General features: G+C 73.2%; 26 protein-coding genes (1 of these 26 running past the window's edge). 10 read left to right on the top strand and 16 right to left on the bottom strand.

The genetic code is table 11. From position 1 onward, the window contains the following. The 12 genes from ACFVFH_RS32635 to ACFVFH_RS32580 all read right to left on the bottom strand — a co-directional run. A protein-coding gene (locus ACFVFH_RS32635) for a 4'-phosphopantetheinyl transferase family protein (RefSeq protein ID WP_383775557.1) crosses the window boundary here: on the bottom strand, window positions 1-583 show its 5' portion. The gene continues 194 nt to the left of window position 1, outside the view; 583 of the gene's 777 nt are visible here — the first part of the coding sequence; its start codon is at window positions 581-583; its stop codon lies beyond the left edge, outside the window. Window positions 584-626: 43 nt separating this feature from the next. Then, on the bottom strand, window positions 627-1919 hold the full coding sequence (locus tag ACFVFH_RS32630; RefSeq protein WP_383775554.1) for an MFS transporter: 1293 nt from the start codon (window positions 1917-1919) through the stop codon (window positions 627-629). Continuing rightward, window positions 1904-3382 carry an argininosuccinate lyase gene (gene argH / locus ACFVFH_RS32625; protein ID WP_383775551.1) on the bottom strand — a complete coding sequence of 493 codons (1479 nt, stop codon included), beginning with the start codon at window positions 3380-3382 and terminating at the stop codon, window positions 1904-1906. The genes ACFVFH_RS32630 and argH overlap by 16 nt, the downstream gene beginning before the upstream one ends. Further along, on the bottom strand, window positions 3379-4644 hold the full coding sequence (locus tag ACFVFH_RS32620) for an ATP-grasp domain-containing protein (protein WP_383775548.1): 1266 nt from the start codon (window positions 4642-4644) through the stop codon (window positions 3379-3381). The genes argH and ACFVFH_RS32620 overlap by 4 nt, the downstream gene beginning before the upstream one ends. Then, on the bottom strand, window positions 4641-5690 hold the full coding sequence (locus tag ACFVFH_RS32615; RefSeq protein WP_383775545.1) for a PLP-dependent cysteine synthase family protein: 1050 nt from the start codon (window positions 5688-5690) through the stop codon (window positions 4641-4643). Before ACFVFH_RS32615 ends, ACFVFH_RS32620 begins: the two co-directional genes overlap by 4 nt. 1 nt (window position 5691) lies before the next feature. Beyond that, window positions 5692-6609 (bottom strand): kinase, encoded by a 918-nt coding sequence (locus ACFVFH_RS32610; protein WP_383775542.1) that lies wholly within the window; start codon window positions 6607-6609, stop codon window positions 5692-5694. Window positions 6610-6796: 187 nt separating this feature from the next. After that, window positions 6797-13882: an amino acid adenylation domain-containing protein gene (locus tag ACFVFH_RS32605; protein WP_383775540.1), complete on the bottom strand. Its 7086-nt coding sequence runs from the start codon at window positions 13880-13882 to the stop codon at window positions 6797-6799. Continuing rightward, on the bottom strand, window positions 13879-25242 hold the full coding sequence (locus ACFVFH_RS32600) for an amino acid adenylation domain-containing protein (RefSeq protein WP_383775537.1): 11364 nt from the start codon (window positions 25240-25242) through the stop codon (window positions 13879-13881). Before ACFVFH_RS32600 ends, ACFVFH_RS32605 begins: the two co-directional genes overlap by 4 nt. A gap of 126 nt (window positions 25243-25368) precedes the next feature. Further along, the gene (locus tag ACFVFH_RS32595) at window positions 25369-26637 is read right to left on the bottom strand and encodes a glutamate synthase-related protein (protein ID WP_383775534.1); all 1269 of its coding nucleotides are present in this window, start codon (window positions 26635-26637) and stop codon (window positions 25369-25371) included. Continuing rightward, window positions 26634-27647, bottom strand: a complete 1014-nt coding sequence (locus ACFVFH_RS32590) for an asparagine synthetase A (RefSeq protein WP_383775531.1) — start codon at window positions 27645-27647, stop codon at window positions 26634-26636. Before ACFVFH_RS32590 ends, ACFVFH_RS32595 begins: the two co-directional genes overlap by 4 nt. Continuing rightward, window positions 27644-29050: a methylaspartate mutase gene (locus tag ACFVFH_RS32585; RefSeq protein WP_383775528.1), complete on the bottom strand. Its 1407-nt coding sequence runs from the start codon at window positions 29048-29050 to the stop codon at window positions 27644-27646. Before ACFVFH_RS32585 ends, ACFVFH_RS32590 begins: the two co-directional genes overlap by 4 nt. Beyond that, on the bottom strand, window positions 29047-29499 hold the full coding sequence (locus ACFVFH_RS32580; RefSeq protein WP_383775525.1) for a cobalamin B12-binding domain-containing protein: 453 nt from the start codon (window positions 29497-29499) through the stop codon (window positions 29047-29049). The genes ACFVFH_RS32585 and ACFVFH_RS32580 overlap by 4 nt, the downstream gene beginning before the upstream one ends. A gap of 260 nt (window positions 29500-29759) precedes the next feature. Here ACFVFH_RS32580 and ACFVFH_RS32575 point away from each other — a divergent pair, with 260 nt between their 5' ends. Together ACFVFH_RS32575 and ACFVFH_RS32570 are read left to right on the top strand one after the other, a co-directional pair. After that, a complete protein-coding gene (locus ACFVFH_RS32575; protein ID WP_383775522.1) occupies window positions 29760-30041 on the top strand; it encodes a hypothetical protein in 282 nt (93 codons plus the stop codon). Between the two features lie 145 nt (window positions 30042-30186). After that, window positions 30187-30399 carry an MbtH family NRPS accessory protein gene (locus ACFVFH_RS32570; RefSeq protein WP_093549323.1) on the top strand — a complete coding sequence of 71 codons (213 nt, stop codon included), beginning with the start codon at window positions 30187-30189 and terminating at the stop codon, window positions 30397-30399. 217 nt (window positions 30400-30616) lie between these two features. Here ACFVFH_RS32570 and ACFVFH_RS32565 read toward each other — a convergent pair whose 3' ends face one another. Beyond that, a complete protein-coding gene (locus ACFVFH_RS32565; RefSeq protein WP_383775519.1) occupies window positions 30617-31543 on the bottom strand; it encodes an ornithine carbamoyltransferase in 927 nt (308 codons plus the stop codon). Window positions 31544-31665: 122 nt separating this feature from the next. Then, window positions 31666-33027 carry a helix-turn-helix domain-containing protein gene (locus ACFVFH_RS32560; protein WP_383775516.1) on the bottom strand — a complete coding sequence of 454 codons (1362 nt, stop codon included), beginning with the start codon at window positions 33025-33027 and terminating at the stop codon, window positions 31666-31668. Window positions 33028-33627: 600 nt separating this feature from the next. Between ACFVFH_RS32560 and ACFVFH_RS32555 the strand changes: the two genes are divergently transcribed. Then, window positions 33628-36318 carry a BTAD domain-containing putative transcriptional regulator gene (locus tag ACFVFH_RS32555; protein ID WP_383775513.1) on the top strand — a complete coding sequence of 897 codons (2691 nt, stop codon included), beginning with the start codon at window positions 33628-33630 and terminating at the stop codon, window positions 36316-36318. Between the two features lie 147 nt (window positions 36319-36465). Here the strand turns inward: ACFVFH_RS32555 and ACFVFH_RS32550 are convergent, their stop codons facing one another. Both ACFVFH_RS32550 and ACFVFH_RS32545 read right to left on the bottom strand, forming a co-directional pair. Next, window positions 36466-36870 carry a hypothetical protein gene (locus ACFVFH_RS32550; RefSeq protein WP_383775510.1) on the bottom strand — a complete coding sequence of 135 codons (405 nt, stop codon included), beginning with the start codon at window positions 36868-36870 and terminating at the stop codon, window positions 36466-36468. Window positions 36871-37010: 140 nt separating this feature from the next. Continuing rightward, window positions 37011-37397, bottom strand: a complete 387-nt coding sequence (locus ACFVFH_RS32545; protein ID WP_383775507.1) for a hypothetical protein — start codon at window positions 37395-37397, stop codon at window positions 37011-37013. Between the two features lie 321 nt (window positions 37398-37718). Between ACFVFH_RS32545 and ACFVFH_RS32540 the strand changes: the two genes are divergently transcribed. Genes ACFVFH_RS32540 through ACFVFH_RS32510 form a run of 7 tightly spaced genes read left to right on the top strand, consistent with a single transcriptional unit; the run spans window position 37719 to window position 57613 of the window. After that, a complete protein-coding gene (locus tag ACFVFH_RS32540) occupies window positions 37719-39068 on the top strand; it encodes an MFS transporter (protein ID WP_383775504.1) in 1350 nt (449 codons plus the stop codon). After that, entirely contained in the window at window positions 39052-42573 is a 3522-nt protein-coding gene (locus tag ACFVFH_RS32535) for an amino acid adenylation domain-containing protein (RefSeq protein WP_383775501.1), read from the top strand. The genes ACFVFH_RS32540 and ACFVFH_RS32535 overlap by 17 nt, the downstream gene beginning before the upstream one ends. After that, a complete protein-coding gene (locus tag ACFVFH_RS32530) occupies window positions 42558-43610 on the top strand; it encodes a MupA/Atu3671 family FMN-dependent luciferase-like monooxygenase (RefSeq protein WP_383775498.1) in 1053 nt (350 codons plus the stop codon). The genes ACFVFH_RS32535 and ACFVFH_RS32530 overlap by 16 nt, the downstream gene beginning before the upstream one ends. Then, on the top strand, window positions 43610-48325 hold the full coding sequence (locus ACFVFH_RS32525; RefSeq protein ID WP_383775494.1) for an amino acid adenylation domain-containing protein: 4716 nt from the start codon (window positions 43610-43612) through the stop codon (window positions 48323-48325). Before ACFVFH_RS32530 ends, ACFVFH_RS32525 begins: the two co-directional genes overlap by 1 nt. Continuing rightward, a complete protein-coding gene (locus ACFVFH_RS32520; RefSeq protein ID WP_383775491.1) occupies window positions 48322-52275 on the top strand; it encodes an amino acid adenylation domain-containing protein in 3954 nt (1317 codons plus the stop codon). Before ACFVFH_RS32525 ends, ACFVFH_RS32520 begins: the two co-directional genes overlap by 4 nt. A 5-nt stretch (window positions 52276-52280) precedes the next feature. Beyond that, a complete protein-coding gene (locus ACFVFH_RS32515) occupies window positions 52281-55568 on the top strand; it encodes an amino acid adenylation domain-containing protein (protein WP_383775488.1) in 3288 nt (1095 codons plus the stop codon). Then, window positions 55565-57613 carry a beta-ketoacyl synthase N-terminal-like domain-containing protein gene (locus tag ACFVFH_RS32510; protein WP_383775485.1) on the top strand — a complete coding sequence of 683 codons (2049 nt, stop codon included), beginning with the start codon at window positions 55565-55567 and terminating at the stop codon, window positions 57611-57613. Before ACFVFH_RS32515 ends, ACFVFH_RS32510 begins: the two co-directional genes overlap by 4 nt. The last annotated feature ends 58 nt before the right edge of the window (window positions 57614-57671 follow it).

Raw genomic sequence — 57671 nt, 5'->3', positions numbered from 1 at the left:
AGCCGACGTAGTCGAGGGCGGGGTCGCGGCCGAGCCCCGTGCCGAGGCCCTTGAGGTAGGCCTCCTTGCGGGTCCACAGCCGGGCCAGGGCCCGGGGCCGGGCCGGCGGGCTCAGCGCCGCCAGCTCGGCCTGCTCGTCCACGTGCAGCATCGCGGCGAGGTCGGCGGTGCCGTCCTCGTCCGGCACCAGTTCCACATCGACCCCGATGGGGGCCGCCGCGGTTCCGACGACGGCGAGGTCGCCCCGGTGGGACAGCGAGAAGAACAGCCGCTCGTCGGCGTCGAGCACGGTGGGCCGTCCGTGCGGTCCGCCGCAGCAGGGACAGGTGTCCCGGCCGAAGTGGACCTCTTCGGGGCGCAGGCTCAGATACGAGCCCAGCAGCCGGCGAAGGGCGACATGCGCGGCCGTGAACCGGGTCCGGTCGGCGGCGTGCATGAGGGTGGCGGCACGCTGACGCTCGGTCGCGTCGAGTACCTGTTCGTCCAGGATGCCGGTGGGGACATCCGAGACCCGCAGGAGCCAGAGATCGAGTGAGCCAGGGGGTGGCAGCTCACGGACGACCCACGGCAGGGTTTGTTCCACGGGGTCTCTCCTGTTCGTACGAGAGTGACAGGCGAGTCGGGTCTCACGGCGTCACCGGAGCGACCGGCAGGTCGCGCCTTCGGCGCAGCGGCCCGATCAGCAGGAGCAGCGGGGTCAGGGCGAGTCCCGCGGTCAGCAGCCACAGGGTGGGCCGCAGGCCGAGGGCGGTCCCGAGGATCCCGCCGAGCAGGGAACCGAAGGGGATGGCGCCGAAGTTCGCGACCGAGACGCTGGCCGAGACGCGGCCGAGCAGCTGGGGCGGACAGTAGCGCTGGCGGAAGGCCCCCTGGATCACATTGGCGAGCACCACACCGAGCGAGAGGACCGCGCTGCCGGCCACCAGGGCGGACAGCGTCCAGTCCGTCCCGGTCATCGGGATGAGCAGGGCGAACGGTGCGCTGGCGATTGTGGCGACCAGCAGTCCGCGGGCCGAGCCGAACCGGGCGATCAGGCGTTTCGCGGTGGTGGCCCCGAGGATCCCGCCGATGCTGCTGGAGGCGAGCAGCCAGCCGGTGGCGCCTTCGGGTACCCGGAGCTCACGGATGATGAAGACCGGCAGGATCGCCGCCTCGGCCGTCAGCAGCAGGTTGGTGGCGGTGCCGTAGAGGGTGAGGACGCGCAGGTACGGGTCCCTGAAGGTGTAGCGCACGCCTTCCTTGATGTCCTGTCGCAGGGCCCGCTGTTCCGCGGGTTTCTCCGGGTGCGGTTCGGTGCGCCGGATGCCGAGCAGGCAGAGCGCGGAGACGAGGAAGGTCGCCGAGTTGACGAGGAGTCCGGAGGCGGCGCCGAACGCCTGGGCGAGCAGGCCGCCGCCGCCGAGGCCCGCGACCTGGGCCACCGATTCGCTGCCCTGGAGCTTGGCGTTGGCCTCCTGGAGGTCCTCCGACTCGACGATGGAGGGCAGGTAGACCTTGTACGAGATCCCGAAGAAGACCGCGGCGAATCCGTTGATCAGTGCCACGACCAGCAGTTGGGTCATCGTCAGCACACCGAGCCAGCCGGCCACCGGGACGCTGGCCAGGAGCACCAGCGGGACCAGGTTGCAGATCAGCATGATCGGCCGGCGCCGCATCCGGTCCACCCAGGCACCGGCGGGCAGGCCGATGAGCAGCCAGGGCAGCCAGGGGGCGGCGGCCAGCACGCTCACCCAGAAGGTGCTCGCGTCGAGCGTCACCACGGCGACCAGGGGCATGGCGACCCCGGTGATGTTGATGCCGACGCGGTTGGTCGTCTCGCCGAGCCACAGCAGCCGGAAGTCGTGGTGGCCGAGCAGTCCGCGGCGCGGCGGCGGCTCGTCCGCCTCGCGGGGAGGGCGTTCGGTCAGGCGTGCCGACATGTCGTCACCGCCCCGGTCACGGCCTGGGTCAGCAGTGCGGCTCCGTCGGACCAGCGGGTGCGCCGCGCGGTCGACTCGGCCAGGAGGGCGTCCCGTCGGGCCTCCAGGGCGCGGATTCCGTCGGCCGTGGAACCGGGCCCGCCGCCGTGGGCGCATGCCGCGGCCACCCGGTCGGGGGCCAGCGCGCCGTCGTCGACGGCGGCGAACCGGGCCGCGTCCACCAGCGAGCGGCCGGATTCCAGGGCGTCGAGCACGGTCGCGCCGACCTGGTGGTGGGCGGCCCGGAACGGTGTCCCGTCCAGGACGAGCCGCTCCGCGAGGTAGGTGGCCGCGGTGAAGCCGTCCTCGGCACGGGCCGTCATGCGTTCCCGCTCCGGTTCCGTGCCCGCCACCACCAGGCTCAGCAGCGTCACCGCGTCGGTGGTGCTGCTCAGTCCGGGCCAGAGGTGCCGTACGGACTCGGTGCCGACCGCGATGGCGTTGGTGTAGCCGCCGGTGGTCATCGCGGACGCCGCGCCGACGAAGGCGCCGAGACTCGCGGTGGACCTGCCCTGGATGTGTTCGAGCAGGAAGGGGTTGCGCTTCTGCGGCATCATCGAGCTGGAGCCGACGAGGGTGTCGCCGACCCGCAGCAGCCCGAACTCCTCGGAGGTCCAGGTGCTCAGGTCGCGTCCCGCGCGGGCGAGCGCGACGCCGAGGACGGCGGAGGCGGAGAGCAGGTCGAGCACGAAGTCCCGGGAGGCCACCGCGTCGACCGAGTTGGGCGTGGCGGAGCTGAAGCCGAGCAGTTCGGCGGTGCGCCGGGGATCGATGGGGACGGAGGTCCCGCCGATCGCGCCGGCGCCCAGCGGGTTGACGTCGAGCTGGCGTCCGGCGTCGAGCAGCGACTCGTACGCGCGCAGCACCGCCGCGGCGACTCCGGCGAGGTAGTGGCCGTAGCTGATCGGTACGGCCGGCTGGCCGTGGGTGTAGGCGGGCATGATCACGTCGCGGTACTCCTCGGCCTTCGCCAGGAGCACCCCCGCCAGCCGGTCGACCGCGTCGAGCAGGGCGCGGTAGGGGCCGCGGGTCTTGAGCCGGGTGGTGGTGGCGTTGAGGTCGTTGCGGGAGCGGCCGGTGTGCAGGATGCCGCCGGTCTCGTCGCCCAGCCGGTCGATGAGGTGTCCCTCGTACGCCAGGTAGACGCCGCGCGGCATCGGGGTGGCCCGGACCGGTGCGAAGTCCTGCCCGCGCAGCTCCTCGATGGTGCGCAGCAGGGCCGCGGCCCGGTCCGCGTCCACGATGCCGCGCTCGGTGAGCATGATCAGGTGGGCCCGGTCGACCTCGCTGATGCAGCGCAGTTCCTCGCCGAGTCCGTCCGCGGTGTCCGGCAGGTACTGGTCGTAGACGATGCGGTGCGCCTCGGCGTCGAGCGCGGCCTTGAGCCGGCCGGTGTCGACGCCCCGCGCTGTCGCCGCGGTCATGCGAATGCCTCCTCTGTGTGCAGGTGGGCGTAGGTCACGGCCCCGCCGAGCAGGGCCACGGCCCGGTCGGCGGCCTCGGCCGCCCGGACCGAGCGGTCGGCGACGGCGATGGCGTGGCCGACGCGTCCCCGGAAGTCCTCGGCGGGGCCGACGGGTTCGCCCGGGGCGCGGTAGAGCACGGCCTCGACGGTGCCCGGGACGGTACGGGCGCGGGCCACGGCCTCCGTGAGGGCGGCGGACCGGGCGAGGATGCCGTCCTGTGCGGCGGTGAGGAATCTGATCGAGGCGCGGGCGTATCCGGAGCGCTCCAGCTCGGGAGCGCTGCCGAGGGCGGCCAGCACCTGGGCGCGCACCAGGTCGATCCCGCAGGCCCTGCGGACGAGTTCGGGGATCATGCCGCCGGCCAGCCGGGGGTTGACCTCGATGACCTCGGCGGTCCGGGGTCCGGTGAGGCGCAGTTCGACATGGGCGGCTCCCCAGCCGAGGCCGAGCGCCCGTACGGCGCTGACCGCGGTCTCGCGCAGCGCGATCTCCTGTTCGCCGGGCAGTGCGGCGGGCACGTCGTGACCGATCTCGACGAAGGAGGGCAGCGCGCCGACGTGCTTGGCGACGGTGACGACGGCGTCGGTGCCGAACACCTCGACGGAGAACTCCGGCCCCGTCAGGTACTCCTCGACCAGGATCCGGCCCGGTGCGGCGATGCCGCGTTCGTTGACGGTGGCCGCCAGCAGCGTCCCGGCGTGTTCGGCGACCTCGTCGAGGTCCGCGCAGAGGCGTACGCCCAGGCTTCCCGATCCCTGTACCGGTTTGACCACGACGGGCAGTCCGATGGAGCGGGCCGCGGCGAGCGCGTCGGCGGTCTCCGAGACCACGGCGAACTCCGGTGAGCCGACGCCCGCGCCGGTGAGCACCCGGCGCTGCTCGGCCTTGTCGCGGCAGGCCCGCACGGCCTCGGCCGAGGGGCCGGGGAGCCCGAGCCGGTAGGCGAGCGCGGCGGTGGCCGGCACGTAGTACTCGGAGCTGGTGAGGACGCCGGCGATGGTGGTGCCGCTCTCCAGGGTGCGGACGGCCGCCCACAGCGCGGCCTCGTCGGAGGTGTCCACGACGACCGTCCGCAGCCCGTCCTCGGCGGCGTACGGGTAGCGGTCCGGGTCCGCGCACAGCAGTACGGGCACCACGCCCAGCTCGGCGGCGCGCCGGGCGAACAGCCGTCCCGTGCCGGTGGTGTTGCTCTCCACCAGGAGCAGCAGGCCCTCGCTCATGACCCGACCACCGGCAGCACGACGTCGTCGAAGCCGCGGCGGGCCCACAGCAGCCTCGACCAGACGGCGGTGGCGTCCAGCGGGTGCTCGACGGTGACCGGGCCGTCGACGGCGGGGGCGGGGACGATCCCCTGCTCGTCGAGCCAGCTGTCGTTGTAGACCGTGGACTGGTAGCGGTAGCCCTCGTCGGGGAGGACCATCACGACGGTGCTGTCCGGGTTCTGTTCCGCCCACCACGACGCCACCTGGAAGGACGCGCCGCTGGTCGGGCCCATGAACAGGCCGTGTTCGCGGTAGAGCTGGTGGGTCGCGTGGAAGGCCTCGGGGGCCGTCACCCAGTGGACCTCGTCGTACGCCGCGTGCTTGACGTTGCCCGGGTGGATGCTGCTGCCGAGCCCGCGCAGCATGCGCGGTCCGTCGGGGCTGCCGAAGATGATGCTGCCCTGGGTGTCCACGCCGACCAGGTGGAGTGCCGTGCCGGTCTGCCGCAGCGCGGTGGCGAGGCCGCCGGTGGAGCCGCCCGAGCCCACCGGTCCGACCAGGCAGTCCACGGCGCCCACGGTGCTGCCGATCAGGTCGGCGACGGTGCCGTAGGCGCCCGGGTTGTCGGGGTTGTCGTACTGGCCGGGGACGAAGGCGTCCGGGTCCCGGCGGCGCAGCTCGGCGACGCGGGCGAGCCGGGCGCCCTGGATGCCGCCGGCCTGGCCGGTGTGCTCGACGATCTCCACCGTCGTGCCGAGCATTTCGAGCCGGGTGCGCAGGTCCCGGTCGATCGCGGAGTCGCCGACGATGGTCAGCGGGTAGCCGCGCAGGCGGCAGACCATGGCCAGGCCCAGGGCGAAGGTGCCCGAGGAGGTCTCGATGATCCGGGTGCCCGGGGAGATCAGGCCGGCCGCCTCGGCCCGGTCGAGTATGTAGCGGGCGGGCAGCAGCTTCATCAGGCTGAAGGCCGCGGCGTAGAGGTTGTCGGTCACCTTGATGATGCGTGGCAGCTCCGTGGCCTCCACGACCGAGGAGTGAGCCTTGGGCAGAGTCGTCGTCGTCATGTCAGTCACCCGTTGTGTAGTTCCACTGCTCGTGAATTCCGAGCTCTTGCAGGAGGTCCTGTGCCAGGTCGGTCCGCGCCTCGACCTCGGGGTCGTCCCGGTCGAAGAGAAGTCCGGCGATGTCCCCGCTGTGCGCCGCCTGTACGCCGACGGCTCCGGCGGTCCGTGCGATGTCACGGATGCGGTCGAGGTCCGGGATCGGCAGATGCCGCTGGTTGATCTCCGTACTGGCCGTGGCCACCGAGCCCAGCAGGGCCACGTCCTTCATCTGGATGGCCTCCCGCAGCATCGCCTGGAGCCGGGTGAAGAGGTCGATGTCGTCCTGCCCGTAGCGGGCCGGTGAGAGGGCCAGGGTGTCCACGCCCCGCCCGCCGCCCTCGGGCCGTGAGCCGAAGCCGAGCACCCGCAGGGCGGGCATCCGGTAGCCGAAGTCCTCGATCACGGTGCCCTCGCGCTGGGCGAAGAGGACGGTCGACTCCTCGAACATCAGGGAGTCGGACGCGGTCTCCGCACGCACCGCGATCCGGGCGACCTCCTGCGGCGGCAGCGGGCTGACGAACGCGTCCTTCACCGCCCAGATGGCCGCGAGCACATCGCTGGTGGACGAGCCGAAACCCCGGCAGAGCGGGACGTCGCCGGTGAGGTCGAGATGGCCGCCGGCCGGCTCGGCGCCCGGCGGCGTCACGGCGCGGACCGCGAGTTCGGCCGCGCGCCGCGCCTTGCCCTTCCAGTCCGGCGTGACGGTGACCTCGGCACCGGGGGCGGGGATGAACGTCGCACGGGTCGCGTGAATGGTGCAGGGAAGAGTGACGAGACCTCGGGTGAGCCCGCCGTCACCGGGGAACACGCCTTGCAGGATCTCGCCGTGGTGGACGGGGGCTGAAGCTACCCCGACACGCCAGCCGGAATGATCAACCATTTCCTTGACTTTCTGTTGCCGGGAGCCGTGGCCTGCGGATGGCTTCACGCTATGCAGGCCGGAACCCGCCGCCCGGCGGCATGAGCGGCAGCACGCGGGCAATTCGGCGTACGAGGAGGGCGGCGCACGCGAAGGTGCCCGGGTCCGCCGTCATCGGCGGACCCGGGCACCCGGGGTGGTTCCTGGGTCAGTGGCGCACCCCGCGCAACTCCTCGGCCAGCGCCTTGCCGATCTCGCGCAGCGGCTCGGCGGTGGTCATGTCCCAGTGCTCGCAGTCGATGTCGTACTCCTCGACCCGGCCCGCGACATGGGGGGCCCAGGCGTCGGCGCCGCCCGTCGCGGCCGGTGTGCGGGCGGCGTTGAAGAACACCGCGTCGCCGCCGAACCGACGCCGGGGGACGTACCGGTAGCGCATCTCCAGGTTGCCGGCCGTCGCGGCGACGACGGCCTCGGCCTGGGCCGGTTCCAGCGCGCCCAGGATCGCGTCCTCGGCGCGCAGTACGGCGGCCAGTTCCCCGGCGTCCGGGGCGGTGTCGGCGCACCGCACGTCGAGTCCGGCGCCGCGGCCGCCGAGCAGGGCGGTGAGCACCTCCCGGCCGGTGATGGCGGGTGGCCGGAAACCGTTGGGCAGCGGGTAGGAGTCGAGCAGCGCCAGGACGGCCACTTCCTCGCCCTGCTCCTCCAGCCGGGCGGCCATGGCGTGCGCCACCAGGCCGCCGAACGACCAGCCGAGCAGGTGGTACGGGCCATGGGGCTGGACCGAGCGGATCTCGGCGACGTAGCCGTCCGCCATCTCCTCGATCCCGGCCGGCCGGTCCGAGGGGCTGGTCAGCTCCTTCGCCTGGAGCCCGATCAGCGGCCGCCGTCCGCCGATGTGCCGGAGCAGTCCGGCGTACGACCAGCTCATCCCGGAGACCGCGTGGACGCAGAACAGCGGGGCCAGGGAGCCGGAGCCGGAGGCGGCCCGGATCGGCAGCAGCGTCTCCATCGGGTCGCCGCCGGTGTTCGTGGCGATGTGCTCGGCGAGCAGTACCGGCGTCGGGTACTGGAACAGGTCCCTGATGGTGACGCGGGTGTCCCAGATGGAGCGGATCCGGCCGATCAGCCGGGTGGCGAGCAGCGAGTGGCCGCCGAGCTGGAAGAAGTGGTCGTCGATGGTGACCGAGGTCAGCCCCAGGACGTCCGCGAACAGGCCGCACAGGACTTCTTCCGCCGGGGTGCGCGGCGCGCGCCCTCCCGCGGTGTCGGTCTGCTGCGGCTCGGGCAGCGCACGGCGGTCGAGCTTGCCGTTGACCGTCAGGGGCAGCGCGTCCAGCGGCACGATCGTGGCCGGAACCATGTACTCGGGCAGGGCGGCGACGGCGTGCCGGCGCAGCTCCGCCGGGTCCGGCCGGCTGCCTTCGGCGGGTACCACGTACGCCACCAGCCGTTTGTCGCCGGGCCGGTCCTCTCGGATCAGCACCGCCACCTGGGCGAGGGAGGGGTGCCGCAGCAGCGCCGATTCGATCTCACCCGGCTCGATGCGGAATCCCCGCAGCTTGATCTGCTGGTCGGCCCGGCCGAAATACTCCAGTGCGCCGTCGTGGCTCCAGCGGGCCAGGTCGCCGGTCCGGTACATCCGCGAGCCGGGGGCGCCGTGCGGGTCGGCGACGAACCGCTCCGCGCTCAGGCCGGGCTGTCCGATGTAGCCGTGGGCGAGGCCGTGCCCGGCGACGTAGAGCTCGCCGGGGACGCCCGGCGGGAGCAGGCGCAGGTTCTCGTCCAGCACGTAGGCGTGCTTGCCGGCGATGGGCCGTCCGATCGGGATGGCCGGTTGCGGGCGGGTGAGGGTGTGGGCGGTGGTGAAGCCCATGCTCTCGGCCGGTCCGTAGCCGTTGACGAGGTGGAGGTGGGGGTGGTCGGCGAGTGCCTTGGCGGTGTGGGCGGGTGAGGCCGCCTCACCGGCGGTCATGGCCTCCTTGATCCGGGAGAAGACCGCCGGGTGCTCGTCGAGCATGTGGTTGAAGAGGCTGGCCGACATCTGGAGGGTGGTGATCCCGTGCCGTTCGACCAGTTCCGCGATCTGGTGCGGGTCGGTGTGCTGGCCGGGCTGGAGGACGCAGACGCCGCCGTGCAGCAGCGGTCCGAAGACCTCCAGGGCGAAGGCGTCCCAGGACACCGGGGAGCTCTGCAGATAGGTCTGGCCGGGGCCGAAGTCCAGGTAGTCCGGGCCGATGAACGTGGCGGCCAGCGCCCGGTGCGAGGCGGCGACCCCCTTGGGGACTCCGGTGGATCCGGAGGTGAACATCACGCAGGCGAGGGACTCGGGGTGCCCGCCCGTCTCCACCGGGGCGCCCGGCAGCGTGCTGATGGCGGGGATCTCCGCGGTCAGGTCGACCAGGGTGGCGGGGGTCGACAGGGCCGTCAGGTGGGCCTGGGTGACCAGCGCCGCCGGGTCGGTCTGCCCGAGCACGGTGTTCAGCCGGTCGGCCGGGAACTGCGGGTCGAGCAGGGTGTATCCGGCGCCGGCCTTCAGCGCGGCGAGCAGGGCGGCGATGAGTTGCGGGGACCGTTCCAGGTGGATGGCGACGATGCTGCCCGGGGTGACCCCGCGTGCGGTCAGGTGGCGGGCCAGCCGGTTGGACCAGATGTCCAGCTCCTGGTACGTGACCTGTTGTTCCTCGTGGACCAGCGCCACCGAGTGCGGGGTGCGGGCGGCCTGCTCCGTGAAGAGCGCGTCGAGCCCGAGGGCGGGCGCCGGCGACTGCGCGCCGCTCCACTCCCGCAGCTGCTCCCGCTCCTGCCCGGACACCAGCTCCAGCTCCGGGAGCGGGAGATCGGGGGTGGCCACGGCGCCGGTGAGGAGCCGGACGAGGCGGTCCGCCGTGGCCTCGATGGTGCGGGCTTCGTACAGGTCGGTGGTGTACTCGATGAGGATGTCCAGGCCGTCGGGGCTGCCGTCGGCGGCGCGGTTCTCGGCGAACGCGAAGGTGAGGTCGAATTTGGCGACGGAGACCGGCGGGACGGCGAACTCGCTCTCCAGGCCGGCCAGTCGGGGCGCCTCGCCGCTGGTGTCGCCGACGGTGAGCATGACCTGGAAGAGGGGGTGGCGGGCGGTGGTGCGCTCGGGGTTGAGGGCCTCGACCAGCCGGTCGAACGGCAGGTCCTGGTGGGCCCAGGCGGCGAGGTCGGTCTCTCGGACCCGGGTGAGGAGCTCGCGGAAGCTCGGGGAGCCGCTGGTGTCGGTGCGCAGGACCAGGGTGTTGACGAAGAAGCCGACGAGGTCGTCGAGCTTCTGGTCGGTGCGCCCCGCGACGGGTGAGCCCAGCGGGATGTCGTGCCCGGCGCCCGAGCGGGACAGCAGCGTCGCCACGGCCGCCTGGGCCACCATGAACAGGGTGGTCCCGGTGTCCTGGGCCAGCTCCATCAGGGCGGTGTGCAGTGCGGCGGGGCAGTGCACGGCGTGGGTGCGGCCGCGGTTGGAGGCGACCGCGGGGCGGACGTGGTCGGCGGGGAGCGTGGCCTCTTCCGGAAGGTCGGCGAGTGTTTCGCGCCAGTGGTCGAGCTGGCGTTCCTCGTCGCGTTCCAGGAGTCGCTGCTGCCAGAGGGAGTAGTCGGCGTACTGGACCGGCAGCGGCTCCCACGCGGGGGCGTCGCCCTCGGTGCGGGCCTCGTAGGCGGTGGCCAGGTCGCGGAAGAGCGGTCCGTTGGACCAGCCGTCGGAGGCGATGTGGTGGATCACCAGCACGAGCACATGGTCCTCGGCGCCGAGCTCCAGCAGCTGTGCCCGGCACGGCGGTTCGGCCGCCAGGTCGAAGGTCCGGCCGGCCAGCTCGGCCAGCCGTGCGGTGAGCTGTTCCTCGGTGGTGGTGATCAGCGGGAGGTCGAAGGCGGCCGGGGGCAGGATGTGCTGGTGGGGGGTGCTCTCGTGGGTGGGGAAGACGGTGCGCAGGCCCTCGTGGCGGGTGGTGACGTCGGTGAGGGCGAGCCGGAGCGCCTGGTGGTCGAGGGGGCCCTTGAGCCGTAGGGCGAGCGGGATGTTGTAGGTGGCGGAGGGTCCTTCCATCTGGTCGAGGAACCACAGCCGCTGCTGTGCGGAGGAGAGCGGAATGATCTCCGGCCGCTCCTCGGGCATCAGCGCGGGCCGCCGTTCCCCGCTGCCCTCGGCCTCGATCCGCTCGGCCAGCTGGGCGACGGTGGCGTACTGGAACAGGTCCCGGATGGTGATCTCGGTTTCCCACACGGCCCGGATGCGGCTGATGAGGCGGGTGGCCAGCAGGGAGTGCCCGCCGCGCCGGAAGAAGTGGTCGTCGATGGTGACCGAGGGCAACCCGAGCACGGCCGCGAAGAGGCCGCACAGGACTTCCTCGGCGGGTGTGCGGGGCGGGCGCCCGCCGGTTCCGGTGGTCTGCCGGGGCGCGGGCAGGGCGCGCCGGTCGACCTTCCCGTTGGTGGTGAGCGGGATCTCGTCGAGGACGACGAAGGCGGACGGGACCATGTACTCGGGCAGCGCGCCGGCGAGTTCGCGGTGGACGGCCTCGGTGACGATCCGGGCTCCGTCGGCGGCGACCAGGTAGGCGACGAGGCGCTTGTCGCCGGGCCGGTCCTCGCGGACCACCACGGTCGCCTGGCCCACGCTCGCGTGGGCGGCCAAGGCGCTCTCGATCTCACCGAGTTCGATGCGGAAGCCGCGCAGCTTGATCTGCTGGTCGGCGCGGCCGAGGTATTCGAGCGAGCCCTCGTGGTTCCAGCGGACCAGGTCGCCGGTGCGGTACATCCGGGTACCGGCCGGGCCGTACGGATCGGCCACGAAACGGTCCGCCGTCAGCGAGGCGCGGTTGAGGTAGCCCTGGGCCAGTCCGGCCCCCGCGATGTACAGCTCACCGGGGGCGCCGGGCGGGACCAGCCGCAGGCCGTCGTCCAGGACGTAGAGGCGGTGGTTGTCCAGGGGCTCTCCGATCGGGACGGCGCCCGCATGGTCCAGGGGGCGGCGGATGCGGTGGGTGGTGGCGAAGGTGGTGGTCTCCGTGGGGCCGTAGCCGTTGACGACCGTGACGTCGGGGCAGTGGTCCATGACCCGGCGCACCGCCTCCGGCGGCACCACGTCACCGCCGGCCCACACCTCACGCACCCCGGCGAACGCCTCGGGCGCCTCCTCCGCCATGACCCGGAAGAGCCCTGCGGTCATCCAGAGCGCGGTGATCCGGTGCTCGGCCAGCAGCCGCTGGTAGTCGGCGGGGGCGAGGTGTCCGCGCGGTGCCACCACGACGGCGCGGCCGTTGAGCCACGGCACCCAGATCTCGTACGTGGAGGCGTCGAAGGCGGCCGGCGAGTGGAACAGCACGCGCCGGTGGTTGCCGTTGGCGTACATGGTCTGCGCGGCCAGGTCCGCCACGTTGCGGTGGGTGACCGAGACGCCCTTCGGGACCCCGGTCGAGCCCGAGGTGAACATCGCGTACACCGGCTGGTCGGGGTGGATGGTGTGGGCCGGGGCGGTGGCGGGCTGCCGGTCGAGGTCGGTGGTGTCACCGAGGACGACGATCCGTGCCCGCGCGTCCAGGACGACCTGGTGGTCCGAGAGCGCCTGGTCGGTGAGGAGGACCGGCGCCCGGGTGTCGGCCAGGATCTGGACGAGCCTGCTGTCGGGGTCGGTGGTGTTGAGCGGGGCGTACACCGCACCGGCCTTGACCACGGCGAGCAGCGCGGTGAGCAGGTCGGTCGAGCGTTCCATCAGGACGGCGACCACGTCGTGCCGCCGCACTCCCACCTCGATGAGGTGGTGGGCCAGCCGGTTGGTGACCTCGTCGAGCTCGGCGAAGGTCAGATCGTGGTCCTCGTCCACCAGGGCTATCGCGTCGGGGGTGCGGGCGGCCTGTGCGGCGAACAGCTCCGCCAGGCTCATCCCGGACGTGCCGGTGTCGGCGCCGCTGCGCTCCTCCAGGAGGAGCCGCCGCTCGTGCTCGCCGAGCAGGTCGAGGACCGGGAGCGGGGTGTCGGGCGAGGTGACCACGGCTTCCAGCAGCCGGTTCAGCCTGGCCATGAGGGCGTCGATGGTCCGGGCGTCGTAGAGGTCGGTGGCGTACTCGATGGTGATGTCCAGGCCGTCCGGGCGGCCGTCGCGGGTACGGTGCTCCGCGAAGCCGAAGGTCAGATCGAACTTGGCGATCTGCAGGGCGCTGTACTCGGTGCGGGCGTCGAGACCGGGGAAGCCGATGACGTCCGAACCGGCCTCGCCCATGGTGAGCATCACCTGGAAGAGCGGGTGGCGGGAGGCGGAGCGCTCGGGGTTCAGCACCTCGACGAGCCGGTCGAACGGCAGGTCCTGGTTGTCCCAGGCGGCCAGGTCCGTCCTGCGGACCCGGGAGAGCAGCTCGCGGAAGCTCGGGTCGCCGCTCAGGTCCGTGCGGAGCACCAGGGTGTTGACGAAGAAGCCGACCAGGCCGTCGAGCGCCTCGTCGATGCGCCCGGAGACCGGGGAGCCGATGGGGATGTCGGATCCGGCTCCGGAGCGGGAGAGCACGGTCGCCACGGCGGCCTGGACCGCCATGAACAGCGTGGCGCCGGACTCCCGGGCGAGATGGGTCAGCCCGATGTGGAGTTCCGCGGGCAGATGGACGTCGCAGGTGGCGCCGACGTACGAGGCGGAGGCGGGACGCGGGCGGTCGGCCGGCAGGGTGGCCTCCTCCGGCAGCTCGGCCAGGGCCCGGCTCCAGAAGTCCAGTTGGCGCGATCCGGCGCTCTCCGGGTCGTCGCCCTCGCCCAGCAGTTCCTGTTGCCAGAGGGTGTAGTCGGCGTACTGGACGGGGAGCGGCTCCCAGTCGGGCACGACGCCCCGGGCGCGGGCCTCGTAGGCGGTGGCGAGGTCCTGGAGCAGGGGGGCGGTCGAGCCGCCGTCCGACACGATGTGGTGCATCACGATGAGCAGGACGTGTTCCTGCTCGCCGAGGGCGATCAGACTGGCCCGGACCGGGAGGTCCACCGCGAGGTGGAAGACCTGGGCGGACTCGTCGGCGAGGACGGTGGGCAGCGTCGCGGCGTCGGCCGGGACGACCCGCAGTTCGAGTTCCACGTCCTCCTCGGCGAGGATGTCCTGGTACGGGGTGCCGTCCTGGTCGGGGAAGAGGGTGCGCAGGCTCTCGTGTCTGCCGACCACGTCCAGGAGCGCCGACTGGAGCGCGGGGCGGTCGAGTTCGCCGTTGAGCCGCACGGCGAGCGGGATGTTGTAGGTGGTCGACGGCCCTTCCATCTGGGCGATGAACCAGAGCCGCTGCTGGGCGAATGACAGGGGAATCACTTGGTCACTCCCATCCGGCGCATCGGCCGAAGTCTGGGCCGCGCGGCCTCGGCGCCGTCGAGCTTCTCGACGAGCGTGGCCACGATCGGGTTTTCGAAGAGGGTCGCCACGGAGAGCTCGACCCCGAGTACGGTGCGGATCCGGCCGACGAGCCGGGTGGCGAGGAGCGAGTGCCCGCCGAGGTTGAAGAAGTGGTCGTCGATGGTGACCGAGGGCAGTCCGAGGATCTCCGCGAAGAGGCCGCACAGGACTTCTTCCCTGGCCGTGCGCGGTGCGCGCCCGGTGTTCTCGTTGGTGAACTGCGGGGCGGGCAGGGCGCGTCGGTCGACCTTGCCGTTGACGGTGAGCGGGATCTCGTCGAGGACGACGAAGGCGGACGGGACCATGTAGTCGGGCAGCAGCCCGGACACCTGTCGCTGTACGTCCCCGGGTTCGATCCGGGCGCCGTCCTCGGCGGTCAGGTAGGCGACGAGGCGCTTGTCGCCGGGCCGGTCCTCCCGGACCACCACGGTCGCCTGGGCCACGCCCGGCCGGCCCGCGAGAACGGTCTCGATCTCGCCCGGTTCGATGCGGAAGCCGCGCAGTTTGACCTGCTGGTCGGCACGGCCGAGGTATTCGAGCGAGCCCTGGGGATTCCAGCGGACCAGGTCGCCGGTCCGGTACATCCGGGTACCGGCCGGGCCGTACGGGTCGGCCACGAAACGGTCCGCGGTCAGCGCCGGGCGGTCCAGATAGCCCTGGGCCAGTCCGGCCCCGGCGATGTACAGCTCACCGGGCGTGCCCGGCGGGACCAGCCGCAGCCCCTCGTCCAGGACGTAGAGGCGGTGGTTGTCCAGCGGCTCACCGATCGGCAGGGCGCCCGTGTAGTCCAGGGGGCGGTGGATGCGGTGCATGGTGGCGAAGGTGGTGGTCTCCGTCGGGCCGTAGCCGTTGACGACCGTGACGTCCGGGCAGTGGTCCATGACCCGGCGCACCGCCTCCGGCGGCACCACGTCACCGCCGGCCCACACCTCACGCACCCCGGCGAACGCCTCCGGCACCTCCTCCGCCATCACCCGGAACAGACCGGCCGTCAGCCACAGCGCGGTGATCCGGTGCTCGGCCAGCAGCCGCTGGTAGTCGGCGGGGGCCAGGTGCCCGGCGGGGGCGAGGACGAGGGTGCCGCCGTTGAGCCAGGGCACCCATGTCTCGTACGTCGCGGCGTCGAACGCCATCGCGGAGTGGAAGAGCACCCGGGCGTGGTCGCCGTTGGCGTACATGGTCTGCGCGGCCAGGTCCGCGACATTGCGGTGGGTCACCGCGACACCCTTCGGCTCCCCCGTCGAGCCCGAGGTGAACATGGCGTACACCGGCTGGTCCGGATGGACCGGCACCGAGGGGTCGGAGGCGTCCGTCGGGGCGCCCTCGCCGTCCGGCACCGCGCTCAGCACCCGCACGCCCGCCGGCGGCGCCGCCGCACCCGGGTCCCGGTCCGTCACCAGATGGGTGACGCCCGACCGGTTCACGATCAGTTCGACCCGGTCGGCGGGGTAGCGGGTGTCCAGCGGTACGTACACCGCGCCCGCCTTCACCACGGCCAGCGTCGTCACCACCGCGCTCACCGAACGCTCCTGGAACAACGCCACCCGACTGCCCGGCCGCACGCCCTCACCGATCAGACGCCGCGCCGCACGGTTGGCCAGCGCGTCGAGCTCCCGGTAGGACAGCTCACGCCCCTCACCCACCACCGCGACCGCGTCCGGGGTCCGCACCACCTGCGCCGCGAAGAGCTGCGCGAGACCCGCGTCGGGCGAACCGGTCACCGCACCGGCCCACTCGTCCAGCAACAGCCCGCGCTCGTTGGCCGAAAGCAGCTCCAACTCGCCCACCGGGACGTCCGGCGTGGCCACCACCGCGTCCAGCAGCCGGACCAGCCGCTCGCCCGCCAGCTCCACCGAACGGGCGTCGTAGAGGTCGGTGGCGTACTCGATGGTGATGTCCAGGCCGTCCGGGCGGCCGTCGCGGGTACGGCGCTCCGCGAAGCCGAACGTCAGGTCGAACTTGGCGATCTCCACCTTCGAGAACTCGTACTCGGCTTCCAGCCCCGGGAGTTCGGGGGCGTCGGCGGCCATGTCGCCGACGGTGAGCATGACCTGGAAGAGGGGGTGGCGGGCGGTGGTGCGCTCGGGGTTGAGGGCCTCGACCAGCCGGTCGAACGGCAGGTCCTGATGGCTCCAGGCCGCGAGGTCGGTCTCTCGGACCCGGGTGAGGAGTTCACGGAAGCTCGGGTCCCCACTGGTGTCGGTCCGCAGCACGAGCGTGTTGACGAAGAAGCCGACCAGATCGTCGAGCGCCGGGTCGGTGCGGCCCGCGACGGGTGAGCCGAGCGGGATGTCGTGCCCGGCGCCGGAGCGGGACAGCAGCGTCGACACCGCCGCCTGGGCCACCATGAAGAGCGTGCTGCCGGTGTCCTGGGCCAGTGAGGTCAGCGAGTCGTGCAGGCCGGCCGGGCAGTGCACGGTGTGCGTGGTGCCCCGGTTGGACGCGGTGGCCGGCCTGGGCCGGTCGGCCGGGAGCGTGGCCTCTTCCGGGAGGTCCGCCAGTGTCTCGCGCCAGTGGTCGAGCTGGCGTTCCTCGTCGCTTCCCAGGAGTCGCTGCTGCCAGAGGGAGTAGTCGGCGTACTGGACCGGCAGCGGCTCCCACGCGGGGGCGCTGCCCTCGGCGCGGGCGGTGTAGGCGGCCGTCAGGTCGCGGAAGAGCGGCCCGTTGGACCAGCCGTCGGAGGCGATGTGGTGGATGACCACCAGCAGGATGTGTTCCCGCTCTCCGAGCGAGAGGAGATGGGTGCGGACGGGGGGCTGGACGGCCAGGTCGAAGGTGGCCGAGGACAGCTCGGCCAGCCGTCCGGTGACCTCCTCCTCGGTGGTGGTGATCAGCGGGAGGTCGACGGCGGCCGGGGGCAGGACGTGCTGGTGGGGGGTGCCCTCATGCGTGGGGAAGACGGTGCGCAGGCCCTCGTGGCGGGTGGTGACGTCGGTGAGGGCGAGGCGCAGGGCCCGGTGGTCGAGGGGGCCCTTGAGCCGCAGGGCGAGCGGGATGTTGTAGGTGGCGGAGGGTCCTTCCATCTGGTCGAGGAACCACAGCCGCTGCTGCGCCGAGGAGAGCGGAATGATCTCCGGCCGCTCCTCGGGCATCAGCGCGGGCCTGGGCAGTTCGCCGCTGCCCGCGCTGACGCACTCCGAGAGCGCGAGCACCGTGGGGTTCCGGAACAGGTCCTTCACCCCGAGCTGGACGCCGAACGCGCGCCGGATGCGGCTGATCAGGCGGGTGCCCAGCACCGAGTGGCCGCCCCGGTGGAAGAAGTGGTCGTCGATGGTGACCGACGGCAGTCCGAGGACGGCCGCGAAGAGGCCGCACAGGACCTCTTCCTGCGGTGTGCGCGGGGCACGCCCGTTGCTGGCGTGGGAGACCTGCGGTGCCGGCAGGGCACGCCGGTCCACCTTGCCGTTGGTGGTGAGCGGGATCTCGTCGAGGACGACGAAGGCGGACGGGACCATGTACTCGGGCAGGGCGTCCGCGACATGACCGCGCACCTCGGCCACATCGATCCGGGCTCCGTCGGCGGCGACCAGGTAGCCGACGAGGCGTTTGTCGCCGGGCCGGTCCTCGCGTACCACCACCGTCGCCTGGCCGACGCTCGCATGGGCGGCCAACGCGCCCTCGATCTCACCGAGTTCGATACGGAAGCCGCGCAGCTTGACCTGCTGGTCGGCGCGCCCGAGGTATTCGAGCGAGCCCTGGGGATTCCAGCGGACCAGGTCGCCGGTGCGGTACATCCGGGTACCGGCCGGGCCGTGCGGATCGGCCACGAAACGGTCCGCCGTCATGCCGGGTCGGCCGAGGTATCCGCGGGCCAGTCCGGCCCCGGCGATGTACAGCTCACCGGGCGTGCCCGGCGGGACCAGCCGCAGCCCCTCGTCCAGGACGTAGAGGCGGTGGTTGTCCAGCGGCTCACCGATCGGGACGGCACCCGCGTGGTCCAGCGGACGGTGGATGCGGTGGGTGGCGGCGAAGGTGGTGGTCTCCGTGGGGCCGTAACCGTTGACGACCGTCACGTCCGGGCACCGGTCCATGACCCGGCGCACCGCCTCCGGCGGCACCACATCACCCCCCGCCCACACCTCACGCACCCCGGCGAACGCCTCCGGCACCTCCTCCGCCATCACCCGGAACAGACCCGCCGTCAGCCACAGGGAGCTGACGCCGTGCTCGGTCAGCAGCCCGCCCAGGGTCCCCGGGTCGAGGTAGCCCGGGGGTGCCACCACGACCGCTCCCCCGTTCAGCCACGGCACCCAGATCTCGTGCGTCGAGGCGTCGAAGGTGTGCGGCGAGTGGAAGAGCACCCGGGTGTGGTTGCCGTTGGCGTACATGGTCTGCGCGGCCAGGTCCGCGACATTGCGGTGGGTCACCGCGACACCCTTCGGGACCCCCGTCGAGCCCGAGGTGAACATCACGTACAGCCACTGGTCGGGGTGGGCGCGGGGCGCCGGTGGTGTCGACGGGAGGTGGGCGAAGGCGGCGGTCCGGTCGAGCACGACGGTCTCGGCGGTGGTGCGGGCGACGATCGGGTGGTCGGCCAGCGCCCGGTCGGTGAGCAGGACCGATGCCGCGGTCTCGGTGAGGATCCGGAGCAGGCGCGGGTCGGGGTCCGCGGTGTTGAGCGGGGCGTAGACGCCTCCGGCCTTGACCACGGCGAGGAGCCCGGTGAGCAGGTCGGCCGAGCGCTCCATCAGGACGGCGACGACGCTCTCCGGCCGGACGCCGAGCGCCACCAGGTGGTGGGCCAGGCGGTTGGTCTCCGCGTCCAGCTCCGCGTAGCTCAGCTCCCGGTCGCCGTCGACCAGGGCGATCGCGTCCGGGGTGCGTGCCGCCTGGGCGGCGAACAGTTCCGCGAGGCCGGCGCCCGAGGAGCCGGTGACCGCGCCGTTCCATTCCTCCAGGAGCTGGTGGAGCTCGTCCGGGCCGATGAACTCCAGTTCCCCGACGGGGGTTCCGGGCCGTTCGACGGCGTCACCGAGCAGCCGGACCAGTCGGCCGGTGACCGCCTCGACGGTCGCGGCGTCGTACAGGTCGGTGGCGTACTCGACCCTGATGTCCAGCCCGCCGGGACGGCCGTCCGCCGTGCGGTGTTCATGGAAGGAGAAGGTCAGGTCGAACTTGGAGATCTCCAGCGTCGTGAAGCCCGACTCCGCGTGGACGCCCGGGAGTTCGAGGGTGGGTGTGACCGCCTCCTGGAGGGTGAGCACCACCTGGAAGAGGGGGTGCCGTGCGGTGGAGCGCTCGGGATTGAGGGTTTCCACCAGCCGGTCGAACGGCAGGTCCTGGTGGGCCCAGGCGGCGAGGTCGGTCTCCCGGACCCGGGTCAGCAGCTCACGGAAGCTGGGATCTCCCGTCAGATCGGTGCGCAGCACCAGGGTGTTGACGAAGAAGCCGACCAGGTCGTCGAGCGCCTGCTCCGAGCGGCCCGCGATCGGGGCGCCGATCGGGATGTCGTGCCCGGCGCCGGAACGGGACAGCGCGGTGGCGACGGCGGCCTGGGCCACCATGAACATCGTGCTGCCGGTCTCCCGGGCGAGCCGGGTCAGCCCGTCGTGCAGCTGTGCCGGGACGTGGACGCTGTGGGTGTTGCCGCGGTAGCTGGCGACGGCGGGGCGCGGGCGGTCGGCCGGCAGGGTGGCCTCGTCGGGCAGCCCGTCCAGGGTGGCGCGCCAGAACTCCGCCTGCCGTTCCCCGTCCGCCGCGAGCAGTTCCCGCTGCCAGAGGGTGTAGTCGGCGTACTGGACCGGCAGCGGCTCCCACGCGGGGGCGTCGCCCTCGGCGCGGGCGGTGTAGGCGGCCGCCAGGTCCCGCAGCAGCGGGGTGGTGGACCAGCCGTCGGAGGCGATGTGGTGCATCACCACCAGCAGCACATGGTCCTCGTCGCCGAGCGCGAACAGCACCGCCCGGACGGGCAGTTCGGATTCCAGGTCGAAGCTGCGGGCGGCCTGTGCGGCCAGCTCCTCGTCGAGTGCGGCCTCGCTCTCCGCGATGACGGGCAGCTCCACCCGGACCTCGGCCGCCGGGAGCTGCCACTGGTAGGCGGCGTCGTCCGCCATGGCGAAGAGGGTGCGCAGCGACTCGTGCCGCACCACCAGGTCGGTGAGGGCGAGCTGGAGTGCCTGGTGGTCGAGCGCGCCGGTGAGCCGCAGGGCGAGCGGAATGTTGTATGTCGCCGAGGGCCCCTCCAGGTGGTGGAGGAACCAGAGGCGCTGCTGGGCGGAGGAGAGCGGCACCCGGTCGGGCCTGGCGGCCTCCTGGAGCACGGGCCGCCGCACGGCCTCGCCGCCCGCTTCGACGTATTCGGCCAGCGACGCCACCGTCGGCCCCTGGAAGAGGTCCCGGACGGTGATCTGGACGCCGAAGGTCTGGCGGATGCGGCTGATGAGGCGGGTGGCGAGGAGGGAGTGCCCTCCGAGGTGGAAGAAGTGGTCGTCGATGGTGGCCGAGGGCAGCCCGAGGACTTCCGCGAAGAGGCCGCACAGGACCTCCTCGACCGGTCCCCTGGGCGCCCGCCCGGTGGCGTCGTGGCCGGACTCCGGTACGGGCAGGGAGCGTCGGTCGACCTTGCCGTTGACGGTGAGCGGGATCTCGTCGAGGACGACGAAGGCGGACGGGACCATGTACTCCGGGAGCACGCCGGCGAGTTCGCGGCGTACCGCCTCGGTGTCGATCCGGGCTCCGTCTGCGGCGACCAGGTAGGCGGCGAGGCGCTTGTCGCCGGGCCGGTCCTCGCGGACCACCACGGTCGCCTGGCCCACCTGCTCCCGGTCGGTCAGCACGGTCTCGATCTCGCCGAGCTCGATGCGGAAGCCGCGCAGCTTGATCTGCTGGTCGGCGCGGCCGAGGTATTCGAGGGAGCCCTCCCGGTTCCAGCGGACCAGGTCGCCGGTCCGGTACATCCGGGTACCGGCCGGGCCGTACGGATCGGCCACGAAACGGTCCGCGGTCAGCGCCGGGCGGTCCAGATAGCCCTGGGCCAGTCCGGCCCCGGCGATGTACAGCTCACCGGGCGTGCCCGGCGGGACCAGCCGCAGCCCCTCGTCCAGGACGTAGAGGCGGTGGTTGTCCAGCGGCTCACCGATCGGGACGGCACCCGCGTGGTCCAGCGGACCGTGCATGTGATGAGTGGCGGCGAAGGTGGTGGTCTCCGTGGGGCCGTAGCCGTTGACGACCGTGACGTCCGGGCAGTGGTCCATGACCCGGCGCACCGCCTCCGGCGGCACCACATCACCCCCCGCCCACACCTCACGCACCCCGGCGAACGCCTCCGGCACCTCCTCCGCCATCACCCGGAACAGACCGGCGGTCAACCAGAGCGAGGTGATGCCGTGTTCGGCGATCAGCGCCTCGTACGCCGCCGCGTCGAGATGGCCGGCGGGGGCGACGACCAGGGTGCCGCCGTTGAGCCAGGGCACCCACATCTCGTATGTCGAGGCGTCGAACGCCATCGCGGAGTGGAAGAGCACCCGGGTGTGATTGCCGTTGGCGTACATGGTCTGCGCGGCCAGGTCCGCCACGTTGCGGTGGGTGGCCGCGACGCCCTTCGGCTCCCCCGTCGAGCCCGAGGTGAACATGGCGTACACCGGCTGGTCCGGATGGACCGGTACCGAGGGGTCGGAGGGGTCGTCGCCCGTGTCGCCCGTCACCGGGTCCAGCACGCGCACGCCCGCCGGGACCGCCCACGAGACCGGGCCCCGGTCCGTCACCACGTGCGAGACGCCCGACCGGCTCACGATCAGTTCGACCCGGTCGGCGGGGTAGCGGGTGTCCAGCGGTACGTACACCGCGCCCGCCTTCACCACGGCCAGCGTCGTCACCACCGCGCTCACCGAACGCTCCTGGAACAACGCCACCCGACTGCCCGGCCGCACGCCCTCACCGATCAGCCGCCGCGCCGCACGGTTGGCCAGCGCGTCGAGCTCCCGATAGGACAGCTCACGCCCCTCACCCACCACCGCGACCGCGTCCGGGGTCCGCACCACCTGCGCCGCGAAGAGCTGCGCGAGACCCGCGTCGGGCGAACCGGTCACCGCACCGGCCCACTCGTCCAGCAACAGCCCGCGCTCGTGCTCGGACAACAGCTCCAGCTCGCCCACGGGAGCGTCCGGCGCCATGGCCGCCGCGTCCAGCAGCCGGACCAGCCGCTCGCCCGACAGCTCCACCGAACGGGCGTCGTAGAGGTCGGTGGCGTACTCGATCGTGATGTCCAGGCCGCCCGGCCGGCCGTCCGCGTCACGGTGCTCCGCGAACGAGAAGGTCAGATCGAACTTGGCGAACCGCAGCCAGGTGAACTCCGAATCGGTGTCCAGGTCCTCGGCGACCAGCGTCGGCGTGGCCGCGTCCGTCAGCGTCAGCATGACCTGGAAGAGGGGGTGGCGGGCGGTGGTGCGCTCGGGGTTGAGGGCCTCGACCAGCCGGTCGAACGGCAGGTCCTGATGGCTCCAGGCCGCGAGGTCCGTCTCCCGGACCCGGGTCAGCAGCTCACGGAAGCTCGGGTCCCCACTGGTGTCGGTCCGCAGCACGAGCGTGTTGACGAAGAAGCCGACCAGATCGTCGAGCGCCTGGTCCGTGCGGCCCGCGATCGGTGAGCCGAGCGGGATGTCGTGCCCGGCGCCGGAGCGGGACAGCAGCGTCGACACCGCCGCCTGGGCCACCATGAACACCGAGGCGCCCGCCTCGCGCGCCAGCTCCGCGAGCGAGGAGTGGACGTCCCGGGAGAGGCGCACGGTGTGGGTGGCGCCGCGGTAGGAGGCGACGGCGGGCCGCTGCCGGACGGCGGGCAGGGTGACCTCCTCCGGGAGGTCGGCCAGGGTCCGGCGCCAGTAGTCGAGTTGCCGGGCGGCGACGCTCTCCCCGTCCTCGGGGTCGCCGAGCACACCGCGGTGCCACAGCGCGTAGTCGGCGTACTGGACCGGCAGCGGCTCCCAGGCGGGGCGCTCACCGCGCGAGCGGGTCGCGTACGCGGTGCTCAGATCGCGCATGAGCGGCTGGTAGGACCAGCCGTCGGAGACGATGTGGTGCATCACGACCAGCAGGACGGACTCCTGCTCGCCCAGGCGGAACAGCCGGGCGCGGAAGGGCAGATCGGATGCCAGGTCGAAGACGCGCTCGGCCTCGGCGGTCAGCAGCGCGGCGATGCTCTCCTCGGTCGCCGGGGTGACCGGCAGCTCCACCCGCACGCTGTCGGCGGGCAGGATGCGCTGGCAGGTCTGCCCGCCGGCCTGGCCGAACACGGTGCGCAGGCTCTCGTGCCGTCCCGCGACGTCGGTGAACGCGGACTCCAGGGCGGCGACGTCGAGTTCGCCCCGTACCCGGACGGCGAGCGGGATGTTGTACGTCGCCGACGGGCCCTCCAGCTGGTCGAGGAACCACAGCCGCTGCTGGGCCGCGGAGAGCGGCAGCGGCTCCGGGCGCTCCTGGGCGGTCAGGGCCGGGCGGGCGGATTCGCCGCCGCCGGTGGCGACGTACTCGGCGAGCAGGGCGACGGTCGGGTACTCGAAGAACTGGCGCAGTGTCAGCTGGACGTCCAGGACGGTACGCACCCGGCTGACCAGCCGGGTCGCCAGCAGCGAGTGGCCGCCGAGGGTGAAGAAGTCGTCGTCGATGCCGATGGACGGCAGGCCGAGGGAGTGGGCGAACAGCCCGCACAGGACCTCCTCGACGGGGTTGCGCGGGGCCCGGCCGCCCGCCACCGCGCCGAGCCGGGGGGCGGGCAGCGCGCGCCGGTCCAGCTTGCCGTTCGGGGTCAGCGGCAGGGTCCCCATCGGGACGACGGCCGAGGGCACCATGTACTCGACGAGCTGCTCCGCCGCGTGCCGGAGGAGTTCGGCGCCGTCCAGGGCGCCTTCCTCCGCGGGTACGGCGTAGGCCACCAGGCGCTTGTCGCCCGGCCGGTCCTCGCGGACGATGACCGCGGCCTGGGCGACGGAGGGGTGGCGGACCAGCACGGTCTCGATCTCGCCGAGCTCGATGCGGTTGCCGCGCAGCTTGACCTGCTGGTCGGCGCGGCCCAGGAAGACGATCTCGCCGTGCTCGTTCCAGGCGGCCAGGTCACCGGTGCGGTACATGCGGCTGCCGTCCGGACCGTACGGGTCGGCGGTGAAACGCTCGGCGGTCAGGGCGGGCAGCCGGCCGTAGCCCTGGGCGAGGTGCGGTCCGGCGACGTAGAGTTCGCCGGTCTCGCCGGGGGCGGTGTGGCGCAGTTCGCCGTCCAGGACGTACATGGCGGTGTTCGCCATCGGGATGCCGAGGTGCAGCCGGTCGAGGGTGCGCACCTCGGGGGTGAAGGACTGGTAACTGCAGAAGACGGTCGCCTCGGTGGGCCCGTAGACGTGCACGAACGTGGTGTCGGGGCAGTGGTCGAGGGCCCGTTGGAGTGCGGTGGCGGACAGGACGTCGCCGCCGGTCCAGATCTCGCGCAGCCGGCCCAGGGCGTCGATCGCCTCGCTGGCCATGGCGTCGAAGAGGGCGGTCGTGAAGTAGGCGGCGGTCGCGCCGTAGCGGGTGATGGCGTCCGCCAGCTCGCCGATGTCGACCTTCGGGGCGGCCAGGACGACCGCGAGCCCGCCGCGGAGCAGCGGCACCCACAGTTCGTAGGTGGAGGAGTCGAAGGGCAGCGGCGAGTAGGCGAGCACCCGCTCGTGGGCGGCGGCGCCGAAGCCCGGGTCCAGGGCCAGTTCGACCACGTTGCGGTGGGTGTTCACGACACCCTTGGGGGTGCCGCTGGAGCCGGAGGTGAACATCATGTACAGCGGCTGGTCGGGGTGGACCGTGACGTCGGGCGCGGTGGCGGAGGTGTCCGCGGTGGCGCTCGCGTCGTCGAGCACGAGGGCGGGCAGGTCGCCGGCGAAGCCGGTCTCCCCGGCCGGGCGGTCGGTGATCAGGAGGGTGGCCCCGGTGTTGCCGAGGATCCAGGCGAGGCGGTCGCCGGGCTGGCGGGGGTCGAGGGGGACGTACACCCCGCCGCTCTTCAGCACGGCGAGGACCGTGACGACGTAGGCGAAGGAGCGGTCGAAGAGCAGGCCGACCGCGTCGCCCGGCCGTACGCCGTCGGCGACGAGCCGGTGCGCGAGGGCGTTGGCCGCGCCGTCCAGCTCCCGGTAGGTGAGACGGCGGTCCTCACGGACGAGGGCGACGGCCTCGGGGGTGCGGGCGGCCTGCGCGGCGAAGAGAGCGTGCAGCGCGCCTTCGGGGAGGTTCTGGGCCGTGTCGTTGTACGTGGCGACGTGCGCGGGAACGCCGACGCCGGGGGAGAGAGCCGGATCGGTTTGCGGCTGGGACATCTCGACACCTTCTTGGTAGCTCGGATCTCGTGGTCTCGCGGCGTGCCGGGAGACCGACGGAGCCACGGTGGATGACGTGCACATGGTGCGAAGTGGAGTGGTGGTACGGGGGTGGAGCGGGTGGGATCAGCCGGTGCGGGAGGCCGTCGCGGCGTCCGCCGGCAGCAGTACGTCGTCCGCTTCCAGGGCGTTGGCGTGGTACTTGCCGACGGAGCTGATCAGCAGCCGGAGCTCAAGGGCGATGGACTCGGCCAGGCGGACGAGACCGGCCTCGGCGTCCTCGTCCACGGCGAGCAGTGCGGCGCGGCCGAGACCGACGGCGCGTGCGCCGAGCGCCAGCGCCTTCGCGGCCCGGCCGCCCTCCCAGATCCGCCCGCTGGCGAGCAGGCAGTGGTCGGTGCGGCCGATGCGGGTGAGGCATTCGCCGAGCGGGAGCCCGACCTGGCCGAGGAAGGCGGTCGGCGCCCAGGCGGTGCCGCCCTCCGCGCCGTCCACCGTGACGGAGTCCGCGCCGGCCGCCCAGGCGGTGGCCGCGGCGAGGGCCACGTCGCGGCCGGGGTGCAGCTTCACCCACACCTTGACGCGGGGGAAGTTGTTCCGCATCAGCCGGATCTGCTGGCGCAGGATCTCCTCGGTGAAGGTGCCGGGGCTGCTGATCCGCAGCACCGAGTCGCTGTCGGCGCCGAACACCGCGTCCATGGCGTACTGTTCGGCGACCCGGCCGCCTGCCTCGCGGCCCAGGACGGTGAGACCGCCGAGGCCCGGCTTGGCGCCCTGGCCGACCTTCAGCTCGAAGGCGAGCCGGCCGGTGGCGAGCAGCGGTTCGGACACCGGGTCGCTGTAGACCAGGTTCCACACCTCGGCGTCGGCGTCCTCGGTGGACTGCTGCACCACCACACCGCCGTGCTCGTCGTCGGCGGCGGCCGTGTAGGCGGCGATCCGGCCGAGCAGCGGGGACGCCGCGGAGTCGGCGGCGGCGCGGTAGCCGTTGACCGGGACCACGTTCTCGCCGATGACCATCGGGATGCCGAGCCGTCCGGCCTGGCGTCCGGCGGCCTCGCCCAGGTCGTGGCTGGCGACCTGCGTCGAGCCGAACGCGGAGACGTAGAGCGGCAGCCGGGAGGCGAACCCGCCCACGCGGGTGTCCAGTCCGACGTCCGTGTAGAGCGGTTCACGGGCCAGGTCGATGAGCTTCTTCAGCCGCTCCGGCATGAACACCGGAGGGACGATCCTGGCGCGTTCCAGCAGGTCGTACGGGTCGTGACCGGCCGGGACCGCGCCCAGCAGGCTGCTGCCGTAGTGCTCCACCGCGGGGAAGACCGCCGCCGCTCCGGATCTGGCCCGGTGCCGCACCTGTTCCTCGGGGAAGCCCTCGGCGCTCAGTACGGTGCTCATGCCGACACCACACCGGGGAGCTTCGGGTAGGCGCTCGCCTCCCAGGCGGCGGTGCGACCGGTGACGTACCGGGTGAAGCGCTCCAGGCCGATGCCGAAGCCGGAGCTGGCGGGGATGCCGCGGCGGGCCAGGTCGAGGTACCAGCCGTACTTCGCGGGGTTCTCGCCGGTCTCGCGCATCCGGGTGACCAGCGCCGCGTAGTCGTGCTCGCGCTCGCTGCCGCTGGCCAGTTCGCCGTAGCCCTCGGGGGCGATGAGGTCGAAGTTGCGCAGCACGCCGGGGCGTTCGGCGTCCTCCTGGTCGTAGAAGCCGCGTGAGCCCTTGGGGTAGTCGACGACGAAGAACGGCCGGCTGGTCTTGGCGGAGAGGATCTCCTCGCCCTCCCAGTCGATCTCGGCGCCCGGGTCCTGCGGGTGGCCCAGCGCCACCAGGTCCGCGGTGGCCTCCCGGTGCGTGGTCCGTCCGAACGCCCCCCGCACCACCTCGCGGAAGGCGTCCCGGTCCCGGCCGAGCAGCTCCAGGTCCCCCGGCATCTCGCGGACGACCTCGTCGACGACATGAGCGACGAGCCGCTCGGCGAGCTCCATCGCGTCCTCGCGGCGGGCGTCGCGGATCTCCACGTCGATCTGGTGGAACTCGGCGAGATGGCGGTGCGTGACGGCCGTCTCCAGCGGTTCCAGGCGCACGTTGGGAGCGATGTAGAAGATCTTGTCGAAGGCCAGCAGCGACGCCTGCTTGTAGAGGATCGCGCTGGTCATCAGCTTGTACTTGTGGCCGTAGAAGTCGACGTCCACCTGCTTGGAGCCCCGGATACCGGGGTCGGTGACCGGGCCGATGACCGGTGGCAGCAGCTCCTGGAATCCCTGCCCGGTGAGGAAGGCGCGGGTCGCCGCGAGCATCCGGCTCTGCACCCGCAGCGTGGCACGGGTCGGCTCGGCCATCAGGTGCTGGTCGGGAGAGGCCGGGAACGTGGGTGCGACGTGGCCGTGGGACTCGGCGATCGTGGTCATGATGCTACCTCCTGGGTGTGCTGCCGACGGGCTGCCGGGCGACGGGCCGCCGCGGGGAGCGAGGGGCGGGAAGCGGACGGGGGGACGATGCGGTCGTGGCGGCGCTGGACGAACGACAGGGCGTCGAACAGCCCGGCGGCGGTGAGCCGCCGGCCGCGGTCGCGGACGGGCCCGAGGGGCATCGCCCCGATCTCGGACCAGGTCAGGCGGCCGGACCCGTCGATATGACTCCGGGTGCGGCCCGCGTTGTCGGGGTGCAGGCAGTAGGGAACGTCGAGGTATCCGCGGGCGAAGGCCTTCAGCAACGCCTGGCCCAGGTCCTCGTCCAGGTTCAGCACCGCCTCCACCAGGGCGCGGGCCTCGGCGTGCACCGCGTTGTCCGCGGGGTCGTCGAGCGGGGCGGGGGCGTTGCCGGAGGGGGCGCCGAGCGCCGTCCGGCGCCGGGCGGCGGCCCGCGCGGCGGTCTGGAGGGCCTCGACGTTCTCCGCCACGGTCGGGATGCGGTGGGCCTCGGCCACGGTCTTCACGATCAGCCGGGCCGCCCCGGTCTCCACGGCCAGTTCGGCGGAGCGCTCCAGGAGTTCCAGGGAGCCGTGCCGGGTCTGCGGGTAGAGGCCCATGTAGGTGTAGAGGACGATGTGCCAGTCGGTGTCCGGGAGGAACTCACCGGCCAGCCGCCGCAGCGCGTGCACCGCCTCCCGGTCCTGGGCCGCGTTGGTCTGCTGGGCGTAGCTGAGCGAGATGCTGCGCAGCCCCGCCCGGTGGAAGAAGATCGCCTCCAGCGCGCTGATCGCGACGAGCAGTCCGGGCGGGCACAGCTGGCCGAGCATGCAGCCGCCGAAGGTCTCCAGGTGCGGTTCCGCCCCGGTGCCGCGCAGTTGGGCCAGGACGTCGCAGCTCTCCTGCCAGTTGCGTACGGAGTCCAGGAGCGGGGTGCGTCCGTAGGGCAGGCAGTAGGAGACCGGGCCGCCCTCCGTGGCGTCCAGGCCGAGCCGGGCGAGCGCCGCGACGATGCGCTGGGGGCGCGCCGATCCGTGCCGGATCTGTACCGGGAAGCCCGCGTCCCGGATGCCGTCCAGGACCCAGCGCGAGGTGTGCGGGCTGTAGGAGGTGATGGGGAAGCCGTTGAGCGGGACGCCGCCGTCCAGGGCACGGGCGGCGGATGCCTCGTCGTTGACCCGGGTGTAGCTGTCGATCGTCATGGTGCCGACGACCGCGTCGGCCGCTTTCTTGGTGGCCTTCAGGCCGGCCCGCATCAGCGCGGGGTCGGAGAAGCCCATCCGGGGCTGTACGACGAGTGTTCCGCGGGCCTGCGCCCCGGCGACGAAGCGGCCGAAGGAGAGCGGACGGCGGTGCACGGTGGCGCGGCTCCCGGAGTCCGGCCCACGGGCCGGGGCGGTCATCGTTCCACCTCCTTGGGCAGCGAGTCGACGTAGGACTCGAAGGCGGAGATGTCGACCCCGTCCTGGAAGACCGCGTCGAACCCGGCCCTTCTGAGGGCCTCGGCCTCTTCCTCCCCGTTCCCGGACACGCCGAGCTTGCCGCCGATGACCGCCGGCAGGCGGGTGAGCTCCCAGCGCGACCGGATGGCTCCGATCAGCGGCTCGGCGTCGTGGAAGCCGTGTCCGTTGACACTGCTGACGACCAGCAGGTCCGGCTGGTACTTGCAGCAGGACTCGACGATCTCGTCCTCGGGCACACAGGAACCCAGGTTGACGACCTTGTGTCCGAGGTCTTCGAGCAGCAGTTGGATGTAGATGAGATTCCAGGTGTGCGCATCGGACTGAAGTCCGGTGACAACAACGTCCAGCGGCCCGGATCGATGACGAGCCGCCCATTCCGCAGGCTTCATTGTTCGCTTCGTCCACATCATTGGATGACAAGGGAGAAAGGGGCCCGGGACGTGCCCGGAACTTCCTTTCGGCCACCACCGTAGATTCGCCGCGGAGGCGTTTCCGGCGTCACCGGCGGCAACTGGGCGGCAGCACAGCAGCAGTTGACGCATTGCCGGGTGCCGGGCGCCCCGGGGAACGTGAGACTGGCGGCACTGCACCCGCAGAATTCCGCGCCCGGCCCCTGCACCCCGCCGGCGAGAGACCGAGGAGTCATGACATGGCAGAGACCGGCCACAGCGTCCGTGCGGCGGACGTGCTCGCGGACGTCCTGGCGGAGGTACGGGAACGGGTCGACCGGCGCGAGGCGCTCGGCGAGGCCCAGGTCGCCGTGCTCGAAGCCGCCGTGAATATCGTCCGCGCAGGTCAGCCCGGGTTCGAGGTGATGCCGGTGGAGCGCTCGGAGCTGGTGCGCGAGGCGCTCGGCGCGGTGCGCGCGGCCACGGTGGCGACCGGGGTCGCGCTGACCTGCGCGCACCGCAGCTCGCGCGTGCTCACCTGATCCGGCGGTACGGGGTGCCGCCCTTCTGCCTGGGCTTCTGCCCGGCGAACCGGCCCTCGGCGCCTAGCATTTGATGCAGCCGAGATACTCGGGCGCACGCACCCGACGACATCACGAAAAACTCCGTCCAACCGAGGTGGAAATCATGGCAACCAACCCGTTCGAGGACTCACAGGGCCGCTATGTAGTGCTGGCCAACGAAGAGGGACAGTACTCGCTGTGGCCGGCCCGGATCCAGCAGCCGGCGGGCTGGGAACTGGTGAAGGACGAGGGCAGCAAGCAGGAGTGCGGCGAATTCATCGAGGCCAACTGGACCGATATGCGGCCGCGTTCGGTGGTCGCCGCCATGGGTGGCTGAGCCCTTCGTTCGTCCCGTTCCGGAAGGGCGGGTGCGAGGCGCGAGACCCGCGCCCCGCCCCCGCCCTTCGGCATGTCCGCGACCGGGAGGGCGCGGCCGTGTGCGGGGGCCGCGGGGCGGGGAAACGGCAGGGGCGGACATGCGCGAAGGCTCCTGGCGGACGTGGGCGGCCTCGGCCGTGCACCCATGTCCGCCAGGAGCCGATCGGTGTGTGCGATCAGTCCTGGATGCCGCGCACGCACCACTCCAGGACGGCGGCGGCTGCGGTCATCTTGTGGTGGGCCTGCCGCCAGGCCCGGCTCGACGGGCCGTCGAGCACCTCGTCGGTGACCTCCTCGCCGCGCACCGCGGGCAGGTCGTGCAGGAAGACGGTACGCGGACCGGAGAAGCGGTCCAGGAACGCGCGGTCGATCCGGAAGCCGTCGAAGTCCCGGATCCAGTCGGGGTTCTCCTTCGTCACCCCCATGGTCTGCCACCGGCTGGTGTAGACCGCGTCCACCGGTCCCTCGACCTCGTCGGCGGTGACGACCTGGCGCACCAGGGCCTTGCCGCCGCTGAGCTCGGCCGCCAGGTCCAGGGTCTCCTTGGGCACCTCGTATCCGCGCGGGCACAGCAGGGTCAGGCGCAGGCCGGGGGTGAGGGCCGCGGCGAGCGCGAGGGCCGCGCCCGAGCTGTTGCCCTCGCCCACGGCGAGCAGGTGCAGCCCGTCGAGCGAGCCGAACTCCTCGGTCAGGGTGGCGAGATCGGCTATGGCCTGGGTCGGGTGCTCGTCCAGGCTCAGGGCGTTGACGACGGCCAGGTCCTCGCTGCTGCCGAGCCGGCGGATCTCCTCCACGTCCCCGTTGGTGCGCACGACGAGGGCGTCCAGGTACTGCCCGAGCACCCGGGCGGTGTCCTCGACCGTCTCCCCGGTGCTGAGCTGGAGCTCGTTGGGGCCGAAGGTGATCACATCGGCGCCGAGGCGGGTCGCCGCGCTCCAGAAGGACGTACGGGTCCGGGTCGAGGACTTGCGGAAGTAGAGACCGATCTGGTGTCCGGCCAGCGGCTTCGGCACGATGCCGTCGCGGCCGAACGTGACGGCGCGCCGGACGATGCGGTCCAGCTCGGCGGGGGTGAGGTCGGCCAGGGAGATCAGGTTGCGCATGGGTGCGGTGCCTTTCACGAGGACGGGGTCGGACTGCGGCTCGGGGAACGGGAGGCCGCGGACGGTGTGCGGACGCGGGGAGGGCGGGACGGGGGAAGGAAGGGGCGTGGGGTGTGGAGCTCTCATTCGGCCAGGGCGACGGCCAGGGCGGCGGACTCCCGCTCCTGCTCCGCGTCGAGGACCGCGCGGACCAGGTTGAGCACGGTGAAGCCGACCGGTTCGCCCGCCGTGGCGGGAAGCCTGCGGATCAGCCCGCGGACCAGCAGGGCGTGCACATCGCGGGCGGTCTCGGCGAGGGCGGTGCCCCGGGCCCGCGCGGCGACGTCCACCGTCCAGGGGTCCTCCAGCGACGCCAGTGTGCGCAGCAGCTCGGCGGCCTGCGGGTCGAGACCGGTGACGGCGGCGCCGAGCCGCTCGCCCAGGGTGGGGCCGGCGGCGGGATCGGCGGGCGTGACCCCGTCGAGCAGGACCAGCGGTGTGGTCCGGGCGATGTCCAGGAGCTGCTGGGGGGAGTACAGCAGCAGCCACGAGGCGGCGGCCTCCAGCGCCTGCGGCATGCCGTCCAGGGCCCGGCAGATGTGGGCCACGGTGGTGACGACGGAGTCGGTGGGGAGGAAGTCGGGTCGCATGTAACTGACGTGGGAGAGCGTCAGCTCGACGGCGTGCCGGTCCGCGACGAGGGAGGTGCCCACCGGTCCGGCGGCGAGGTCGGCGGCGGTCGGGACCGCGAGCGGGGCCAGCGGCAGCAGCCGTCCGCCGGGCAGCTGGACCGGGCGGTCGGTGGTGGTGAGTATTTTCAGGCGCTCGCAGGCACGCAGCAGACTCAGCAGCCGAGGGGTGACAGATGGTGACGCATCGTGACCATCCAGCACGATCAAGGTCGCCTTGGACCCTATGAGCGCGGCCAGTTCCTCGAATTCCTCGCCGTCACGGACGAGTGCGCGCACCCATCCGGTCACGGTCGCCTGCGGGTTGTTGGCGACCGCCGCGTCGCTTTCGGCCGTGTCGTCCAGGGATACCCACAACACCGGGACCCGGTCCCGGGCGTGAATCACCGAAGCGGCTTCCTGGGCCAGCCGCGACTTCCCCACTCCCGGCAGTCCCACCAGGGTCAGCAGCCGCTCGTGGTCCGTCCTCAACCGGGCGGTCAGCGCCTCCAGTTCGGGGCGCCGCCCGATCAGCGGGCGCAGCGGAGGGGGCGGTGTGGCGAGGCCCGCTCCGTAGATGTCCTGGAAGACGCGCCCCGCGGCCTTTGCATCGACGGCGAGTTCGAGCTCGACGCGCCTCGCGTCGCTCAGTCTCATCGCATGGGCGAGCAGCTTCAGCGTTTCTCTGCGCGGGTGCTGCACACGGCCCAGTTCCAGGTCTCGAATGGCCCGTACGCTCACAGTGGAAAGTCCGGCGAGCTGTTCCTGGGTGAGTCCCGCCCGCCGGCGCGCATTCTGCAGCAGAACGTCGAGCCCGGGTGCGGGCTGGGAATTCATCATTGTCTCCTCGGTCTCCACATGCTCAGAAAACGCAATGGCCGGTTACCCGACCGCCCAGGACTGTCCGGAACACACGGCCCGGTCCGGATCTTTCGGACTCCGCTCACGCTCCGTGCGCTCCATGCTGTCCGTGGCAGCGAAGGCCTGCCGTCGATGAACAGACTCCATCGAGCCATTCCCGAACTCTTCCCGGTGCAGTACCGCGAGTTCCTTCCGCAAGAGCTACGATCGCCTCGCGCTGGTGAAGCGCTGTCGGGTGCGCCGAACCGAGGGGGAGGATGCGTGTCAACTGCAGAAGAGTTTCGGCTGCGCTTCAACATTCTTGGCCCGATAGAGGGATGGTCCAACGGAACGCGGCTCCGACTGGGCGGCGTCATACAGGAGCGAGTTCTGGCCACTCTGCTTCTGGAGCCCGGAAAGGTGCTACCGGTTTCCCGGCTCGTCGAGGCGGCCTGGGACGAGGATCCGCCGCCGACAGCACCTCACCAAGTACGCAAGGCGGTTGCGGATCTTCGAAGACGGATACCCGGGGGTGCCGAGGTCCTCGTGACCGACGGCCCCGGATATCGCGTCGCTCAGGAACAATGTGAAATCGATGTGGCCGAATTTGGCCTACTGATACGCAAAGCGAAGCTCGCGGCGGCGGACGGCCGCACGGCCGAAGCGGCCGAGATATTGCGCGGCGCCCTGGCCCTCTGGCGCGGACCCGTTCTGTCGGGGAGCGGTGGTCCGGTCATCGAGGCGGCGTCGACCTCCATCGAGGAACGCCGGCTGACCGCGGCGGAACAGCTCTTCGAACTCCACCTCGCGCTCGGCGAGGCCGCCGAACTCGTCGTGGAGCTGCGGGAGCTGGTCCAGCAGCATCCCCTGCGCGAGTCCCTGCGCGGCCAGCTGATGATCGCCCTGTACCGGTCCGGGCGGCAGGCCGAGGCCCTGGACGAGTACGGCAAGGTGCGCGAGCTGCTCGCCGATGAACTCGGCATCGACCCCGGCCCCAACCTGACCAAGCTGTACGAGGGAATCCTGCGGGAGAGCCCCGAACTGGCCGGGCCGGAACCGGCGGCCGCCCCCGTCGTGGCCGTGGCGCTGCCCGCCGAACCCCCCAGCACCCTCCCGTACGACCTCGCGGACTTCACCGGCCGGGACCGGGAGCTGACCGAAATCCTCGAAGGTGCCAGGAGCGGCGGGGAGCAGGGTCCGCAGATCGTGGCCATCGACGGCATGGGCGGCTGCGGGAAGACCTCGCTCGCGGTGCGCGCGGCCCACCGGCTCGCCCCGGACTACCCGGACGGCCAGCTCCACATCGATCTGCGCGGCTACACCCCGGGCGACCAGCCGGTGACCGCGGGCATCGCGCTCGACACCCTGCTGCGGGCCATCGGCGTCCCGGGCAGTCTGATCCCCGACGACGTGGCCGCCCGTACCGCCCTGTGGCGGGCCACCCTGGTCGGCAAGCGGCTGCTGATCCTCATCGACAACGCCGCCGACGCCGCCGCCGTCCGGCCGCTGCTGCCCCTCTCCACCGGCTGCCTCGTCATGGTCACCAGCCGGGCCCGTCTGGTCGATCTGGACGGCGCGCAGTGGATCTCCATCGGCGAGATGCCGCCCGAGGACAGCGCGATGCTGGTGGCCGAGACGCTCGGCGCCCAGCGCGTCGCCGCCGAGCCCGAGGCCGCCGCGGAGCTGGCCCGGCTCTGCGGGCATCTCCCCCTCGCCCTGCGCATCGCCACCGCCCGGCTGCGCAACCGCCCGCGCTGGACCCTCCAGTACCTCGCGGAGCGGCTGCGTGACGAGACCCGGCGGCTCGACGAGCTGAGCTCGGGGGCCCGCAGCGTCTCCGCCACCCTGCGCCTGTCCTACCAGGCCCTGGACGAGGAGTGCCGCAACGCGTTCTCGACGCTGGCCCTGCACCCGGGCAGCGACATGGACGTCCACGCGGCCGGTGCGCTGCTGGGCGCCTCCGCCCGGGACGCGGAGGACCTGCTGGAACTGCTGCTCGACGTCCATCTCGTGCAGCAGCCGGAGATCGGTCTCTACACCTTCCACGACCTGGTCCGCAGCTTCGCCCAGAGCCTGCTCGTCGAGTCCCCCGAGGACTCCGGGGCGGTGGAACGGCTGCTGGGCTACTACCTGACCGCCACCGAGGTGGCGTGCGACCTCCTGTACTCCGGGCGGCGCAGGCGCAGCACCGGCATCGAACCCTCCACGGCCGAACTGCCCGACCTCGGCACTCCCGAGCGGGCGCGGAAGTGGTTCCTGCGCGAGCAGACGTCACTCCTCGCGGCCGTCACGCTCGCCGAGCGCAGGGGGCACGACCGCCATGTGGTGTGTCTGGCCCGCAATCTCGTCTTCCAGCTCAACGACCTCGGTCTCCTGGAGGAGTTCGGCGAGCTGAGCCGGGTCGCGGTCGCCGCCGCGGGCCGGCTGGAGGATCTGGCGCTGCTGGGGGTGAGCCTGTCCAACCTGGGCGTCGCCTGCTGGAAGCTCGGCCGTCTCACCGAGGGACTGGAGGCCGCCCGCAAGAGCCGGGACGTCGCGGTCCGGCTCGGTGATCTGCACACCCAGGCCCACAGCGAGAGCATCCTCGGCCAGTTCAACAGCCTGCTCGGCGACTTCTCGGCGGCCCTGGGGCACATGGAGACGGCCATCGCGCACGAACGCGACCTGGACATGCCGCGCGCGGAGGCCGAGAGCCTGACCATCCTCAGCACGCTCTACGAACAGTGGGGGCGGTACGAGGAGGCGCGGGACGCGGCCCGGCGCTCGGCGGAACTGAGCCGGAAGCTGGGGCAGCACGAGGGCCTGCCCGGTGCCATCACCGACCTCGCCTTCGCCCATGTCGGACTGGGCGCGTACGAGGAGGCCGACCGCTGTCTGGCGGAGGCCCGCGCGCTGTACGGGGAGACGGGAAACGAGGTGAACCTCGCCCTGACGCTGGCGCTCTCCGCCGACGTGGAGCACCGGCTGGGCAAGCCGCCGCGCGTCCCGGACCAGGCGGAGCTCGCCCTCGACCTGATGCGGACGAACGCCTCGCCCCTGCGCCGGGCCAAGGTGGAGAACGTGGTGGGACGGCTGCGCCACCGTCAGGGCGACGCGGCGGCGGCGCTCGAACTGCACACCCATGCCCACGAACTCGCCTCCTCCCTCAGCTACCGCATCGAGCAGGCCTACGCCCTCGCGGGCATGGCCGACGCCCTCGGGGACACGCCGGACGCGGCCCGGTTCCGGGCGGAGGCCGAGGAGCTCTTCGCCGGGATGGGAGTGCCGGCGGGCCACCGCCGGGGCTGACGGCCGCCCGCCGCACCCGTACCCGTGACCCGGGCTCGGGAGGTGCGCGGCGGCTGCCCCGCCGGGTCCGCCGCCCTGTGCCGGACATCGATGAGCCCCGCACCGTGACGGCCGGTGCGGGGCTCAGGTGTCGAGGCGGTGGGGGGATCACATCACGGGGGACGTCGGGCCCTTGTCGTCGTCGGTGCCCTGGGTGCCGATGACCGTGGGGCCCTTGTCGTCGTCGGTGCCCCGGGTGGCGATGATCGTGGGGCCCTTGTCGTCGGCGAGCAGGTGGGTACCGATCACGGTCGGACCCTTGTCGTCGTCGGTCCCGCGGGTACCGATGATCGTCGGGCCCTTGTCGTCGGCGAGCAGGTGGGTACCGATCACGGTCGGACCCTTGTCGTCGTCGGTCCCGCGGGTACCGATGATCGTGGGGCCCTTGTCGTCGGCGAAGACCTGCTGGACGCCCCGGGGACCGTGCGACTGTCCCGCCTCGACCGCCGTGCCGATACCGAAGGCCAGCGTCGCGGCGACGATCCCGAAGATTCCAGCAAGCTTGCGTCCCATGGTCCCGCCCCTAAGTGGTGTTTGTGTGGTTCTGCGGTGTTCCGCTTCCCGACACCACTGATGTTGCTGATCGGCGTTCCCGGTCCGTTCCTGCCCCGATACCGCCGCCGGGAACTGCCGCGGGAACGGACCGGCACCGGCTACTCCACGTCGAGCTGGCAGGCGGCGACCCGGGGCCCGACGGGGGTGAGCACCACACGCGTGCGGGCCGTTCCCGACTCGTGGCCGGCCAGGTCGAGCAGCGATCTCACGAGGGAACGGAGTACCGCGCGCTCCGTCTCGTCCAGGACCGCGGGACGCGCCCCGGCCCCGGGCGGCCACTCCACGATGCCGGAGACCGTGTGCATGCCGTTCTCGGTTCTGGTCTCGACGCTCAACTGGGGCCCCTCCCAGGACTCCGGCGCGGTGTACGGGTGGGACTGGACACCGGACGCCACACGCTCGGCCCACCGTTCCACGGTGGACAGGTCCTGGAGGGCCTGACGCAGTTCCGTCCCGTCGGGCGAACGATCCCTGGGGTCCTTCACGTGAGTACTCCTTCTGCAGACAACTACGGGAGGACCCTTGCCTTCCCGGCTCCTCTTTCCCTCCCGAATCGTTCCCGCCTCCTTCCCGTTCCCGTGTTCGCTAAGGGAACGCAGCGGTAATCGATGGCCGCATGATGACCCCGTTCGATTCAGACAGGGATCCGTGGTGATCCGTAGAGGATGCGACATCCTGGGGGATTGAGGCGTGGCAACCAAAGCAATCGACGGCTCGGGCACGAGGTGCCGGATGCCGGTGCACATGGGATCCGGGTCCTGATGGGCACCCGGATATCGACGGACATTCCCGGTCGTTTCTCGGGAATGGGGCCCTTTCTCCTCGTCTGGTCCGGTCAGGCGGTCTCGCTCGCGGGCAGCGCGGCAGTCCGGTTCGCCTTCATCGTGGAAGTGTGGTCGTCCGGCGGGAACGCGACGGCCGTCACCGCCCTCTCGCTCTGCGCCATGCTGCCCCAGGCCGTGTTCAGTCCGATTGCGGGTGCAATCGTCGACCGCATAACCAAGCGTGCCGCCCTCCAGATAGCCGACGCCGGCGGACTCCTCGTCGTGGGCACCCTGGCCCTGCTCCACTACCTCGGCGCGTTCCAGGCCTGGCAGGTCTATCCGGCCGCCGTACTGCTCGGTGTCTGCGCCGCCTTCCAGTTCCCGGCCCTCTCCTCGGCCGTTCCGCTCCTGGTGCGCAAGGACCAGCTGGACCGCACCAACGGCCTGTTGGCCGGTGCGAAGAGCGCCGCCGGGATCGGCGGCCCCGCACTGGGCGGTCTGCTCGTCGCGCTCTTCGGGATCGGCCCGACACTCCTGGTCGACCTGGCGAGCTACGCGTTCGCCCTCGTCGGCATCAGGATCGTCCGCTTCAACGGCGACCGGGTGGCGAAGAAGGACCCCGACGCGCCGCGCCGCCGGATCACCGCCGATGCCGTCGAGGGGCTGCGCTACCTCTTCCGGGTGCCCAGTCTGCGCGATCTGATCATCAACTTCTGCGTGGTCAACCTGGTCATGGTCTTCGGCTTCGCCCTCATCTCGCCGATGGTGCTGCTCCGGGCGGGCAACGGCGCGCTCGCCGCGGTCAACACCTCGGTCGGCGTCGGCGGCGTGGCCGGCGCCCTGCTCATGGCGGCCTGGGGCGGTCCCGCGAACCGGGGCCGGGGCATGATGCTCGGCGTGGTCGGCATGTGCCTGTCCGGCCTGGTGGTGATGGGTCTGGTGACCGGTGTGGCGGGCTGGTGCCTGGCCATCCTGGTCGGCGCCCTGCTCATGACGGTGGTCAACGCCTCGATGCAGACCATCGTGCAGACCAAGGTCCCCCATGAATGGCAGGGCCGGGTCTTCGGAGCGGTGATGTTCCTCTCCCAGATCTCCGTCCCACTGGCCATGGCGGTCTCCGGGCCGCTCGCCGACCACGTCTTCGAACCACTGGCCACCCGGGGAACCGGGCTCTTCACCGTGCTCGGCCCGCTGGTCGGGCACGGCCCGGGGAGCGGCATGGCGGCCATGTTGTTCCTCGCCGGCATCGGCGGGACCGCCGTCGCCCTCTGGGGACTCGCCAGCCGCTCGATCAGGGACATCGACGACCTGCTGCCCGACCTCGACGCACCGCGGGAACCGGCCGAGCAGAGCGGACAAAGAGGAGGTGAGCGGGATGAGGTGCGTGCATGAGCTGTTCGAGGAGCAGGCCGCCCGGACGCCCGGCGCGACCGCGCTGATCCACGAAGGCGAACGGATCGACTACGCCGGACTCGACGAACGGGCGGCCCGGCTGGCGGGGCTGCTGGCCGCGCGGGGCATCCGGGCCGGCGACACCGTCGGCGTGTACCTGGAGCGTTCCACCGCCCTCGTCGTGACGGTGCTCGGCATCCTGAAGGCCGGTGCCGGTTACGTGATGCTGGACCCCGGTTTCCCCGCCGAACGGCTGCGCGCGATGGCCGAGGACGCGCGGGCGGTCGCGGTGGTCTCGGCCCGTGACACCGCGCCCGGGGCGTTCGACGTGGCGCGGGTGCACATCGAGGACGCCCACGGGGCGCGGCCGTTGCCGCGCGGCGCCGTCCCGGTCCGCCCCGACGACATCGCCTGCGTGATGTTCACCTCCGGCTCCACCGGGCGGCCCAAGGGCATCGCCTCGTCGCACCACGCGATCACGGCCACCCTCACCGGGCAGACCTTCGCGTCCTTCGGTCCCGGCTCGGTCTGGCTCCAGTGCGCGCCGCTGTCCTGGGACGCCTGCGCGATGGAGCTGTGGGGCCCGCTCATGAGCGGCGGGACCTGCGTCCTGCACCCCGGGCGGCGTCCCGAACCCTTCCTGATGGCACGGCTCGTCGCCGAGCACGGCATCACCTCCATGTATCTGTCCGCCTCCCTCTTCAACGTCGTCGTCGACGAGTACCCGCGGGTGCTGGACGGGCTGCGGGAACTCGTGGTGGGCGGCGAGGCGCTGTCCGTGCCGCACACGGCCCGCGCCCTGGAGCGCAGTCCCGGGCTGCGGCTGAGCAACGGCTACGGGCCCGTCGAGTGCATGGTCTTCCTGACCGTCCACCCGGTCTCCGCCGCCGAACTCGGCGACGGCCCCATACCCATCGGCCGTCCGCTGGCGGGCAAGCGGGTGTACGTCCTCGACGAGAACCTCTGCCCGGTGCCGGACGGCTGCACGGGTGAGCTCTACGCCGCCGGGGCGGGTGTCGCCCGCGAGTACCGGGGACGGCCCGCGCTCACCGCCGAACGCTTCGTCGCCTCCCCGACCGGCGAGCGCGTCTACCGCACCGGAGACCTCGGGCGGCGGCGTGCCGACGGCGTCCTCGAATACCTGGGCCGGGCCGACAGCCAGGTCAAGATCCGGGGCTTCCGGGTGGAGCCCGGTGAGGTCGAGAGCGTGCTGACCCGGCACCCCGGCATCGACCGGGCGGCGGTCGTCGCCCATGAGCACCCGGCGGGCGACCGCCAGCTGACCGCGTACGTCGTACCGCGCGGCGGCGACCGGCACGCCTTCCGGGAGGCGGAGCTGCGCGCCTACGCCCGGGGCATCCTGGCCGACTATCTGGTCCCGGCGGTCTTCGTGCCGCTGGACGCGCTGCCGCTGACCCTCAGCGGGAAGCTCGACCGGGCCGCCCTGCCGGAGCCCGGACCCGCGACGGCCCCCGCCCCGGCGGCGGCGAGCGGCACCGTGGCCGCGCTCTGCGCCCTCTTCTCCCAGGTGCTGCACCGGGAGAAGGTCGGCCCGGACGACGACTTCTTCTCGCTCGGCGGCCACTCCCTGCTCGCCGCCCGGCTGCTGGGCCGGATCCACACCGTGCTCGGCGCGGAGATCGACATCCGCGGCCTCTTCGAGGCGCCCACCCCGGCCCGGCTGGCCCCGCTCGTCGACACCGCTCCCCCGGCTCCGCCCACCGCTCCCGCCCCGCCCGGCGCCGCCTCCGGGACGCTCCCGGTGTCGCACGCCCAGCACCGGCTGTGGTTCCTGGACCGGATCGGGGCCGGTGCCGCGTACAACCTGCCGATGCTGGTCCGGCTGCGGGGCGCGGTCGACCCGGCCGCGCTGGACGACGCCCTGGCCCTGGTCGCCGACCGCCACGAGGTGCTCCGTACCGTCTTCGAGGAGCGTGACGGCTCCCCCGTACGACGGGTGCTGAGCGGGGCGGCCGCCCGGCCTCCCTTCCGGCATCTGCGGATCGCCGCGGAATCGCTGGACCGGGCGATCGAGCGGGAGGCCCGCCACCTCTTCGACCTGCGGGCCGAACTCCCCGTCCGGGCAACGCTGTTCACCACCGCGGAGCGGCCCGACGAGCACGCGCTCCTGGTGCTGGTCCACCACATCGCCGGGGACGGCTGGTCCCTGCGCCCGCTCTTCCGTGATCTCTCACGCGCCTACGGGGCCCGTGCGCGGGGCGCGGACACGGCCGCGCTCCCCCCGCTCGCCGTCCCGTACGCGGAGCACGCCCGTCACCAGCTCGACCGGCTCGGCTCGGCGTCCGACGCACATGCGCTGGCGGCCCGTCAGCTCACCTACTGGCACAAGGAGCTGGACGGGCTGCCGGCCGGCGGGGCGCTGCTGCCCCGCCGCGCCGGGCGCCCCGCCGCACCCGGCCCGGCCGCGCGGGTCGTGGTGCGCGGGCTGGACGCGGCCGCCCACGCCCGGGTGATCGAATCGGCCCGCTCCCGGGGCGCCACGCTCTTCATGGCCCTGCACGCCGCGCTGGCCACGGTGCTGGTGCGGGCCGGTGCGGACGAGGACCTGGCGATCGGCGCCCCGGTGGCCGGGCGCGCCGGGGACGGCAGCGTCGAGGACGTCGTCGGGTTCTTCGTCAACATGCTGGTGCTGCGCACCGACCTGTCCGGCGACCCCACCCCGGCCGAGGTGCTCGCCCGGGTCCGGGAGACGGACCTCGCCGCCTTCAGCCACCAGGACGTGCCGTTCGAGGACGTGGTCGGGGCCCTCAACCCGCCGCGCTCCCCCGGCCGTCAGCCCTTCACCGACGTGGTCCTGGCGCTCCAGAACAACGCGCGGGCCGAGGTCGCGCTGCCCGGTGCCGAGCACGGTGTCGAGATCGTCCGCACCGGCGCCGCCCGGTTCGAACTCCTGGTGGACGTCACGGACTCCACCTCGGCCTCGGGCGAACCGGACGGGCTGACGCTGACGTTCGAGTACCGCGAGGACGCGCTGGAGGCGGACTTCGTCCACTGGCTTGCCCATGCGCTCCCCGAGGCCCTGGAGGCGTTCGCGGCCGCTCCCGGCACGCCCGTGTCCCGGCTGGAGCTCACCGAGCCGCCCAGGCGGGCCGGGGAGAGCGACCGGATCGTGCCGCCCGCCCGGCAACGCCCCGCGGCCGAGCGGCCGATGACCGCCCTGGAGCGGGAGACCGCCGCGGTGTGGTGCGAGGTCCTCGGAGTGCCGAGCGCCGGTCCGGACGACGACTTCTTCGCACTCGGCGGCAACTCGCTGCGCGCGGTGCGCGCCGTGGCCCGGCTCGGTGCCGGGCGGCCGGTGACCGTGGCCCAGCTGTTCGCCGCGCCCACCGTCGCCGCCTTCGCCGCAGAGCTGGAACGGGCGGTAGCCGGGCCCGAGCCCGCCGCCGCGTCCCCCATCCCGCGCCGCCCCAGGGTGCCGCGCCGTCCGCAACCCCAGAACCAGACCGGCAGCAAGCAGGAGGAGTGGCAGTGGACCTCAGTGTGATGTTCTTCGGTGCGGACAGCACCACCGCCGGCGGGGCCCGGCACACCGAGACGTACGAGGACATCCTCGCCGTGGCCAGGACCGCCGACCGGCTCGGGTTCCACGCCGTCTGGACCCCCGAGCGCCACTTCCAGCAGGTCGGGCAGGTCTTCCCCAGTCCGCCGGTGCTGAGCGCGGCGCTCGCGGTCGCCACCGAACGGATCGGGATCCGGGCGGGCAGCGTCGTCCTTCCGCTCCACCACCCCCTGCGGGTCGCGGAGGACTGGGCCGTCGTGGACAACCTCTCGCACGGGCGGGTGGGGCTCTCCGTCGCCACCGGCTGGCACTCCAGGGACTTCACGCTGGCCCCCGGGCAGTACGCGGACCGGCGGCGGACCGCCCTGGAGACGATCCCGCGGCTGCGCTCGCTCTGGGCGGGCGAGTCCGCCGAGTACCCCGACGGCACGGGCACCCCGGTCCCGGTCACGCCGCAGCCCCGGCCCGTGCAGGACACCCTGCCGCTGTGGGTCACCACCTCCGGCAACCCGGAGACCTGGGAGGCCGCCGGACAGCTGCGCGCCGGGGTGCTCGGCGCGACCGTCGGGCAGAGCCGGGACGAGCTGGCCGACCGGATCGCCCGCTACCGCGCCGCCTGCGCCGCGGCCCCCGACCAGCGGGGCACCGACGCGCACGGCCGGGTCACGCTGATGGCGCACACCTACGTCGGCACCGACGACGCGGAGGTCCGCCGGATGGCGAGCGCCCCGCTCAAGACCTATCTCGCCTCGTACGTCCGCCAGACCGCGGCCAACCGTGCCGCGGACGCCGCGACCGCGAAGCTCACCGAGGAACAGACCGCGATGCTCGCCGACTTCGCGTTCGAGCGCTATCTCAGCTGGGGCAGCCTGCTCGGCTCCCCCGGCCACTGCGCCAAGATGCTCGCCGATCTGGCCGAGCTGGGCGTCGACGAGGTCGCCTGCTTCATCGACTTCGGCATCGGACGCGACGACGTACTGGCCGGGCTGCACCGGTTGGCCGAACTGAAAGAGAACCTGTGATGAGCGCCCCCACCGTTTCGCGCCCCGTCCCGGGTGCCGCGTCCCCCTCCATGGCCGAGCGGTTCGTCGCCCTCGGCAGGGAGCAGCGGATCCGTCTGATGCGCCGCCTGCTGGAGGCGGGGCGGTCCCGCGAGATACCCGCCGTCATACCGCCGCGCGACCCGGCCCGCCGGGTGCCGCTCAGCCCCGCCCAGCACGACCTGTGGGTGTACGACTCGCTGTATCCCGGGACCCCGGCGCTCAATCTGTGCGCCGCCTACCACTTCGAGCAGCCCGTCGACCCGGCGCACCTGGAGGGGGCGCTGACGCTGATCCGCAGTCACCACGACATCCTGCGGACCCGGATCGTGACGGACCCGTCGGGCGAGCTGCACGTCGAGTTCCACGACGAGGGGGCCTTCGGCCTGGAGCACGAGGATCTGCGGGGCACCGGCAGGACGATCGACGAGGCATTCGAGACCTTCCGCAGCCGCCCCTTCGACCTCGGCCGGGACACGCTGATCCGGGCCAGGTTCGTCCGGGTCGACGAGCGGCGTTCCACCCTGATGCTGAGCCTGCACCACACCATCAGCGACTGGTGGTCGTTCGATGTGCTGCAGAACGAGTTCGCACAGGCGTACGGCGCCCTGCGCGACGGTCTGGAGCCGCCGCTCACCCGGCCCGCCGTCCAGTACGCCGACTTCTCGGCCTGGCAGAGCGAGCTGGCGGAGTCCGGGGTGTTCGCGAGCCGGCTCGACTTCTGGCGCCGCTATCTCGCCGACCCGCCCGGTCCGCTCACCGTGCCGGGCGGCGCCGCCTCCCCCGGCGGGGACGACGGCATCGCCCAGGTCCCCTTCCACATCGACGCACGGACCACCGCGGCCGTACGGGCACTGGCCCGGGAACGCGGGGCCTCGGTCTACGTCGTCCTGATGGCCGCCTTCGCCGTCCTGGCGCACCGGGTCAGCGGCGCCGACGACCTGGTGATCGGCACCCCCATCGCCAACCGCGCGGCCAAGGGCCTCGACCGGGTCATCGGGTACGTCATGAACGCCGTGCCGACCCGCTGGCAGGTGACCCCGGACCGGTCCTTCGCGGATGTGCTCGCCGGATTCGCCGTCGACTTCCCGGATCTGATGGCCAACGCGGACGTGCCGGTGGGCCGGATCGTGTCGGCCGCCGCGCCAGAGCGCAGCGCGGGCCGGGCCCCGCTGTACCAGTGGGTGTTCATGCACCTGACGCAGCAGCCGAGCGTCTCGGTGCTGAAGGAGTTCGCGGAGCCGGAACGCATCCACACCGGCGGCGAGCACGACCTGGTCGGCGTGGTGAAGGACAGCGGCGACGGCATGGAGGGCAGCTTCGGGCTGCGCACCGATGTCTTCGACCCTCGGACGGTGGCCCGCTGGACGCAGTGCTACGTCGAGCTGCTGCGGCGGATCACCGACGACCCCACCGCGCTCATCGGGGACATCGACCTGGTGCCGTCGGCCCTGCGCGGCGAACTGCTCGCCCGCTCCGCCGGGCCCACCGCCCCCGCACCCCTCTCGCTGCCCGAGCTGGTGTCCCGGCAGGCGGCCCGCACACCGGACGCACCGGCCCTGGAGGCCCCCGGGCACACCCTGAGCTACGCCCGGCTCGACGACCGGGTGGCCCGGCTGGCGGGCCGGCTGGTGCGGCTCGGGGCGGGCCCCGGCCGGATCGTCGCCCTCGCCCTCGCGCGCGGCAGCGACTGGCCGGTGGCGGCGCTGGCCGTCCAGCGGGCGGGAGCCGCCTATCTGCCCCTCGACCCCGCCCATCCGGCGGAGCGGATCCGCCGGGTCCTTGCCGAGGCGGCGCCCGTGCTCCTGGTCACCGAGCCCGGCGCCACGCCCCCGGAGACGGATCTGCCGGTCCTGGTCCTCGACGAGGACGCCTGGGCCGGGGAGCCGCTGACGGCGGCCGGCCCGGCCCCGCACGATGCCGCCCATGTCATCCACACCTCCGGCTCCACCGGCACCCCCAAGGGCGTGGTGGTCACCCACGCGGGCGTGGCCGCGCTCACCCGGAGCATGGTGGACGGCCTCGGTCTGGACGCCGAGAGCCGGGTGCTCCAGCTCGGGCCGCCCTCCTTCGACATCTCCGTCGGCGAGCTGTGCCTGGCCTTCGGCTCGGGCGGGACCCTGGTGCTGCCGCCCGCCGGTCCGCTGGTGGGCGAGGCCCTGGGGGCGGTGCTGGCCGAGCGGTCGGTCTCCTGCGCGTTCGTCCCGCCGTCCGTGCTCGCGACCGTACCGGCCGGGCCGCTTCCGCGGCTGCGGGCCCTGGTCGTCGGCGCGGAGACCTGCCCGCCGGAGCTGGTGGCGCGCTGGGCCGTCGCGGGGCGGCGCTTCCACAACGCCTACGGGCCCACCGAGTCGACCGTCGTCTCCACCATCTCCGGACCGCTGGCCGCGGACGGAGCGGCGCCGCCCATCGGCACCCCGGTGGCGGGCACCACCGCCTACGTCCTCGACGACCGGCTCCGCCCGGTGCCCGCCGGGTCCGGTGGTGAGCTGTACCTGGCCGGTCCCGGCCTGGCCCGCGGCTATCTGGGACGTGCCGCGCTCACCGCCGAGCGCTTCGTCGCCGACCCGTACGGTCCGCCCGGCAGCCGGATGTACCGCACCGGCGACCTCGCCCACCGCGACGACGACGGCAGCACCTACTACCTCGGGCGCGGCGACGAGCAGGTGAAGCTGCGCGGGCTGCGGATCGAGCCGGGTGAGATCGCCGCCGCGCTGACGGAACACCCCGGCGTGGCACGGGCGGTGGCCGTGGTGCGGCACGACCGGGGCGGCGCCGCGCAGCTGGTCGCGTACGTGGTGCCCGCGCCGGGCGCGCAGATCGACGAGGACGCGCTGCTGCTGCACGCCTCCGGGCGGCTGCCCGCGGCGATGGTCCCGGCCGCCGTGGTGGCCCTGGACGCGCTGCCCCTGTCGTCCCACGGGAAGCTCGACCGGGCCGCGCTGCCCGCGCCCGCCGCCCGGACCTCGGACACCGTCCGGCTCCCCGGTTCGGCGCGCGAGGAGATCCTCTGCGGTCTCTTCGCCGAGCTCCTGGAACTCGAACGGGCCGGTGCCGACGACGACTTCTTCCGCCTCGGCGGCGACAGCATCATGGCGATCCAGCTCGCCGCCCGCGCGCGGGCGGCCGGTCTGGTGCTCTCCCCGCACGATGTGTTCACCGTGCGCACCCCGGCCCGGCTGGCCGTGCTGGCCCGGACGCCCGAGACCGGCACCGAGGAGCGGGAGGACACCGGGACCGGGCGGCTGCCCCTCACCCCGGTGATGCGGTGGTGGCGCGAACAGGTGGTGGACACCGCCGCGTTCACCCAGTCCATGCTGTTCCCGCTGGTCTCCGGCACCGGGCTCGCGGCGATCGAGGAGGCCGTCTCCGTGCTGGTCGCACGGCACGCCGTGCTGCGGATGCGCCTAGTGCGGGAGGACGACACCGGCTGGGAACTCCAGGTGCCCGAGGAGAGCGCGCCCGCCGGTGCGCGGGCCGTCCGGCTGGCCGTCCCGGCGGACGCCGACCTCCACTCCCGGGCGACGGAGGTGGCCCGCACGCTCACCCTCCGGCCCGAGGACGGCGAGATGGTGCGGGCGGTCTGGCTCGACCCCGGTCCCGGCCGGCCCGGCGCCCTGCTGCTGACCGTGCACCACCTGGCCGTGGACGGGTTCTCCTGGCGGGTGCTCGGCGAGGAGCTCGCCGCGGCGCTCGACCCCCGGCCCGGGGACGGGACCGCGCCCGCCCGGACCGCCTCGTTCGCCCGCTGGTCCCGGCTGCTCACCCAGGAGGCCGGGCTGCGGCTCGACGAACTGCCCTGGTGGGAAAGGCAGCTGGCGGACGACACGGCCCGCCTCGCCGCCGGTCCCGGAGCGGCCGGGCGGCGGCGGGAGACCCTGACCTTCGACCTGGACCCCGGGCTCACCCGCAGTGTGCTCGTCACCCTGCCCGCCGCCTTCAACTGCCGTCCCGACGCGGTGATGCTGACCGCGCTGACGGCGGCCGCAGTCGAGCGGCGGGGCACCGGGTCCGCGCTCCTCGTCCATCTGGAGGGCCATGGGCGCGAGAACGTCTCCGCGCGGGTGGACGTGTCCGGCACCGTCGGCTGGTTCACCACGCAGTACCCCGTGCGCCTGGACATCGGTGCCGCGTCGGTGGCGCCCGGCGGCCGGCCGGGCGAGGCCCTGAAGTGTGTGAAGGAGCAGCTGCGGGAGGTGCCCGCCGGCGGGCTCGGCTGGGGACTGCTGCGCTACCTCAACCCGGAGACGGGCCCGGCGCTGGCCGCGCTCCCGGTGCCGGACGTCCGCTTCAACTATCTGGGCCGGTTCGCCGCCGGCGACGCGGCGGGCGGGCGGCTGCTCGAACCCGGCCCGGACGCGGTGCCGCTGGCGCACACCCTGGAGGTGGACGTGCTGGCCCGCGAGGAGAACGGCGCGTCCGTACTGGAGGCGAGCTTCTCGTACCCGTCGGGGGTGCTCGGCGAGGACGAGGTGCGCGCGCTGGCCGAAGCGTGGTCCGAGGCGCTCGGGGTGCTGGCCGACCACTGCGGTCCGGATGCCGGGGCCGTCCACGCCCCGTCCGACTTCCCGCTCGTCGATCTCACCGGCGACCAGCTCGAACTGCTCGGTCAGGACATGGACTTCGACGGCCTCGACGACGGCCTCGACGGGCCGGACGACAGCGGCTCCACCGGCGGCGAAGGAGAGCGACGATGAACGCGCGCATCGCGGACGTACTGCCGCTCTCCCCGCTCCAGGAGGGCCTGCTCTTCCAGGCCGCCCGGCAGACCGGGGGCCCCGACCCCTATCTGGTGCAGGCCCGCTTCCTGACCGGCCCCTCGGTCACCGGGGAGACGGTGCGGGCCTCGGTCACCGCGCTGCTGGAGCGGCATCCCAATCTGCGCGCCTGCTTCCGGCACGAGGGACTGGACCGGCCGGTCCAGGTGGTGCCGAAGGCGGTCCGGGTGCCATGGACCGAGGTGGACCTGACGGGTCTCGCCCCGGACGCGGTGGCGGCGCGCGTCGACGAGGTGCTGCGCGAGGACGCGGCGCTCCGCTTCGACGTGGCCCGTCCGCCCCTGATCCGTGCCACGTTCCTGCGGCACGACACCGGGGCCGAGCTGGTCGTGTCCTTCCACCACATCGTGCTGGACGGCTGGTCGCTGCCGGTCGTCGAGCGGGACCTGGCCGCCCTCGTGGCGGGCCGGCCGCTGCCGCCCGCCGCTCCCTACCGGGACTATCTGGTGTGGCTGGGCGGCCAGGACCGGCACAAGGCCGAGGCCGCCTGGGCCGAGTCCCTGGCGGGCCTGGAGCGCCCCGCGCTGCTGGCCCCCACCGGCCCCGACGCGGCGCCGGACCGTTCCCGGCTGTGGCTGACGAACAGCCTCACCGAGCTGCTCGTCCGGCGGGCCGCCGAGGCGGGCGTCACCCTCAACACCCTGGTGCAGGTCTCCTGGGCCCTGGTGCTGGCCAGGCTGACGGGCTCCCGCGACGTGGTCTTCGGCGCGGTCGTCTCGGGGCGCCCGCACGATCTGCCGGGCGTCGAGTCGATGGTGGGCCTGTTCATCAACACCCTGCCGGTGCGGGTACGGCTGCGGGACGACGAGCGGGTGGAGGAGCTGCTCCAACGGATCCAGGACGAGCAGTCCCGGCTGCTGGAACACCACCACGCCCGCGCCGCCGAGGTGCAGCGCGCCGTGGGGGCCGGTGAACTCTTCGACTCGATCCTCGCGTTCGAGAACTTCCCGAGGGGGGCCGGGAGCGACGACGGCCCCGCCGCCGTCCGCCTGGCGAAGGTGGCCGACGCGACGCACTACCCGGTCACGATCGCGGCGGTCGCCGAGGACCGGCTGCTGCTGTCGGTGAGCTGCCGCCGGGGGATCTCCGCCGCCGCGATCACCGAGCGCCTGGCACATGTCCTGGAGCTGCTGGCCCGGTCGCCCCGGACGCCGGTGGCGGAGATCGACGCACTGCCCCCGGCGGAGCGGGAGCGGCTGCTGGCCCTGGCCGCCGGCCCGTCCCGGCCGGTGGTGGAACCCGCCACCCTCACGGGCCGGTTCGCCGCCCAGGCCGCCCGTACCCCGGACGCCCCGGCGCTCGACACGGACGGCGAGACCCTCAGCTACGCCGGGCTCGACGCCGCGTCGGACCGGCTGGCGGGCCGCCTCGTGCACGCCGGGGTGGCACCGGGGCACACCGTGGCCCTGCTGCTGCCCCGCTCGGCCTCCGTGGTCGTGGCCCAGCTCGCGGTCCTCAAGGCGGGCGCCTGCTGGCTCCCCCTCGACCCGGGGCACCCGGCGGAGCGGCTGGCCCGGCTGGTGTCGGCGGCGGCGCCCGCCCTCGTCCTCACCGACCGGCCGGACTCCGCCGCCGCCCTGCTGCCCGAGGGCACGGCGGTGCTGGACATCGCCGGGGCGTCCGGGTCCACCCCCTTCGAGGGCGTACCGGCCCATCCCCACTCCGCCGCCTGCGTGATCTACACCTCCGGTTCCACGGGCGAGCCCAAGGGGGTGGTGGTCCCGCAGCGGGCGATCGCCGAGCTCGCCGCCGACGGCCGGTTCGCGGGCGGTGCCCACCAACGGGTGCTGCTGCACAACCCGTACACCTTCGACGCCTCGACCTACGAGGTGTGGGTCCCGCTCCTGAGCGGCGGGACCGTGGTGGTCTCCCCCGCGGAGGCGGTCACCCCCGATCTGCTCGGGCGGATGGTCGCCGAGCGGGGGGTCACCGCGCTGATGCTCACGCCCGAACTGCTGCGCACCGTCGCGGAGATCGCGCCCGCCGCGTTCGCCGGGCTGCGCGAGGTGTGGTCCGGCGGCGACGTCCTCGCGCCCGACACGGTCCGCCGGATCCGGGAGCACTGCCCGGACGCCGTGGTCGTCAACGGCTACGGCCCCACCGAGACCACGGTGTTCGCCGCCGCGCACACCGCCGGGGAGCGGGCCGGGCACTCGGGCGCCGTCCCGGTCGGACGCCCCCTGGACAACACCCGCGCCCACGTCCTGGACGAACTGCTGCGCCCCGTCCCGGCGGGCGCCACCGGGGAGCTGTACCTCGCGGGCACCGGGCTCGCCCAGGGCTACCTGGGGCGGCCGGTGTCCACCGCGGAGCGGTTCGTCGCCGAGCCGTACGGACCGCCGGGCAGCCGTATGTACCGCACCGGGGACCTGGCCCGCTGGACGCCGGACGGCGTCCTGGAGTTCGCGGGCCGGGCCGACGACCAGGTCAAGGTGCGCGGCTTCCGGGTGGAGCCCGCCGAGGTCGAGGCCACGCTGGCGGGCTGCCCCGGCGTGGCGCGGGCCGTGGTCGCCGCCCGGCCGGACGCGGCGGGCGGAAAACTGCTGGCCGCCTGGCTGGTGCCGGCGGAGCGGGAGGACGGGGACGAGCGGTGGCACCGGACCCTCGCCGCGGTGCGGGCCCATGCCGCCGAGCACCTGCCCGCGCATCTGGTGCCGTCCCTGTGGGCCCGCATCGACGAGGTGCCGCTCACCCGCCATGGGAAGGCCGACCGGGCGGCGCTGCCCGACCCCGTGCCCCAGGGGGAAGCGGCGGCCCCGCGCACACCGCGCACCCCGCGCGAACGGGAACTGTGCGCCCTGTTCGGGACCGTGCTCGGGGTGCCCGCGGTCGGTCCGGACACCGACTTCTTCCTGGCGGGCGGCCATTCGCTGACCGCGCTGCGCCTGAAGTCGAAGATCGAGGCGGTCCTCGGCGTACGGATCCCGGTCTCGGCCCTGTTCGACGCGCCGACCCCGGCCGCGCTCGCCGCCCGGCTCGACGCCCCGGCGCCCCCGGGGACCGCTTCCCGGACGCCGCTGCGCGCCGCGCGCGACCGCGCCCCGGCCACGACGGCACCGGACCAGCCGCACCACAACAGCCTGGAGCCGGTGCTCACCCTGCGGACCGGCGGCGACCGCACCCCGCTCATCTGCGTGCACCCCGGACTGGGGCTCAGCTGGTCGTATGTGAACCTGCTGCCGCATCTGGACCCGGGCCGCCCGGTGCACACCCTGCAGAGCCCCGCCCTGCTGACCGGTGTCGGCACGCTCCCGGGCACGATGGGCGAGCTGGCCGATCTGTATCTGCCCCATGTGCGCGCGGTCCAGCCGAAGGGGCCGTATCTGCTGGTCGGCCGGTCCTTCGGCGGTCCGCTCGCCTACGAACTGGCGGTGCGGCTGCGCCGGGCCGGCGAGGAGGTCCGGCTGCTCGCCGTGGTCGACGCCATGCCGATGCCGGACCGGTTCAGGCGCACCCCGCCGGACCCGGCCGCCGTCGAGGACGAGATGCTGCGCATCCTGCTCCACTCCCACGCCCCCGGACTCCCCCTGCCGACCGGCCCGTTGAAGCGGTCCGCGGTGTTCTCCGCGGCCCGCGGGGGAGCCTTCGACGGCCTCTCCCCCGCCCAGCTGCACACCCTGGTCGACGTCGGAACACACCACACCGCGCTGGCCCGCGAGTGGCTGCCGTCCGGCTACGGGGGCAGGGTGACGCTCTTCTCCGCGACGCGCGACGACTGGCCGGGCACGGCCGAGAAGACCGAGGCCTGGCAGCGCGTGGCCGCCGCGCTCGACGTGCACGAACTGGACTGCGGTCACAGCGACGTACTCACTCCGGGCCCGGCGGCCGAGATCGCCGCGGTCCTCGAAACCGCCCTCCGAGGGGACTGAAACCCATGACCGTCGACGCCGTCGATCTCATCGACCTCTACGCCGCGGAGGGCGGTGGGGGCGAGGAGTACGAGTTCCCCGCCTCCGACGCCCAGAGCCGCCTGCTGGTCCTCGACCAGCTGAATCCGGGCTCCCCCCAGTACAACGTCCCGGTTGCCTTCGCGGTGCACGGGCCCTTCGACACCGCCGCGTTCGGCCGGGCGCTGGACGCGCTCGTCGACCGCCACGAGGCGCTGCGGACCGTCTTCCGGACCGCGGAGGACGGCACCCCGGCGCAGCGGGTCTCGGCCGTCGGGCGGGTGCCGCTCACCGTCCACCGCGACGTGCCCGCCGACGAGGCGGAGGCCCTGCTGCTCGCCGAGGCCGCCCGCCCGTTCGACACCTCGGCGGGGCCGCTGCTGCGCTGCACCGTGTACGCGGTCGACGACGGCAGCCACCGGGTGCTCCTGGTCGCCCACCACCTGGTCTGCGACGGCTGGTCGCTCGGCCTCATCCTGGAGGAGCTGTCCGAGGGGTACCGGAACACCTCCCGGGGCCTGCCCCACCGCCCGGCCGAACTCCCGCTCCAGTTCCCCGACTACGCGGCCTGGCAGCGCGAGTGCGCGGCGGACGGCGCGTTCGAGGCGTCCGTAAAGCACTGGGTCGACCGGCTGCGCGGCGCGCCCGCCACGATGGAACTGCCGCTGGACCGTCCGCGCCCGGCCGTCCGCACGGCCGCGGGGGGCACCGAGCGCTTCGTGTTCGGCGCCGAGGTCAGGGAGCGGCTGGCCGAAGTGGCCGCCGCCTCGGGCGCCACCCCGTTCATGACGATGTTCGCGGCGTACGCGGCGTTCCTCTCCCGGCTCTCGGGCGGCGAGGACCTGGTCATCGGCTACCCGGCGTCCGGGCGCGAGCGGCCGGAACTCCAGCAGATGGTCGGGATGCTGACCAACACCCTGGCGATGCGCGTGGACGTGTCCGGCGACCCCTCGCTGGACGAGCTCACCCGCCGTGTGCGGGCCTCGATGCTGGCGGCGCACCCCTATCAGGACGCGCCGTTCGAGGCGGTCGTGGACACCCTCGCCCCGGTCCGCGAGACCAGCCACGACCCGGTGGTGCAGGTGGCACTCAGCTACGACGACGAGCCGGCCCCGGAGCTGCGGCCGGCCGGCGCGACGGCCGAACGGCTCCCGCTGGACCTGGACACCGCGAAGTTCGACTTCCATCTGTTCATGGAGCGGTGGGGCGCCGGGCTGGCCGCGCAGTTCATCTACCGCAGCGACCTGTTCGACGCGGCCACGGTCCGGCGCTGGACGGAGAACTTCCGCACCCTGCTGGCCGGGCTCCTCGCGGACCCGTCCGCGCCGCTGTCCCGGGTGGAGCTGGTCGGTGCCGAGGAGCGCCGCCGGATCATCGCCGGTGCCGACCGCCTCGCGGAGGCCGCGCCGCTGGACCGGCTGGTGCCCGATCTGATCGCCGACCGGGCCGCCGAACGCCCCGATGCCACCGCTCTGGTCTGCGGCGGCCTCCGGCTGAGCTACGCCGAACTGCTCGCCCGCGCCGACGCGCTGGCCGCCCGGCTGCGCGCCGCCGGGGTGCGGCCGGGCTTCCGGGTCGGTCTGCTGCTGCCCCGCTCGGCCGAGCAGGGCATCGCCGCCCTCGCCGTCCTGCGGGCGGGCGGCGCGTACGTACCGCTGGACCAGGCCCACCCCGAGGCGCGGCTCCGCCACATGGTGGAGAGTTCGGGCACCGGCCTCCTGCTGACCTCCCGGGAGACCGCTGCGAAGGCGGACGGTCTGGAGGTGCCGTGCATCCGGGTCGACCGCCCGGCCGTCACCGACCCCGTCGCACCGGGCCCCGCCGCGCCCGGTGCCGTGCCGGGCCCCGGGGACCTCGCCTACGTCCTGTTCACCTCGGGCTCCACCGGCGTCCCCAAGGGCGTCGCGATCGAGCACCGGGCCCTGCTCAACCTCACCCGGGCGGTCCGGCACTCCTTCCCGGTCGACGCCGACGACCGGGTGCTGCAATTCGTCTCGTTCGGCTTCGACGTCGCCGTCTCCGACCTCTTCTTCCCCTGGGTGGCCGGAGCGGAGCTGCACGTACCGGCCGAGGACGAGCGGATCGGCGAGGCGCTGCTGGAACGGCTGCGGGACTCCCGCATCACCTATGTCTTCCTGCCGCCGTCCGCCGCGATGCTGCTGCCCGACCTGAAGGGACAACTGCCCGAGCTGCGCACCGTCGCGGTCGGCGGCGAGGCCTGCCCCGCCGAACTCGTGGAGCGGCTCGCCGCGCCCGGCCGCCGGATCGTGAACGCGTACGGCCCCAGCGAGGTGACCGTCTACGCGACCACCGGCGAACTCTCCCCCGGTGAGCCCGTGGTACTCGGCGGCGCCGTGCCCGGGGCCCGGGTGTACGTCCTCGACGAACGGCTGCGGCCGGTCCCCGCGGGGGTCGGCGGCGAGATCTACGTGGCCGGTGCCTCGCTGGGGCGCGGGTACATCGGGCGGCCCGGTCAGACCGCCGAACGGTTCGTCGCCGACCCGCACGGCGCGCCGGGCACCCGGATGTACCGCACCGGCGACCTCGGCCGGATCGACGCACACGGTCTCATCCACTACCTCGGGCGCTCCGACCTCCAGGTCAAGCTGCGCGGCGTGCGTGTCGAACTGGGGGAGATCGAGACCCTGCTGGCGGGTGCGCCGGGGGTCGCCCTGGCCGCGGCCACCGTCCGTGGCACGGGCACCGCGCAGCGGCTGGTGGCGTATGTCGTGGGCCGGGACGGGGCGGCGCCGCCGGACGCGGAGCTGCGCGCCCATCTGGCCCGGCGGCTGCCCGGGTCCATGGTGCCCGAGGTGTTCGTGCGCCTGGACGAGATGCCGCTCAGCAGCAACGGCAAGATCGACCGGGCCCGGCTCCCGGAACCCGCGACCGTGCGGTGCCGGCCGGACGGCTCGACCACCGTCGCGGGCACCGCGACCGAGCAGCTGGTGGCCGGTCTGTGGGCCCGTGTGCTCCATCTCGAACTCGTCGCCGTCACGGACCACTTCTTCGACCTGGGCGGCAATTCGATCCGGCTGCTGAGCGTCCTGTCGGCCCTGCGCGAGCTGGGTACGTACGGCGAACTCAGCCTGGTCGACCTGTTCCGCCACCCCACCGTCAGCTCCCTCGCCGCCTTCCTCGACAAGGCGGCCGCCGGGACCGACGCCGGGTCCCCCGCTCCCGCCGACACGGCCGCCGCGCGCGGCGGTGACCGGCACGCCCGACGCACTGCCGCAGCCCGACGACTCAGCTACCGGAAAGGCTCCACACGATGACCGAGAACGCAAGCGCCGCCGAGCCCCTCGCAGCCGACTCCGCGATCGCGGTCGTCGGAATGAGCGGCCGCTTCCCCGGCGCCCCCGACCTGGACACCTACTGGGCGAATCTGCTCGGCGGGCTCTGCTCGGTGACCGACTTCACCGAGGAGGAACTGATCGCGGACGGCGCCGACCCGCAGGAGGTGCGCGGGCGCGACTACGTACCGTCCAAGGGCCGTCTCGCGGACGCGGACCGCTTCGACGCCGAGTTGTTCGGCTTCAACCGCACCGAGGCCGCGGCGCTCGACCCCCAGCACCGGCTGCTGCTCCAGACGGCCTGGGCCGCGCTGGAGGACGCGGGCCGCAGCCCGCTCGGCGGGACGGCGCGTACCGGCGTGTACGTCGGCGGCGGGCCGACCGAGCACATGCTGGCCGCGCAGACCGATCCGGGGCTCGCCGCGTCCATCGGGGCGCTCCAGGTGCGCATCCTCACCGACCGTGAGTTCCTCGCCCCGTGGGTCTCCTACCGGCTGGGGCTGGAGGGCCCGAGCCTGACGGTGCAGACGGCGTGCTCCACCTCGCTGACGGCGGTGCACCTCGCGGTGCAGTCGCTGCTGCTCGGCGAGTGCGACACGGCGCTGGCCGGGGGCGTGGCCGTGGACGCGGTGCACAAGCGGGGGTACGTCCATCAGCAGGGCGGCATCTACGCGCCGGACGGCCGCTGCCGCCCGTTCGACGAGCGGGCCGGCGGCACCGTGCCCGGCAACGGGGTGGGCGTGGTCGTGCTGCGCAGGCTGTCCGACGCGCTCGCCGACAACGACCCGGTCCGGGCGGTCATCCGGGGCAGCGCCGTCACCAACGACGGTGCCACCAAGGTCGGGTTCACCGCGCCCGGCGTGGACCAGCAGACCGCCGCGATCGTGGAGGCGTGGGCCGCGGCGGGCCTCGATCCGGCCGACGCCCAGTACCTGGAGGCGCACGGCACGGCCACCGCGCTCGGGGACCGGATCGAGGCGGCCGCGGCGAGCGCGGCGTTCAAGGGAGCGCTCGGCACCGGCCGGATCGGGATCGGCTCGGTGAAGTCGAACATCGGTCACCTGGACGCGGCGGCGGGCGTGGCCGCGCTGATCAAGTCGGTGCTGATGCTGGAACACGCGACGCTGGTCCCGAACGCCGACGCCGGCCGCCCGCACCCCGAACTGGGCTTCGACGACTCCCCGTTCCACCTGGTGCGGGAGGCGACCGCCTGGCCGGAGCCCGGGTTCGGTCCCCGGCGCTCCGGGGTGAGCTCGGTCGGTATCGGCGGCACGAATGTGCACGTGGTCCTGGAGGAGGCGCCGGCGCGCGCCGCCGCCGGGGAGCCGGACGCGCAGGGCGCGCCGGAGATCCTGCTGCTGTCCGCCCGCACCCGGGAGGACCTCGGCGCGCTGGCCGGCCGGCTGGCGGGCGCGCTGCGGGCGCCGGGCGCCCCGTCCCTCACGGACACCGCGTACACGCTCTCCGTGGGCCGTGCCCCGCTGGCCGTGCGCGGTTATGTACGGGCCGGGGACCGGGCGCAGGCGGCGCGGCTGCTCGACGAGCTGGCCTCGGGCGGCGGTCCGGGCCTGGGCGGGCCCGATCCGCTCGGCGCGGCCTGGCTGGCGGGCGAGCCGGTGGCACGTGAGGGCGGCGGGCGCCGGGTCGCGCTGCCGTCCTACCCCTTCGCGGGCGAGAGCCATGGCGCGTACCGCCTGGTCCCGCCGGCGGCGGTGGCGCCCGGCGGTACGGAACCGGCCCGGGGCGAGGGCCCCGCGGACCGGGAGCAGGGTGTTCGCGCGTTGCTCGCCGAGGCCCTGGGGCTGGCGGACACGGACGACCCGGAGATGACGTACTTCGCGGCGGGCGGGGACTCGCTGACCGCCGTGCACCTGGTCGGCTGCCTCCGGGACGACTTCGACCTCGACGTCCCCATCACGCTTTTCCTGGAGCAGCTGACGCTGCACGAGATGGCCCGCCGGATCGTCGCGACCGGGGAGGGCGACGAGTCCCTCGACGCCCTGCTCGCGGAGTTCGAGTCGGAGTGAGCACGGGCACCGCACAGGGCTCGGGCCCCGACCCGGAAGGGGGTCGGGGCCCGAGCCC

This window comes from Streptomyces sp. NPDC057697 (assembly GCF_042799335.1).
Taxonomy (GTDB): Bacteria; Actinomycetota; Actinomycetes; order Streptomycetales; family Streptomycetaceae; genus Streptomyces.
Note: the sequence above shows the minus strand (reverse complement) of the source record. Positions and strands in the feature narration are given on the sequence as shown.

Bases quoted from the DNA above. Each gene is read 5' to 3' on its own strand.
- ACFVFH_RS32630 (WP_383775554.1), bottom strand. From the start codon at position 1,919: ATGTCGGCACGCCTGACCGAACGCCCTCCCCGCGAGGCGGACGAGCCG.
- argH (WP_383775551.1), bottom strand. From the start codon at position 3,382: ATGACCGCGGCGACAGCGCGGGGCGTCGACACCGGCCGGCTCAAGGCC.
- ACFVFH_RS32620 (WP_383775548.1), bottom strand. From the start codon at position 4,644: ATGAGCGAGGGCCTGCTGCTCCTGGTGGAGAGCAACACCACCGGCACG.
- ACFVFH_RS32615 (WP_383775545.1), bottom strand. From the start codon at position 5,690: ATGACGACGACGACTCTGCCCAAGGCTCACTCCTCGGTCGTGGAGGCC.
- ACFVFH_RS32610 (WP_383775542.1), bottom strand. From the start codon at position 6,609: ATGGTTGATCATTCCGGCTGGCGTGTCGGGGTAGCTTCAGCCCCCGTC.
- ACFVFH_RS32600 (WP_383775537.1), bottom strand. From the start codon at position 25,242: ATGTCCCAGCCGCAAACCGATCCGGCTCTCTCCCCCGGCGTCGGCGTT.
- ACFVFH_RS32595 (WP_383775534.1), bottom strand. From the start codon at position 26,637: ATGAGCACCGTACTGAGCGCCGAGGGCTTCCCCGAGGAACAGGTGCGG.
- ACFVFH_RS32590 (WP_383775531.1), bottom strand. From the start codon at position 27,647: ATGACCACGATCGCCGAGTCCCACGGCCACGTCGCACCCACGTTCCCG.
- ACFVFH_RS32585 (WP_383775528.1), bottom strand. From the start codon at position 29,050: ATGACCGCCCCGGCCCGTGGGCCGGACTCCGGGAGCCGCGCCACCGTG.
- ACFVFH_RS32580 (WP_383775525.1), bottom strand. From the start codon at position 29,499: ATGAAGCCTGCGGAATGGGCGGCTCGTCATCGATCCGGGCCGCTGGAC.
- ACFVFH_RS32575 (WP_383775522.1), top strand. From the start codon at position 29,760: ATGGCAGAGACCGGCCACAGCGTCCGTGCGGCGGACGTGCTCGCGGAC.
- ACFVFH_RS32570 (WP_093549323.1), top strand. From the start codon at position 30,187: ATGGCAACCAACCCGTTCGAGGACTCACAGGGCCGCTATGTAGTGCTG.
- ACFVFH_RS32565 (WP_383775519.1), bottom strand. From the start codon at position 31,543: ATGCGCAACCTGATCTCCCTGGCCGACCTCACCCCCGCCGAGCTGGAC.
- ACFVFH_RS32560 (WP_383775516.1), bottom strand. From the start codon at position 33,027: ATGAATTCCCAGCCCGCACCCGGGCTCGACGTTCTGCTGCAGAATGCG.
- ACFVFH_RS32550 (WP_383775510.1), bottom strand. From the start codon at position 36,870: ATGGGACGCAAGCTTGCTGGAATCTTCGGGATCGTCGCCGCGACGCTG.
- ACFVFH_RS32540 (WP_383775504.1), top strand. From the start codon at position 37,719: ATGGGGCCCTTTCTCCTCGTCTGGTCCGGTCAGGCGGTCTCGCTCGCG.
- ACFVFH_RS32535 (WP_383775501.1), top strand. From the start codon at position 39,052: ATGAGGTGCGTGCATGAGCTGTTCGAGGAGCAGGCCGCCCGGACGCCC.
- ACFVFH_RS32525 (WP_383775494.1), top strand. From the start codon at position 43,610: ATGAGCGCCCCCACCGTTTCGCGCCCCGTCCCGGGTGCCGCGTCCCCC.
- ACFVFH_RS32520 (WP_383775491.1), top strand. From the start codon at position 48,322: ATGAACGCGCGCATCGCGGACGTACTGCCGCTCTCCCCGCTCCAGGAG.
- ACFVFH_RS32515 (WP_383775488.1), top strand. From the start codon at position 52,281: ATGACCGTCGACGCCGTCGATCTCATCGACCTCTACGCCGCGGAGGGC.
- ACFVFH_RS32510 (WP_383775485.1), top strand. From the start codon at position 55,565: ATGACCGAGAACGCAAGCGCCGCCGAGCCCCTCGCAGCCGACTCCGCG.